Origin of the sequence: Photorhabdus sp. RM323S, from assembly GCF_042879375.1 — a bacterium.
Classification (GTDB): Bacteria; Pseudomonadota; Gammaproteobacteria; order Enterobacterales; family Enterobacteriaceae; genus Photorhabdus; species Photorhabdus tasmaniensis.
This window is the reverse complement of sequence record NZ_JBHFKZ010000036.1, coordinates 1-50603: the sequence shown is the minus strand read 5'-3', so window position 1 is coordinate 50603 and position 50603 is coordinate 1. Positions and strand designations below refer to the sequence as shown.

Sequence of the window (50603 nt, the reverse complement as noted above, 5' to 3'; positions counted from 1 at the left end):
AATTAAATAAATATCTTTCCCCGCAGAGATATCTGCGCCTTTGGCGGAAATATTATTTCCAGCATGGATTGTCAGTGATTCAAGGGCATTTAATATCCCTGATATGGGGGCATTATGCCTGTTTGCTGTCTTTGATTTGGCAAAATTATAGGTGTCTGCATGGTTTTCTATAGTCACATCATTATTTGCTATCAGAGAGATATTTTTACCCGGTTGTAAATAGACGTTTTGTAAAAGGAGGTTTTTACCCGAGTTAATAGTTAAATTCCCGACGGCATCTAATTTATTGGAGACAGGATGATCATTAGTACTCTGTTGGCGCCAAAGATAACCGAATTGATCACCATTATGCAATAGGATATCGCCATGACGGCTGATAGCGGTGATATCCTTTCCTTTTATATCACTTTGCCAGATATTGATATTATTGACGGCAGTCATAGATAAATTATTGGGTGCCGAAAGTGTTGAATTTTTAAGGGTAATATCGCTTTCAGAAATTATGTTTAGATCATTAGCCGCGTTGATTTTATCTTTGAGGGTGATCTCTCCACCGTGTAATAAGATATTTTTAGCCGACAGTATTTCCGGCAGCTTTTCACTGCTGGCCGGCAGGTCATAATAGAAATCTGAACTGGGGGGCGATTTATGTGGGTAGTCAGTATCAATATTAATGCTATCGCTAAAGTCGGCGATAAGATGACCTTTCGCGATGATACTTGCCCGCTCAAGGATCAGGTTGTCTTTTTTTATATCGTATTTTACTTCACCCGGCGGTAAAATATGATAACTTTTATCATCCCATGGGTGATATGTGTTGATTTTTTCGAGGAGCTTATTAGACGAGAGTTTGTAGATACCGGCGGGGGTATTAAGTGAATCGGTGATAGATACATAAGTGTCTTTGGGGAAGTATTCAAAGAGATTAAAATACCCTGATGCTTCTTCCGATATTCTGCTGGTATTTAAAAGTTTTTTTCCCGTCAGGAAAATATCTTTTTCAGCTTCAATTTTGCTCAATTCCTGATTTGATAATATATCACTGTTAATATAAATATTTCCACCCGATGTGAGAACACTGGGTTGCATACTTTTTAAATTATGTCCATGCTTATGTTGTGCTGCGAGGATGTTGAAATTTTTATCTGCCGGATTGGGGGCTGCTTCTCTTTCTTCAAAAAAATAGAGACTGCGGGCATTATTCAGCTCATGAGTCCTGACAATCAAATCCCCCTTGACGGTTTTTATCGTCGCGGATCTATTCTCGACTAACTGACCTTTATTCCCCTGCGCATCTTTCTGTATCCACAGATTATCGTTGGCTTGCAGTAAGGCTTTATCACCGGTATTGCGTACGGTGTCACCAAATACCCGCATATCCCGGCCGGCGGTGACGCGGCCTTTATTCTCCAGGGTGGTGTTTGCCAGGGTAATATCCCGTTCCGCTTGCACTTTATTATTGGGAGCAATATTAGTTTCTTTGCCGATAATATTTAAGTCAGTTTTAGCGTTGGTATTGCCTAATTCGATTTTACCGTTAGCGTTTAAGGTGATATCACGCTGGTCACTGGTTAACTCTTTCAAATTAACCCCAACACCATCTTCAGTGGCCACCAGCCGGATTTTATTGGCATACATGCCGCCCAACGCTTTGGTATCAATGGCTAATTGCGGTTTAGCGCCTTCTCCGGCGAGAGGATTAACCGTGCCGTCTTTTAAGCTGATGCGGTTGGCTCCCTGCGTCAGAGAGAGGGTGTTAGCCTGAATTTTCCCGTTTAACTCCGTTGCCCGGCTGATGATATCGACATAATCCGTCGCTTTGCCATCCAGCCCTTTGCCGCCAATGGTGATCTGGCCTTGTTTAACTTCCAATGCTTCCAGTGCACCTTGTTTATCAAACTGGGGTTTACCGGTGGTCAGGGTGGCACCGGCAGTATTGATAAAACCACAGCCATCACAGGTGATGCCGTTAGGGTTGGCAATCATCACGTTGGCTTTATTGCCGACAATTTCCAATTGACCTTGCAGCTCAGAACGCCCGTTGCCGGTGACTTCATTAATAATCAGTTCCGCCGCGTTGCCTTTGAGGTTCGGGTTAGCGTTAAGTTGCCCGGCCAGTTGTGATTGGGCCGCCTGAGTGGCGTTATTGAGTACGGCACCTTGAGTGGCAACGTTAAACTCTTGATAGGTGTTATGGGATATCCCGGCGTCATTCGGTGTGGCGATATTCACCACCGGGACATTACCCTGATTTTGTACCTGTGTTTGGCCGTTATCCGGCTTTATCCCAGCCGCAATAGCCGGATGAAGCGGATAGACCGCAGTCAGGTAAATTAAAAGATAACCCATGGCCCTGACCATCGGGGTGTTGCGTTGATCCATCGTACTCTCTCTTTTTTTAGTGAATCTGGCTTTGGTGATAAAACGGTCATCTTTCCATAGAAAATAGTGATAAACTGATAGTGACATGAACAAACTATTCTAATGAGTAATTATTTATCTGTCTGAATGAATGGTATGAAATGTGATCAAAGTCGAGTTGTTTAATCCTGACAATGGGGAATGCGATGTATTAAATGCTGGAAAGTGGTGATAAGGCTGAAAATACTTTTTTTAAAATAATACCCGTTCTTTAAGTTTATTAATGATATTACGTCCCCAATCCGGCAGGGGTGTGACATTCTGCTTATGTATTTAGGAATATTTTTATAAACCAATCCCAAACACATAGTGAAGTTATATTCTATATTTCTACTTGATGACTTGCTGTTACAGATCCATATATCTAACATATTCAGCCAAGCCCATTGCATTGCATTTTTTACCGGCAGTTTTGTCTATATAACAATAACAGTTTGAATAAATTGATTATTACAATACTGCCAGTTGGTGTTTTTAGAAGGAATATTCCATGCGGATATTGATCGTTGAAGACAACATGCTGCTGCGTCATCATTTGACAGTACAGCTCCGTGACACAGGCCATCTGGTTGATGCTGCGGCAAATGCCAAAGAAGCCGATTACTATCTGGCAGAAAGCGAACCAGATATTGCTATTGTTGATCTTGGTTTGCCCGGCGAAGATGGTTTGAGTTTGATCCGTCGCTGGCGTCAGAAAGATGAAAAACTCCCCATTCTTGTTCTGACAGCCCGTGAAAGCTGGCAGGAAAAAGTCACCGTTCTTGATGCAGGGGCCGATGATTATGTCACCAAGCCATTTCATCTTGAGGAAATTATTGCCCGGATGCAGGCACTCCTACGCCGTAATAATGGGTTAGTTTCTCAGGTTATTGAATTCCCCCCCTTTCGAATTGATTTGTCACGCAAAGAATTAACGATTCATGGTGAAAATGTTAAACTAACAGCGTTTGAATACCGGATTATTGAAATACTGATGTGCAATAGTGACAAAGTGGTTACTAAAGATGCATTAATGCGCCAGTTATACCCCGATGCTGAACTACGCGAAGGCCATTCCATTGATGTCTTAATTGGTCGGTTAAGAAAGAAAATACTAGATATATGGCCTTATGAAGCTATCGTGACTGTCCGTGGTCAAGGCTATCGTTTTGATGTGTAAAACTTTGATGGGTAAAACAGTGCTAAAGCACAAAAAGAAGCCTTTCTCACTCCGTACCCGATTTTTAATGGCGACTGCCGCCGTTATTCTGGCTCTGACAATGTCTTACGGTATTGTTGCCATTGTCGGCTATCTGGTCAGTTTTGATAAAACCGCTTATACACTGCTACGCAGTCAGAGTAACCTATTTTTCAGTCTTGCCCAGTGGAATAACAATAAACTGGATATTTCAGTTCCCCCCAATTTCACATTAAATAACCCATCACTGGTTCTGATTTATAACAACAAAGGGGCTATCCTCTGGCGTCAACGTCATCTCCCGAAAGTAGAGAACTCGATTCCAAGTGAATGGTTGAAGGAAGATGGTTTGTATGATCTGGATACTGACCTGAAAAACAGCCGGGACTTGTTAAAAGACTCGGCCAATATGCAAAGACAATTAGGTAAACTTAACGAGCTCGACGAAAATGAAGACAATGAGCTGACCCACTCCGTTTCTGTTAACCGATACAGTGCGACAGATCATCTGCCAGCGTTAACCATTGTCGTCATCGATACTATTCCACAGGATTTACAAAAAACAGTTATGGTGTGGGAGTGGTTCGGCTATGTATTGATTGCCAATCTGATTCTGGTCATCCCCTTAATCTGGTTGGCGGCACACTGGAGTTTGCGGCCAATTAAGTCGCTGATTCATCAAGTCAGCTCGCTGGAGAAAGGTGAACGGGAAAAACTGGATGAAAACCCACCAACCGAGCTGCGGGGATTAGTGCGTAACCTTAATGTATTGCTCAATAATGAACGCAACCGCTATACAAAATACCGGACAACGCTGGCTGATCTGACACACAGCCTGAAAACCCCACTGGCTGTTTTGCAATCAACCCTCCGTTCTTTACGTAACAGTCAGCAAATGACGATTCAACAGGCCGAACCCATCATGCTTGAGCAAATCAGCCGTATTTCTCAGCAAATAGGCTATTACCTGCACCGGGCCAGTATGCGCAGCGAACACAGTACTATTATGCGGAAAGTTTCTTCTGTTCCAGCGTTATTGGATAGCCTGTGCAGCGCTTTAACAAAAGTCTATCAACGTAAAGGGGTTAGCCTGACGTTAGATGTATCGCCGGAGATCACCTGGCTTGGTGAAAAAAATGATTTTATGGAAGTCATGGGCAATGTGCTGGAAAATGCCTGTAAATATTGCCTTAAATTTGTCGAAATCTCAGTCACTGTTGATCATGACTCGGTGATGATTATTGTCGATGACGACGGCCCAGGCGTTCCAATTGATAAACGGGAAGTGATTTTCCAACGGGGCCAACGTGTCGATACCTTACGGCCTGGTCAGGGGCTTGGGCTGTCAATTGCTTCTGAAATTATTGAACAATATACCGGTGATATCAGTATCAGTGACAGCCCACTTGGCGGTGCCAGAATTTGCGTCATATTCCGGTGTCAGCAAATTAATGATGACGATTAAGCGACTGCTCTCCACTCTTCTGTCTCCGCCCGCATTGGACGAAGATTTACGGCTATTTTTGCTAAATATGCCTGTGCAGTCTGATACTCAATTCAACTCATTCGTTATAATATCCTGAAACTCACTTCACACTCAGGATGTCACTATGGACTATCAGTTGAATCTGGACTGGCAGGCGTTTTTGCAAAATCACTGGCAAAAACGCCCTTTACTGATTAAACAAGGCTTCCGTCAATTCATTGATCCACTTACTCCCGATGAGCTGGCAGGTCTGGCTATGGAGAATGAAGTTGACTGCCGTCTGGTCAGCCAGAAAAATGGCCGTTGGGATGTCTCTCATGGTCCATTCGAAAGTTACGATCATTTAGGTGAAAAGGATTGGTCACTGCTAGTACAAGCGGTTAATCACTGGCATCATCCTTCTGCCGCATTAATGCAACCCTTCCGCGTGTTATCTGACTGGCGGATGGACGATCTCATGGTTTCCTTTTCTGTTCCCGGTGGGGGCGTTGGCCCGCATCTCGACCAATATGATGTGTTTATCATTCAAGGGGTAGGTCGCCGTCATTGGCGCATTGGGGAAAAAATCCCCATGCAGCAACGCTGCCCTCATCCCGATCTGTTACAGGTCGATCCCTTTAATGCCATTATTGATGAAGAGATGGAACCAGGCGATATTCTCTATATTCCACCCGGGTTTCCCCATGAAGGTTATGCGATTGAAGATTCACTGAATTATTCAGTTGGCTTCCGTGCGCCCAATTCCCGCGAGCTGTTCAGTAGTTTTGCCGATTATGTGCTGGCTAATGATTTAGGTAGTTATCGCTATAGCGATCCTGATCTGACCTTCCGCGAAAACCCGGCACGGGTCCAGCAACATGAACTATCTGCGCTGAACGCAATGATGAACGAATTATTGGCACAACCTGAAACTTTCCAACAATGGTTTGGCGAATTCATCTCTCAGTCTCGGCATGAATTTGATATTGCCCCACCAGAACCGCCCTATGAAAGTGATGAAATTTATGAATTAATGAAACAAGGTGAAAATCTCCACCGCCTTAACGGATTACGCGTTATCAGAATTGGTGATCAGTGCTTTGTGAACGGTGAATTAATCGATACGCCTCATATTAAAGCCGCTGATGTTCTTTGCCACCATTATGTGATTAATGCAGAAATGCTGGGTGAAGCAATAGATGATGTGCGTTTTATCAGGCTGCTCACTGCATTGGTAAACAGTGGCTATTGGTACTTTAATGATTAATGTCTCATCACAAAAGGTGAACCTTTAAATAATTTTGTGTCACTTCTCACCCGGTTATTACTTCACTGCCTTTTAATCAGATCTTCCGATTAAGAGGCAGTTATCAAAAGTTGTATTAATCGTGTTTATCAGCCAAGTCACCTCCACGTAAATGCAAAAACTTGTGGCGCCAGGATTTGCCATTAATATCTGTTCAAATTATTCAATAGTGCAAAGCCCCTGAATTTTTCTCAACTTTTTTAGACAACAGTGCAGTCAACTCAGCAATACGCATAACCACATTCACGGCCTGTTCCATTCCCTCCAATGAAACAAATTCATGCTTGCCATGATAATTATACCCTCCCATGAATATATTCGGGCAAGGCAAACCACGGAATGACAATTGTGCCCCATCAGTACCACCACGAATGGGTTTAATAATGGGGTCGATGTCACAATCCAACATCGCCTGTTTGGCAATCTCAATAACATGTGGGTATTTGATAACTTCATCATGCATATTGTAATAATTGTCATCGATAGTCAGTTCGATATAACAATCAGGATGTAATCCCTCACCGGCTTTTTCCGCAATTTTGATCATCTTCTTCTTACGTTCTTCGAAATTATGCCGATCAAAATCACGAATAATATAGTGCATTTCGGCGCGCTCCACCGTACCTTTAATACGTTTCAGATGGTAGAAACCTTCATATCCGTCGGTATGTTCCGGTGTTTCTTGCGATGGCAATGCCTGATGAATACAAATTGCCAGCGATAAGGCATTGATCATGACATCTTTAGCATTACCAGGGTGAACATTATTGCCAACAATTTTGACTGTTACCACCGCCGCATTGAAGTTTTCAAATGCCAGTTCACCCACACCACCACCATCTACGGTATACGCCCATTCAGCATCAAATGAATTAATATCAAAATAGCGTGCTCCCTTCCCCGTCTCTTCATCAGGTGTAAACGCTATCCGAATATCACCATGTAAAATATTACTGTTTTTCAGGCGAACCATTGCGGTAATGATCTCTGCAATACCCGCTTTATCATCAGCACCAAGCAGCGTTCTGCCATCTGTAGTAATCAATGTTTTCCCCAACATGCTATGCAATACAGGAAACATGACTGGCGATAGCACGTCATCACCAGCCCCTAGGGCAATCTCACCCCCCCGGTAATCTTCCAGCATTTGTGGGCTGACATTTTTTCCAGGAAAATCTGGCGAAGTATCAAGATGAGCAATAAAACCGATAGCCGGTACAGGCCATGGTGTATTGGCAGGTAATGTTGCCATAACACAGCCATAATCATTCTGAATCACATTGGAGAAACCCAGCTCGGTCAGCTCTTGTTTCAGCGCGTTGGCCAGTTCAAGCTGACCATCACTACTGGGAATGGTTTTCACTGACGGCTTTGACTGAGTATCAAAAGATATGTATTTAAAAAAACGCTCTAGTAGTCTGTCCATTATTCTCTTCCCCCGGGAACCTGACTGCCCATTATGAGGAAGAGAAACAGAATAATTATTGCGTCAAATCAGCTTTAAATTCTTTTATCTTATTAATTAACCTTCGGGCATATTCGTCCACTATCTTACTGGCTGGCCCATAATGCTTTTCATCAAACAAACTTTCTACCTGACTCGGCTCCAAATTCAGCTCTACTGTGTGTGCCCCTGCCAGTTTAGCTTCATGCACAAATCCAGCCGCAGGATAAACATGCCCGGAAGTGCCGATAGCGATGAAAATATCCGCCTGAGCCAATGCAGAGTAGATTTGTTCCATAGCAAAAGGCATTTCACCAAACCAAACAATATGCGGACGCAATGGTGATGGGAACTGACAACAATGGCAACGTTCATCTGTCGTCAGAGGACCTGTCCACTCGAACACTTGCCCAGACTGACAGCAACGGACTTTGAGTAACTCACCATGCATATGCACAATACGATAACTACCCACCTTCTCATGAAGATTATCGATATTCTGGGTAATCAGGAGAAAATGATCGCCAAGCTCATTTTCCAGTGCGGCCAAAGCATAATGCGCCGCATTCGGATTGATTTCTGGCTGCTGAAGTTGATGACGCCGGGCGTTATAAAATGCCTGTACTAATGCGGGATCTTTCTGAAAACCTTCAGGTGTAGCAACATCTTCCACCCGGTGTTCTTCCCATAATCCATCAGAGGAGCGAAAAGTCCGAATACCTGATTCAGCCGAAATACCCGCGCCAGTCAGTACCACTACATAAGGTTTTTTCATATTCAGTGCCAATCGATTATCCCTATAGAAAATGCGGCTACGAAACCTTTGATGCCGCAAACGCTTAACCTTACGAAACCGACCAGGCCGACGACGAACACGCATATGATTTCCTTTAAGATTTCTCAATACTGCTTAGGTCTCTATTTTTTATACCATAGCGCCTTTGTTTAGCTCATGCCAATAGCCGGCTTATTATTTCCCACTTAAAATTCGCGCCGGATCAAGTCGGCTTGCCCGTCTGGCCGGATACCAACTTGCCAGTAAACTCAGAATCAAGGCTGTCGCCAGAACATACAGAACATCCATGCTATGTAGCTCAGATGGCAGGAAATCAATGAAATAAACATCACCAGAAAGAAATTGATGGCCGATCAGTTTTTCCAGGCCATAAATAAGGGCTGTCAGATTCAGTGATGCCAACACGCCAACTATCGCGCCGGCAATACTGCCTGCCATACCCGCCAGTAATCCATACCAGAGAAAAACCGCTCTGATTTGCCCATCTTTCGCGCCGAGGGTTCGCAGGATAGCAATATCACTGCTTTTATCTTTTACCGCCATGACCAGTGTAGAAACGATATTAAAACACGCCACGCCAATCACCAGAATCATTGCCAAATACATAATGCCGCGTACCATCTGAATATCCTGATACATATAACCGTAATTTCTTATCCAACTACTGATATAGACATATTCTTGTGATGCTTCACCGGCAGCCCTTACCCGTTGATCCGCGGCAAACACATCATCAACTTTGATCGCAATTCCGGTGATCCCCTGTCCATAATCCAAATATTGCTGTGCATCCGCCAAAGGAATCAACGCCAGGCTGTGATCAAGTAAGCCACTTAGCTGAAAAACCCCGCTGACCTGTAAGCGGATCCGCTTTGGTTGCAATAGTTTCATTTCTGGATCATTGTTCGGGATCATAACAGTCAGCCAATCGCCCCGTTTAACCTTCAAAGCATTAGCAACCCCCTGGCCAAGAATGACCTGTTGATGACCTGCCTGAAAGTTTTGCCATGCATTATCTTGTACAAACTGTGGTAATGAACTGACCTGAGCCTCAGTGACTGCATCAACACCTCTCACCTGAACAGCATGTAAGCTGGCGCCTTTTTCCATTAATCCGGTAAAAGTAATATAAGGTGAAGCAGCAACTACGCCGGTTGTGTTTTTTACCCGTTCCAATGCTGGCCGCCACTGCTCAAAAGGCTGATTGACCGCATAGATTTCACCATGAGGAACAACCGAAAGGATCCGGTTTCTCAATTCCCGCTCAAAACCATTCATGGCACTCAGACCAATAATCAGAACAGCAACACCAAGCATAATCCCCAGCGTGGAAATCACTGAAATCAGGGATACCATGCCACCACGACGACGCCCCCGGCTAAATCGCAGGGCAGTGACTAAAGAGAGAGGCAAATTCGCCATTACAATGCCCCCGTCAGGGTCAATTTATCCTGTAAATAACCATCCTGCATCTCCACCTGACGATTCAGCCTGCCAGCCAGTGTCAAATCATGGGTGACAACCAGAAATGCCGTGCCTTGCTGTCGGTTAAGCTCGCCCAATAATTCAAAAACACTATCGGCATTACGTAAATCAAGGTTACCAGTAGGTTCATCAGCCAAAACTAAAGCAGGCTCATTAACCAGAGCTCTGGCAATCGCCACTCGCTGGCGTTCACCCCCTGATAATTCTGACGGGCGGTGATGAGCCCGTTTCTCCAGACCAACCGCTGCCAACATTTCCAATGCTTTCTTCTGTGCCTGGCTGCGGTTTTTTCCGCCAATCAGCAGTGGCATAGCCACATTCTCTATTGCGTTAAAATCAGGCAACAAATGGTGAAACTGATAAATAAAACCCAATTCATGGTTGCGCAGCGCTGCTCTGGCTTTAGAAGACATTTTATTCAAAGAGTGCCCTTTAAACAGGACTTCACCGGAGGTCGGTGTATCCAATCCACCCAGCAAATGCAGAAGTGTACTCTTACCTGAGCCAGAACTCCCGACAATCGCCATCATTTCACCCTGTTTGATAGCAAAAGTGACATTTTTCAGCACTTCGGTCAGTACTTGCCCTTCCTGATATTTTTTACACAAATTATGACACAGCAGTAATGGTTGATTATTCATAACGCAAAGCCTCAGCAGGTTGAATGGCAGCAGCACGCCAGGAAGGATATAACGTAGATAACAAGGCGATAACCATCGCTGAAATTGCAATTGTGGCTACCTGTAATGGCTCAATCGCAACAGGCAATTCAACCCCGGAAGTTAACAGACCAACCAACGGCATTAAGTTATTAAGCTGGCTGGAAAGCAGCACACCGAGCCCAGTTCCCAGTAATGTACCGATGATCCCGGCACCGGCTCCTTGGATCATAAAAACGGTCATAATCTGACGGCGTACCAGTCCCTGTGTTTGCAAAATCGCCACTTCACCCTGCTTTTCCATCACCAGCAAGCCAAGCGAAGTAATGATATTAAATGCAGCTACAGCAATAATCAGACTTAACAGTAAGCCCATCATGTTTTTTTCCATCCTTACCGCCTGGAAAAATTCACCTTTACGTTCACGCCAATCTTTCCACAACAATCCTTCCGGCAGGGTTTGCAAGCTTAAATTATCTACAGCCAAGGGTTCTGTGAGATAGAGACGCCAGCCGGTGATGTTACCCTGCGGATAACGCATCAGACGAGCCGCATCTTGCTGATTAACCAAAACCTGTGTGCCGTCTACTTCACTATTAGAAGCAAAAGTACCCACAATCGTAAATAGACGCTGACTGGGAATACGCCCCATCGGTGTCAATTGGCTTGCACCCGGCACCATAAAGCGGACCCGATCACCACGTTTTACCCCAAGCTCCCTGGCCAGTTTTTCGCCCAAAACCGCATTATAGCTGCCGGGTTCCAGTTGCTGACGATAAGTGCTGATCAGATATTCCGTCAGCGGTTCATATTCATCAGCAGTGATACCCAACATCACGCCCACACCAACATTGCGGGGGCTTTGTAATACGACATCTCCCACCACCAAGGGGGTAATCCTGCTAACTTGTTTCAAATCCGCAAGCTCGCTGGCGGGATGCTTTCCCGGATCCAGAGAACCTTTCACCGACGTCACAACAGCCTGCGGCATGAAACCAAGAATACTGGTTTCCAGTGAACGCTCAAAACCATTCATCACGGACAATACTGTAATTAATGCCGCAACACCGAGAGTAATACCAATTGCCGATAACCATGAAACAAACCGACCAAATCTGTCAGCCGCACGGCCACGCATATACCGCAAACCTATAAATAATGAGACAGATTGGAACATAAAATCTGTTACTCCCCTGTTGCCAAAGCAAAGTGTTCGGCGATAATAAAGGGTAGCTATACTTTATGGAACCACCAACGCCCGGATCTGTGGTTTTTTTTATTTTCTCTCAACCTGCCAGCGTGTTTACTTTAAGACCATTATGAGTCGAAAAATCTGTTGGGAATGGACTGAATCATAGAGAACACATTAACGCTTATGTCCTCAAAATACCGTTATGAACTTCCTGAACGCCGCGGTGATAGCCGCCAGTTAGGCCAACTTACTGGCGCAGCTTATGCTGTAGAGTGTGCTGAAATTGTCGAACGCCATCAAGGCCCTGTGGTACTGATAACCAAGGATATGCAAAACGCCTTACGTCTGCATGATGAAATCCATCAGTTTACCGACTGCCCTATTGATCTCCTTTCTGACTGGGAAACATTGCCGTATGACAGTTTTTCTCCTCATCAGGAAATTATTTCCAATCGCCTGTCCACACTCTATCGTCTGCCAACCATGACCAAAGGTGTTTTAATCCTGCCGATAAATACCTTAATGCAACGGGTTTGCCCTCATGAGTTTCTTCACGGGCACGCGCTGGTTATGTGCAAAGGTCAGAGGCTTTCGCGGGATAAACTGCGTACGGAATTGGAACAAGCGGGTTATCGCAGTGTTGAACAAGTTCTTGAACATGGCGAATTTGCTACCCGTGGCGCACTGCTTGATCTTTTTCCAATGGGGAGCGAGCACCCTTATCGTATTGATTTTTTCGATGATGAAATTGATAGCCTGCGAATTTTCGATGTTGACAGCCAACGCACGCTGACCGAGGTCAAGCAAATCAACTTACTGCCGGCTCATGAATTCCCTACGGATAAAGAGACGATTGAACTGTTTCGCAGCCAGTGGCGAGAACGTTTTGAAGTTCGTCGTGACGGTGAGCACATCTATCAGCAAGTCAGTAAAGGGACATTACCGGCCGGGATAGAATACTGGCAACCCCTGTTTTTCAACCAACCCTTGCCTTTGCTATTTGATTATCTGCCAGACAACACCTTGATTATCAATCAAGAGATAATCCCCGCTGCGGAACGTTTCTGGCAGGATGCTCAACAACGTTTTGAGAGCCGTAAAGTTGACCCCATGCGCCCTCTCCTACCACCAGAAGAACTTTGGCTTCCGGCTGATAAATTATTCTCAGAGCTGAAAAACTGGCCCCGCATTCAACTCAAAACGGCAGAGCTCAGTCAAAAAGCCAGCCACATCAATCTTGATTATCAGCGACTGCCGGATCTTGCCGTTGTTGCACAAAATAAGGCACCACTGGATAAGCTTCGCCGTTTCCTTGAACAGTTCAGTGGCCGCGTTATTTTCTCCGTTGAGAGCGAAGGCCGAAAAGAAACATTGCAAGAATTGTTATCACGAATAAAGATCAAGCCAATTAAAATCAGCAAATTACATGAAGCACAATCATCAGGCTACTTTTTGATGATTGGTGCGGCTGAACATGGTTTTATTGATGCAAAGAATGCGTTTGCGCTGATCTGTGAAAGTGACATGCTCGGTGAGCGTGTTGTGCGCCGCCGTCAGGATACCCGCCGCACCATCAATACAGATACCCTGATCCGTAACCTTGCAGAATTACGCCCCAGTCAGCCAGTGGTCCATCTGGAACATGGCGTTGGCCGTTACCAAGGGTTAACCACTCTGGAAGCCGGAGGGATCAAGGCTGAATATCTGATCCTGAGCTATTCCGGTGAAGACAAACTTTATGTTCCGGTGTCTTCCCTGCACCTGATTAGCCGCTATGCTGGTGGCGCAGATGAAAATGCGCCATTACATAAATTGGGCGGAGAGGCATGGAGCAAGGCCCGTCAGAAAGCGGCTGAAAAAGTACGCGATGTGGCTGCGGAGCTGCTTAATATTTATGCTCACCGCACCGTAAAACCAGGATTTGCTTTTAAACATGATTGGGAACAATACCAATTGTTCTGTCAGAGCTTTCCATTTGAAACTACACCAGATCAAGAGCAGGCGATTAACGCCGTCCTCAATGATATGTGTCAACCAGTAGCGATGGATCGCTTGGTTTGCGGCGATGTGGGATTTGGTAAAACCGAAGTTGCAATGCGCTCTGCATTTCTGGCCGTCCATAATGACAAACAAGTGGCGGTATTGGTTCCGACAACGCTTCTGGCTCAACAACATTTTGATAATTTCCGTGACCGCTTTGCGAATTGGCCGGTACGTATTGAAATGATATCCCGTTTCCGCAGCGCGAAAGAACAGCAACAAGTCGTTGAAATGGCAGCCGAAGGTAAAGTCGATATTATTATCGGTACTCATAAATTGCTGCAAAGTGGCCTGCACTGGAAAGATCTGGGTTTGTTAATTGTCGATGAGGAGCACCGGTTTGGTGTTCGCCATAAAGAGCAGATTAAAGCGATGCGCGCCGATGTGGATATTTTGACACTTACCGCAACTCCTATTCCACGAACGCTCAATATGGCCATGAGTAGTATGCGAGATCTCTCGATCATTTCGACACCGCCCGCCCGTCGCCTGGCGGTCAAAACGTTCGTGCGCGAATATGACAGCCTGGTTGTTCGGGAGGCGATGTTGCGTGAAATTTTGCGTGGTGGTCAAGTTTACTATCTCTATAATGATGTCGAAAATATTGAGAAAGCGAAACTGCGCCTCGAAGAGTTAGTACCGGAAGCACGGATTGCCGTTGGTCATGGGCAAATGCGTGAACGAGATTTGGAACGGGTGATGACTGATTTCCATCATCAGCGGTTTAATGTCCTGATTTGCACCACCATTATTGAGACAGGTATTGATATTCCAAGTGCCAATACCATCATTATTGAACGTGCTGACCATTTCGGCCTGGCTCAATTGCATCAGCTACGAGGACGTGTCGGACGCTCTCATCATCAGGCTTATGCTTATCTTCTGACGCCGCATCCAAAAGCCATGACAACCGATGCACACAAACGTCTGGAAGCCATCGCCTCCCTTGAGGATTTGGGCGCGGGTTTTGCACTGGCAACCCATGACCTTGAGATCCGCGGAGCCGGTGAACTTCTCGGTGAAGAACAAAGTGGTCAGATGACAACGATTGGCTTCACACTCTATATGGAGCTATTGGAAAATGCGGTTAATACACTAAAAACGGGTCGTGAACCTTCACTTGAAGACTTGGCGAATAGTCAGACGGAGGTTGAATTGCGTATGCCTGTTTTATTACCTGATAATTATATACCTGAGGTCAATATGCGTTTATCTTTCTATAAACGCATTGCCAGCGCCAGAGACGAATCGGAATTAGCAGAATTAAAGGTTGAATTGATAGACCGGTTCGGCACATTACCTGATCCTGGACGCCATTTATTACAATCGGCGGCAATTCGTTTATCCGCTCAGAAATTAGGGATTAAGCGCATAGAAGCCCATGAAAAAGGCGGTTTCATCGAATTTAGTGAGAAAAATAATAAAGTTGATCCAACTTATCTGATCGGCCTGTTACAGAAACAGCCTGAAATTTACCGGTTAGATGGCCCCGCTAAATTGAAATTCATTACTGACCTGAACGAGAGGATGGCACGCCTGGAATTTATTCAGCAATTACTGAATACTTTTGAACATCATCAACTCGGTTCTTAACGCCTTTTTTACTTTCCCGGACCTTTACAACCCATTGCGTAAACACTCGTTTACGCAATGACATTTTAGCCTTAATTTCGCGCAAGACAAAGCTAGCAAAAAACGGCGGGCGCGGCATATTTCCCCTACCTGCGCATATCAACACAGAATCTGGACAGCGAAAAAATAAGGTCGCTATTCTGCACTTTGCCAATCATTATTTGATCCTGGATCCCGCCAGTTAAAACAGTTTTATTTAATTATTATCACCAAATTACGCTATTTAAGATAGTAGACAATGATTGTAATTCAATCATATAAATTACAAGATTTAACTATATATCGACTAAATAATGATAAAAATCAATTAATATCAGATTATTATATCAAAAATAGTTTATAATAATTTATATTTAACTATTGTTATATCGATACTTTACATTTCAAATAAAGTAAATAAAACTGAATCATTGGCGCGAGCTTGGCAACGGGAATGAATCAATGAATGCAATCTGTCAAATGATCGAAAAAAGAGCATCAGAAACAGCTGGCGAGTTAATTTTCAAGTTCCTATGTGACGGTGAAAGTGAAAAAGAACAATTGAGTTGGAAGGATCTGCACCAGGGGCAAAAAAGTATTGCTTATTACTTACAGCAATATTGTCAGCCCGGAGAGAGGGTAATAATCATGTTGCCTTCGGGCCTGCTATTTGTTCAAACAATGGCAGCTTGCTTATATTCAAGTGTTGTCGCTGTACCCGTGAATCATTCCCGCCCTGATGGAAGAGGCTGGGATACTATTATGAAAATCATCATGAACAGTGATGCCAAGTTAATCATCACCAGTTCAGAACAGATTGAAAAAATAAAGCAAGCACTTGCAAAAGTGAATAGCCTCAATAACGTCATTGTAATTTGTCCTGAAGATTTAATAAACGCGAAGGAAAGTGCACCCTATCGAACCGGATCAAACCTGGCACTCCTCCAATATACTTCAGGTTCAACGGGGGATCCCAAGGGAGTCATGGTCAGTCATGAAAATTTAATGAGTAACTTAGAATCAATAAAAAATAGATTTTCATGTTCACAAGAGGGTTGCGGCGTCATTTGGCTTCCACCTTACCATGATATGGGGTTATTAGGTGGGATCCTTCAACCTTTATATAGCGGAATTCCAGTGGTATTAATGCCGCCAACTTCGGTTATTCAACAACCAATTCGATGGTTAAAAGCCATTTCAAAATATAAAGCAACCATTTCAGGAGGACCTAATTTTATTTATGAACAAAGCGTTGAAAGAATAAGTAACAAGGATCTGGAAGTTATCGACCTTTCAAGTTGGAAGAACGCATTTTGCGGCGCAGAACCGGTAAGAGCAGATGTTATTCAGCGTTTTTGCGACCGATTCAGCCCTTACGGTTTTAACAAAGAAGCCATTTATCCCTGCTATGGACTCGCCGAAAGTACTCTGTATGTTTCAGGACCGGTAACGAATAGCAGCGGAATGAAAGTAGAAAACTTTAATTCCAAAGCGTTGAGTGAAGGAAATGTTATTAAAGCCAACAAAGCAGATGATAACGCTGTGCTTATTAGTCATGGAAAACCAGATGAAAATCACGAAATTATTATCTGCAACCCAGATACATCAGAAATATTACCAGAAGGGAAAGTGGGTGAAATCTGGGTAAAAGGGCCTTCAGTTACCTATGGTTACTGGAGTAATGAAATTGCCACCGATAATACCTTCAATCAGTATACATCAGATAATAAAGGACCGTATTTACGGTCGGGTGACTTAGGTTTTCTATTTGATGATGAACTATACATCAGTGGAAGAATTAAAGACTTAATTATCATAAGAGGAAAAAATCACTATCCACAGGATATTGAGAATACGTCACATATGACGGATCCCTCGCTGATTTCTGGAGGAAGTATCGCTTTTTCGGACGATAAAGGCGTGGTGGTTATACAAGAAGTAAAAAGAATTGAAATTAACAAAATAAACACCCAAGAAATAATAAAAAAAATAAGAGTTAATGTCACTAATCATCATGAAGTTTCCGTTAGTAAAGTAATACTGATTAAACCCGGCGGGATCCTCAAAACTTCAAGCGGTAAAGTGCGCCGAAAAGCAATGCAGGAAATGTTTAACTCAGGCAAATTAATTGTTATTGATGAATGGCATACCCAGAGTGCTAATAGTGATAAGAAAAATAATAACGAATATTCTCATAGCTCCGTCATCAGAAACTGGTTTGATCACTGGCTGATGCGAGAAACGGGAGAAACGCTAGCAGATATAAAAAGTGAAGAATTTCGCCTTGAGCACCTGCCAATTGATTCACTGCAAAAAGCAACGCTATTGGCTGATTTTTCAGATTTAACATCTCATCCGTTACCCTCGGATATGTTTGATCGCCATGAATATCTGGGATCTTTCTTGAATGAACTGGAAGCAATATATAATTTTATTAGCGGATACAATAAACTATCACCTGAGTTGCGTAACCAAATTACGGGTCAATTGGAAAATAAGGATGACCATCACGTTTTTGAAGATATTGCCGTTATATCAGATGATTTCTTCAATCCAATATATTTGAAAGGGGTTAAAGAAATTGAATCTCGTCTTGAGTCAATGAAAGGCGTCAGCCCCCCATTCTTTACAACACATGAGGGTGTGAATGGTTCTCATACCGTCATGAATGGGGAAAATTATCTCAATTTCTCTAACCATAATTATCTTGGTCTGGCCCAACATCCTGACGTTAAATCGGCCTCAATATATGCCATAAATACCTATGGCACCAGCCCTTCAGCCGCGAGGATTGTTGCTGGTCAACGCCCGGTTCATGTTGAGCTGGAAGCAGAAATAGCTAAATTTACCGGTCATGAAGACGCGATTACTTTTGTGAGCAGTAATTTTTGCAACGTCACGGTTATAGGACACTTAATGCAACGTGGTGATCTCATTTTGTACGATGAGTATAGCCATGACAGCCTTATTCAGGGCGGAAAACTGTCTCAGGCAGAAATGATGCCATTTGCTCATAATAATTGGCGGATGGCAGAGGAGATTCTTAGTAAAAAAAGGAAAAACTACAAGAAAGTGATGATCTTCATTGAGGGTGCTTACAGCATGGATGGAGATATTCCTGACCTGAAAAAATTTGTTGAAATAAAGAAAAAATATAAAGCACTTCTGATGGTTGATGAATGCCTCTCCATTGGCGTTGTGGGTGAAAGTGGAAGGGGTATTTGTGAGCATTGTGATGTCACTCCAGCAGAAATAGATATTTCTATGGGTGGAATAAGTAAAAGCTTCGCAAGTTGTGGTGGTTATATCGCAGGAAAAAAATCATTTATAACTTATTTAAGGTATACGACTCCAGGTTTTGTTTACACAACGGGAATGCCACCGGCTGTTGCAGCCTCTGCGCTTGCAGCAATTAAGGTCATACAAAAGGAAAAATTCAGAGTTCATAATGTACAAGAATTATCAAAATATTTTATAAACAAAGCCAACGAACTGGGTCTGGATACTGGATTGAGTAAAGATACCCCGGTTATCCCTCTCATGATAGGTGACGAAAATAAATGCATACATATTTACCAGAAACTAAGGGATAATTTAATAAATGTACAACCTATTTTGTATCCTGCTGTACCCGAAAACAAAGCTCGTTTGCGATTATTTATTAATTATGGTCACAAGGTTGAGGATATAAATAAAGTCCTCAATATTATAAAAGAGTATATCTGATTAACTTTAACTTAAAAGGCAGCATGTAATGAATATGACTCAGAAAAAAAGAGAGTACTATAAAAACGCATGTCTCTTTTTAGGACATAATGCTTCAGCCGTAATATGGAATAATGCCGATGATATGTTTGCCATCGAAGATGAAAAAGAGAGTCGTTCCAAAGGTGGGGAATATGTCCCCATTCATACGATTTTAAAACTGATGCGATATGACATTAATGAGCTGAATATAATTAACTTTCTTGGGGAAATAGATTATAACCATGTCATCATGGCTTTATGTGGCAATGACAAAATGGCATTTAATAAATTCATTGCAAAAATAAGCTTATACGAATTAAAAGTCAATCATCACTCTACTCACGCAATTAATGGTATTATTGAAGCTTGGGAACATCATAAGAAAAATAAAGAACCTAAAATGTACCATATACTGATCACTGATGGTACAGGTGACGATTATGAAGCCACTTCCCTATATACAGTGACTATCGATAAAAGTAAAACATTGGAAAATTGTATAAAAACGCTAAAGAGAGTAAAAAGAATATCTGCGGCTGACCTCTCATGTGGAATACTTTTTGCTCGATTGGTATGCAATGCCGATACGGGCTTTTCGCCACTAAAAGACGAGTATAAATCACTTGGTTACGAAACAGAGATAACAAGCCTGTTAGACAAGAAAAAAATTAATCAACTAAACGGTATTATAAGCAAATTATCAGACCGTTTTTTATCTAATAAGAAATGTGGTTTAATGTCAGCCATCAGAAATGACATCAAATCTTTTTTACCCGGAGTATATGATACAAATTTTTCAGAGAAAAACGTGGATCACTATGAACGAAAAAAAATCAAACTGCAATGGAGCAATTTCCGTTATCCCATAACCCTGCTGGGAATAAAGAAATCTCCATCAGAAATTCTTTCAGATAAAATCGCACATCAGCACTTTGAGCATGGTTTTTCTGTTAAATATATGCAGGAAATAGCAGCGAAGCATGTCAGGATGCCCTCTTGGTTGCTAAGGCATTTAAACGGATTAAGTAAATTAGAAATACGCATCATTTCATCATATATTGCCAACAAATTTTTAGAAACCTACCTGATAAAACTGATTAATACTGAAAAAGTTGAAAACCTGATTGTTGGTGGCGGCGTTCATTTCAATGTAAAATTAAATAATGTCTTACTGAACAATATAAAAGGTGATATCTGTTGTTCCCCACTTGCTGGTGATATTGTTCATGCTTTAACAGGTGCGGTTATTCTTGATAAAAAATTATCGAAAAGAAGCGTAGACCTACTCTTGCTAAAACGTAATTTATCTTTGCCTTACCACGGTAAGTATGGAAAGCATGTTATTCATACAGATAATGAAGATGATTTTATTGAAAAAGCTGCTTATTATATTAGCAAGGGATATATTGTTAATACAGTGAAAAATTGGGGGGAATTAGGCCCCAGAGCGCTGTTGTCAAATTCAACGCTGTGTTTACCCACAGCCGAACTTAAACAAGAAATTAACCTTCTCAATGGAAGAGATGACCATATGCCGATGGCTCCGGTATTAAGAGCTGAAAATCTATCTGTTCTATTTAATATTAAAGAAATAAACAGAGTCGTTGGTTCACTTCACGGTATGATTATCGCCTTAAGTTATAATGATAATATATCAGAAGAAAAATATGCGGGCATCATGCATAGAATGCACGATGGTAAAATTACCGGCAGGCCGCTTATTGCCAAATCAAAAGTTGATGTGGAAATGCTACAGAAAATCGAAAATAAAACCGGATATATTGCGCTTATAAATACCTCTTTCAACATTCATGGCTACTCTACGGTTCAACAAATGCAACACGCGTATCACGACTTCGATTACCAGTGCCGGATCGCTGAAAAGTCCGGCCTCCGTCATCCTCTACTTATTATCGGTAATTTTTAATAAAAAATTAAAGGAGTTAAGTAAAGTGAGATATCAAGAAATTAAAAAAATAAAAGGCTTGCCTTTAATTGGTTCTATATTGGATTATAAATCTGATGCTTTATCGCTATTTCTTAAAGCGGCAAGAGAAAATGGTGATATTAGTATTATAAAAATGGGTCCAGAAAGTATAGTCTTTGTTAACAACCCAGACTGGGTGGCAGAAATATTAGCAAAGAAAATGAATTTTTTTGTTAAGAGTCCCAGCTATAGAGAATTAGAATTACTTCTTGGGCAAGGTATGGTAACAACAGAAGGAGATGTCTGGAAAAAACAACGTGATAATGCAAGGCATGCATTTCATATAACGAGTTTAAACTCCTTAATTGCTCCCGTAAAAGATATCATCACTCAATTTTCTTATCATACTGTTTTAGATGGTCATCAACGTGACATTTTCAAGGATATGCTTGATCTTTCAATGAGTATTGCGTTAAAAACACTATTTGGACAAAGTAGTATTGACACCAGCAGGCATAATGTTTCAATAGCTCTTGAGAGGGCATCCGATTATGTCATTAAACGTCTTGAAGCAATCATTAAACTTCCTCCTCAAATCCCTACCATCTCTTCCTTAAAATTCAGGAAGGAAAAATCAGTACTTGATAGGAAAATTGCAGAAATAATAAAAAATAATGCCAGTGAAGGTCATCAAGATTGCTTATTAAACATGATTATAGAGAATGAAAATGACCATGATGCGATAAAGAATCAACTTCTTACTCTTTTTTTAACCTCTTATGAAACAATAGCATCAGCTGCCACATGGACATTTTATTTCATTTCTCGCTATAAACGCTGGTATAAAATCATTAAAGATGAGTACACTTCGGCAGTGCTAGAAAATGCCTCAGATATATTCGAATTAAAGTATACCAATGCTGTTATTAATGAAAGTATGCGTCTTCTACCTCCGGTATGGTCTTTTTCCCGCACAGCCAAAGAAGATGTATCTATAGGTGAGTATAAAATAGCGGCAGGAACAATGGTTGTTGTTTCCCCTTATTGTTTGCAAAGACACCCTGATTACTGGGATAAAGCTGACGATTTCATTCCTGAACGCTGGCTTGGGGAAATTAATAGCCATAAGCTTAACCGCACTTTTATTCCTTTTGGCGCAGGCCCCCGGATTTGTCTGGGTATAAATTATGCTCGCATGGTTTTACCTATTATTATTGGTGAATTTTGTAAAAAAGGATTTTTCGAAACAAATTATCAGGAATATCCGGAATTAAAAGCAGGCATAACCATCAGACCTGTCAATGGTGTTAATGGGGTCTGGAGAGAGTCGCCTGACGATAAGGGGGTATAATATGAATATAGTAGGCAAAAATATTTGGATCATCGGCGCATCAATGGGGATTGGTAATGCTTTAGCCAAGGAACTCGCCACTTATACTAAAAATCTGGTCATTTCGAGCCGGAAAGAAGCACTATTGGAAGGATTAGCTGAGGAAATTAATCTGCCGTCGGAAAATATTATCCCGTTTGACATAACACATTACGAAGAAGCAAAAGAAGCAACAAATAAAGTTATTGGACTTATGGGTAATATCGATTGTGTCATTTTTACCGCTGGGGTGAGTCAGCGCTCTTTAATTGCAGATACCCAATTTTCTGTTTATGAACGTTTAGTTAAATTAAATTATTTATCTATAATTAATATATCATTAGCCATATTACCATTGATGGTAGAAAAAAAGAGCGGCCATTTTGTCGTCCTCTCCAGTATAGCCGGTAAGTTTGGTACCCCTGACAGGTCGGGTTATTCAGCATCAAAACATGCACTGCATGGTTTCTTTGAATCTCTGCGAGCTGAACACACAAAAGACCATATTAATGTCACGCTGGTTTGTCCCGGTTTCATTAATACCGATATTACAATGAGATCACTCACGGGAAATGGGAGTGCTTATCAACACATAGATAACGAACTGGTACATGGTATGCCAGTTAATTTGTGTGCAAAAAAAATTGTTAAGGCAATTATTGGCAAAAAAAGAGAAATATATCCTGGCGGCAAAGAGGTGATCGGTGTATATCTCAACCGATTTTTCCCACGATTATTACAACGCATTGTTTCATTAAAAAGAAAATAGCTCCTGCATTCAAGTACAAAAGGCGTCTGTAACACGGCGGTTCAGAAATCCTGTCACTGGATCCCCACAGATTTTGAGGACAGCGCTGCGTCAGATGAGTTGACTTGAAAGGCAGTTAGTCGATGTACAGGCCTATACACATCGACGCGCTGGCGCGATTACACCCGTTCTTGCAGACTCACATTGATTTAACCAACCGCGCCAGCATATCGCATAACCCTCCAGCAGAACCCAGCATTTTTGCTAAAATCACAGCCATACTGAAATATTCACATAGAACCTGAATTATTACCTTGATTAGATTAAAAAAGCCGGTTTTCGGGAAATAATAACTCGATATAGCCATGCTCGTAATGGTAACCCCGATTATCAATCCCATACAATAATTTACCACTCTAACCTGAATTATATCATTCTGTTATAATCATAATTTTTTATTATATATTCAACCACTTGCATACAATTAAATAATATATTAGAGGAGGGAAGAAACATCTTAAGCTCCAATTTAACATTTTACTTAAGTGGTAATACCAGATGTCTAATATTATAATATCCTTGTAAAACTGTGCCCTATTGTAACAATCAATCAAATATATTGAGTAACTAATAAAATTATATTCAAACATATTGTTTGATAAAAAATAAATTATTATATATTCCTAAATATTATATTGTCTTTTAATTGCATCATTTTAAACTTCGTCCATACCAATTAGTTGAACTCGTATTTATCTGTTTTTAAGAAGCAAAAGAATAGATATTTATGATAAAAATGAGAAATAGTCATTATGCAAAGCATCACTTACGATAACGTTACTTCTGATAATGTTTCTTCTAGCAATATTTCCATGCAGATTCTGCATGAGTTGTTACAATACCGCAGACGATTTACTGAATCAGAAAGAGACTTAGTTCAAGAAGAAAAGCTTATTAAAAGCGTACAATTACCCAGAATTGCATATTTCGTCAAAAATAAAAAACCGATCGAATTTATTTTGCCGGCATTCCCAACAAAATCACCAAATAAAAATAAAGTGCTTGGCACTGCTCCCGATATGGCAGAACGCTTATCTTTGACTTTTCTTAATTCTCTGTGCCAGCGTATACAGCTTTATTATCCGCCTGGTGCCCGTATTATTATCTGTTCAGATGGGCATGTTTTCGGTGATCTCATTCGGGTCAATGATGAAGTCATTAGTCAATATCATGAAGATATTAAACAATTACTCAATGAGATGGGTGCTATAAACTTAAGCACATTTAATCTCAATGACGATAAGAACCTCTGCGAGCATAGTGATGATTTTGATTTACAGAGGCATATGTTAGTAAAACATTACGCCCGACCTGAGGAATCCATCAAAAACCAACTGTTACAAAACAGTGAGGGATTGCAATTGTATCGGGCAGTTACCCGATTTTTATATGAAGATAGCTTATTACCCGGCTATACCGGATCAAACAATGCCCTACAAAAAGATGCCAAACAGAGAGCTATCGGTGTTATTCAGCGAAGTTGGGCCTGGGGAAGTTTATTAGATACTCATTTCCCGGAAGCCATACGTCTGTCTATTCATCCTCAGCCAGCAGACAGTATTAAACTCGGTATTCATATGATGCCAACCAGGGATGATTGGTTAACCCCCTGGCATGGTGTCGCAGCCAATGTAAATGGGCAGTTCATATTAATGAAACATAAAGAAGTTCAGATGATGGGCGGAAAATTAGTCAATATTCATGGAAAACCCAGCCATTATGTGATTTAAAGGAAAATAATTATGACAGATTTAAATAGATTTCAGACAGAAGAGATGACCCCCTTTGGCCTAAGGATTACGCCACAATATTCCGACCAGAATATTGATACGTTATCTGTAGAAGAATTAAAACAACTGATCAAAAAACACCATTTGCTTATATTACGTGGCTTCAAATCTGGCTTGTCTGATCACAAAAAGTATGAAGATTATGCCCGTAATTGGGGGGAAATCATGATGTGGCCGTTCGGTGCTATTTTAGATGTCCGTGAACATCAGGATGCTACCGATCACGTATTTGATAACAGCTATATGCCACTTCATTGGGATGGCATGTATAAACCGACAATTCCCGAATTTATCATGTTCCATTGTGCACACGCACCGGAAAGCGACCAAGGGGGTAGAACCACCTTTGTCAATACCCGTCTTGTGGTTGCTAATGCCACTGCGCAACAATTAGAACAATGGAAAAATGTATCTGTTACTTATCGCATCAATAAAGTTACTCATTATGGTGGAATAGTTCATTCTCCTTTATTAGAAGAACATCCGGATGGATGTGGATCTGTTATCAGATACAATGAACCTGCGATAGATGGTGAGAAATTCCTGAATAAACATGCTATTGAGTATCATAATATCAATCCTAATCAGGTAGCAGAATTTCAGCAAGATTTTATCAATACGCTATACGATAAGCGCCATTTATATGCTCATGCCTGGCAAAAAGGCGATTTAGTGATTGTGGATAATTTTTCTCTGCTACATGGGCGAGAAGGATTTACGGCTAAATCAGAGCGACATTTACAGAGGATCCATATTCAATCTGATCCCGTATTTAACAATCAAGCCCTAATAGCATAGAAATAACTAGAAAAATCCATTATTTTGACTCCCATTGTAGTTATTGGTTACTCTGCCACTACAATGTAGCTATCAGCTAAAACAGATATAAATCTGTTGGGAGTCAATCATAATCCACCCCTGATTTTATTAATTAAAACCCACCGCTCACTCCAATGAGAGATAAATCCAAAACAAATAAAACTATATATTCAATATAAAATCACATTCGGTAATAATCAATACAGATAATACAGCCATTCCCTAACGCAATAGCGGACTAAGAAATAATAATAATATGAAATACTCATTTGTAGTTATACTAAGGAGGCGATTAACTAAAGAGGAAAATGACAATGTCCATATCCCTTGAGTACTTTAAATCTGCAAAATTTGACGGTAATCTGTATCTTAAATGTTATGGTGAAATGAGTGACAACATAGAAATAAAATACAAACTAATCAATTCAGATACAAAAGATATAGATGAATACTATAGTGACGATAATCAATTAGCCTGTTTTACCTCACTTAAACCCGCAAATTACACAATAGAAACCACTATCATTGAGAATGGAAAAATAACCAAAAATCTTCCACCAGAAAATATAGAAATAAAAGAATCAGATTTTCTGTTTGATATAGATAGAGAAATAGATAAAATTACTATAAATGAAAGCAATAATATTAGCTATCCATTACCTAAACAAACACCGTCTGAGGATAATGTTATTTCTTTGAAAGGAAACAATCATATCCCAAATGATAATTTGAAGTATAATCTTGAAATCATGTTTTCCCCAGATGGATTAAAAAGACTAGAAACTGAAAAAACTGACTTATTACCTGTTTTTAATTCATCTAAACATAAAATGGAGATAAAACCTGTCTTTAATAAAGACAATTTCGATAAAAAACCCTGGAAAACCCAGGAATTCAATAAATTAACTTATCTTTACAAAATAGAATCTGATATTAGTCATTCTGATTTAGTTAGATTAGCGGATGAACTGGAAAAACTGGATTATATCGAGTTTTGTTCTCTCACACCTGTTTTAAAATACCAGCCCCCGCCGCCTCTGATTTCATCCAAACCAGAAGAGGCGATTGCCGAATTTGATTCTCATATCATTACGCCAGATTTTTCATATCTACAAGGGTATTTAGACGAATACAATGGGATGAATATCAGAAATGCCTGGGCTACTGGTTATAAAGGTCAGGGTATCACTGTACACCATCTTGATTTCGGTGTTTACCGAAACCATGAAGATTTAGTGGGTAATATTACTGTAGTCAGCAGCCGCCCTGAAATACAAGACTGTAACCACGGTACAGCCTCTAGCGGATGTATTGCGGCAAAGAATAATGCATTCGGTGTAACGGGTATAGCTCACGAATGTGATTTCCGTTTTTATGACATTGATGATTTTGACAGAATAATATACAGTTTCTCACCAGGAGATATTATTAGTTTAAATATTCAAATTGTCGCCAATAATAGATATTACCCTTTTACCTATATCGCGTCTAATTGGCAGAAAATAAAGAGCTGTGCTGACGCAGGTGCAATTATTATCTTCTCTTCCGGTAATAGTGGCATTAATTTAGCCTATGATTTCACTTTCCCTAATTATGGCGATCCTGGCGGGATTATGATTGGTGCCTGTACATCAATTAATGGATATAGGTTAGGTTTTTCCAATCATAATCTCCATACCAGTTTAAACTCCTGGGGTGAGAATGTTACAACCACTGGATATTCAAATTTACAGCGCCTGCCAGGAAATAATAGAAACTACACTCGTAGTTATAATGGGACATCCAGTGCAACACCTTTAGTTTCCGGGGCGTTAGCACTCATTCAATCCTATGCTAAATTAAAATATCATAGATACTTTAATTGCTCTCAGATAGCGGCACTGGTTAAAAATAGTGGCTTTTCAACCGGGGAACTACAGGGAATGGGTTCTCGGCCAAATGTCGCAAATGCTTTCAAATTAATTGATCGTCTACTTTCTTAATTAAGATAAATTATTTCAAATTAAAGAAGTGATGCTTTATCAAGGCCACTCATTATTTCACGAGTGGCCTTGTATCGATTAAATAATTAATGCAACTTTAATCGCGGACGGATCACACGGTTAATTCCACCAACCAACATCATCAGACCAGTTTTAATATAACCATGCAAAGCGACCTGATGCATTCGATATAATGAAATATAGACAGCACGCGCCACACGCCCCTCTATCATCATTGAACCACGCATTAAGTTACCCATCAGGCTACCAACTGTACTGAATTTAGATAATGAAACCAGAGAACCATGATCTTTGTAGATATATTCTTTTAACGGTTTGTCATTCAACAACGCCATAATATTGCTATGGCAACGGCTCGCCATTTGGTGAGCCGCCTGTGCTCTTGGCGGAACCATCCCCCCCTCTTTCTTCGGGCATGATGCACAATCACCAATAGCGAAAATATGGTCATCAAATGTCGTTTGCAACGTTGGCGTTACCACCAGTTGGTTAATCCGGTTAGTTTCAAGGCCGGCAATATCTTTCATAAAATCAGGTGCTTTGATACCCGCCGCCCATACCATGAGATCCGCTTTAATCAACTCACCCTCTTTGGTATTCAATCCATGCTCATCAGCACTGGTTACCATAGTTTTGGTCAATACATGGACACCGAGTTTTGTCAGCTCCTGATGCGCCGCAGCGGAAATGCGTGCCGGCAATGCCGGCAAAATACGCTCGCCTGCTTCGACTAACGTCACATTCAGCGCTTCTGAACTCAGCCCCTCAAAACCATAGCTGTTAAGCTGTTTTACCGCGTTATGCAATTCCGCTGATAACTCAACACCTGTTGCACCACCACCAACGATAGCGATATTAACCTTATCTTGCTGACCACTGCTTGCAGAGTATTTAAGAAACAGATTCAGCATTTCATTATGGAAACGATGAGCCTGTTGTGGGTTATCCAGGAAGATGCAGTGTTCTTTCACACCCTGCGTACCAAAATCATTAGATTTGCTGCCCAGAGCCATAACCAGAATGTCATAACTCAGTTCACGTTCAGGAACCAACACCTCATTATATTCATCCCGGATCTCAGCCAAAGAAACCTTTTTGGTGTCACGATGAATATCGGTCAAGGTCCCTAATTGGAAAGTGAAATAGTGATTACGGGCATGGGCCAGATAACTCAACGCATCAACCCCATCGTCAAGTGATCCTGTCGCGACTTCATGTAATAACGGCTTCCATAAATGGCTCTGGTTACGATCCACCAGCACAATTTCTGCTCTTTTTTTACGCCCCAGCTTATGCCCCAGACTGGTTGCCAGTTCCAAACCACCAGCACCTCCACCAATGATCACAATTCTCTTCTTTGGTGTTGACATGACTACTCCACTAAAAATGTAAATCAAATGTTATCTAAGGATATTGAAACAATATCCTTAGATAACATTTGGCTTGAAATAAATAACTGATGTGATAGTTCCAGAATACCATGGCTGGTTAGTGGGTCATACCAAAATTGAACAACATCAAATTCTTTTGAATAAATAAACGCCAATTATAAAAATTAGCAATTTATTTCCAGTTGGTTGGATTTGGCTCTTAATTTGTTTCATTCGCCTATTGTCCGAAAACTAGGTACGTAATAGCACACACTAGATTCGATAAACGGGGAGTATGTGACTCCCCCGTATTCCCCTATCTCTTAACATCCCTCACCGAACACAACACTGCCATTTCTCATATAAAACCGTTAATGCTTTATTAGCCTGCTGCCAGCGTTTTGAGTTCTTTAGCTCATTCAGACTAAATTGTCCGCCCTGATGATACAATTCCGCTACTTTCTCTGCTTTGGTTTGAGGCAAGTTATCAAGCACACTGACCGCCCCATCACGGTTATTACACACCAGGATCATGTCACAACCTGCATTCAGCGCAGCCTGCCCGCGTTCAGCGTAACTGCCCATAACCGCCGCACCTTCCATAGAGAGATCATCCGAAAATATCACACCATTAAAACCCAATTGCTGACGCAGCACCGATTTCAACCAATATGACGATCCGCTGGCAGGATGCTTATCCACCTGAGAATAGATCACATGAGCCGGCATAATCGCATCCAACAAATTACGCTGGATAAAATCACGAAAAATAGACATATCATGACGACAAATGACCGCTAATGGACGATCATCGTGAGGTGTTTCTTGATGAGAATCGGCACAGACAGCACCATGCCCCGGAAAATGCTTACCTGTCGATTTCATACCGGCAGAATGCATCCCTTTAATAAAGTGCTCTGCCATTATCTTGGCTTGCTCAGGGTTTTCATGGAATGAACGTTCACCAATAGCCACACATTGATGACCTAAATCCAGAACAGGCGCAAAACTGATGTCGATATCCATTGCAATCATTTCAGACGCCATCAGCCAACCCGCTTCTTCCGCCAATTTAATGCCATTGAAATTATCACTCAATCCAGCAAAAGATTGGGCCGCAGGTAGGCAAGTGAAACCTTCACGGAAACGCTGAACTCTGCCACCTTCCTGATCAACAGCAATCACAAGACGATGACGGGATGCCTGACGAATTTGACGTACCAATTCGCGTAATTGCTCAACATCATGAAAATTGCGGGTAAACAGAATTAAACCGCCCACTAATGGATGTTGCAAAATTTCCTTTTCTTCATTATCCAATTCATAACTGACAACATCTAACATTACCGGACCCATAACATTCCTCACTTATATTCATGTACTGCAATCAATGCAGCATAATTGATTTAAAACGTTAGACCAAAAGAGAGACGCAACGGTTGCGCTAACGCTAAAAATTGTGGATCACCACTCTGTTTCCAACGCACTTCAAACCACATCAGAATCATATAGTCAACCCAAGGTTGCCAACGTTTAATTTGACGCGCCAATAACGTTCGATCCCGGTATCCTGATGGCTGACCACAATAGCAACGCAAAAAATCCTGCTGCTGCGGCTCATCCCAATGATTAGTGCAAAACAGTGTTGCTAACGCAAATCCTATATCGGTATCAGTTGCATATTCCCAGTCAATGAGTTTCAGACCCTGAGGCGTATTCAGCAAGTTACCGCAATGAACATCCATATGAACAGGTGATAGTTTTAGTATTGAAGGCATTGGCGACGATATAAATCGTTTATGCAACCGCAACCAACGAGGAGTAAGACGTGCTTTATCAATTTGCAACCAGTGGCTTGCTAACTGATGCCGTAATTGAAGCGGATAACCGAATAGTGGCTGATGGTGCAAAGTAGTCAATAATGCCGCCAGTTTTTGCAAAAAATCAGGCTGAGAAAACTCATTTTGCTCAATAATATGACCGGGCAGCCATTCCAATAACAACCAATGGGGAACCATTGCAATGACTTGTGGAGCAATTTTTATCTGGCTGAGATGACGCAGGATAGCATTTTCACGCTGACGGTTAACGCCAAGCTGCTTCCCTTGCTGCCACTGTCTGCGGCCGACAATATGATATTCGCCATTGGTGGCATAATAGTTTTCATTTGTCAAACCGCTTAACGGCCTTATCTTCCAGTTGCTTGCTGTTGTATAAGGCCATTGCCTGCATAACGCCCGCAATAAACAATCTTGATTACTTAACGTCACCGTGCCCTGACCAGAGAATCTCACCTGTCTGTACAATCATCAGTTGCATGACCATATCACGCTTGTCACTGTTACCTGAAACGATAGAATAGAGAACATAATCCGCATTTAAGTAACGAGCCAGACCAATCGCTTTGCTGCGTAACCCCAAACTATCTTCTTCAGACAGGCCCAAAGATTGGCGAGCGCTCTGTACTTGATTTTGCGGTACTAATACAAAAACATCCTTACTATTGATAGCTTGACGCAAAACATCAGTGATTTGCATGGTTTGCAACACACCGTTGGTGTTATTTTTTACTGTATCAACTAACAGTAACTTGCCATTTCCCAACCCATTAGCCTTAACCATTTGCTCTACCAATGGTTGCACCGTCCCTTCCCAATCAATTTCGCGCATTTTAGGTGGCTCTGGAACTTTTTCAGGTGGTGCCGTCGGTTCTGTTGGGATCACAGGTATAACCGGCGTCGGAGGCTCAGGCTGCTGCGGAGGCAGGGATGGACAACCAGCCAGAAACATGACAGATAGTGCTACAAAAACAATTCTTTTCATCAACCTATTCCAATTACAGAGTTTAAAGAAGCAGATAAGTTTCGGCTGTGACACCAGCAATCTATTATCAGTTCAACTCCAGTAATAAAACAGCAGCATTTATTTAAAAACCAAGATATCCGGGGACCATTCTGAGAAAAACATCCCCGAATATCTGGCTATATAATAAGCGAACTTTGGTGCTTCGCATTTACTTCAACAGTAATGGCCCCAAATGGCGGCCGCCAACCAGATGCATATGAATATGGTAAACTTCCTGCCCCGCATGACGGTTACAGTTCATAATCAAGCGATATCCATCTTCGGCAATACCTTCTTGTTCAGCAATTTTCGCAGCAGCCGTCATCATTCGTCCCAACGCTACTTCATGTTCTGTCTTGACATCGTTCACTGTCGGGATCAAAACATTGGGAACAATCAAAATATGAATCGGTGCCTGTGGAGAAATATCGCGAAATGCAGTGACCAGATCGTCCTGATAAACAATATCAGAAGGTATTTCACGACGAATAATTTTGCTGAAAATAGTTTCTTCTGCCATCACATTTTCCTTTTATTCAAATAACAAGAGATATATGAACGCTTACAAACCACAAATTCAAGTTGATAAATCAAATTTTGCAGACATCAACATGAAATAGATCGCAGAAATTCTGCGTGGTAACCCGAGCCAGCTCCTCAATACTCACACTTTTGAGCACAGCCATATATTCCGCAACATCACGCACGTATGCAGGCTGGTTTTCTTTGCCACGATGCGGCACCGGTGCAAGATAAGGCGAATCGGTTTCAATCAAAATACGATCCAACGGTACATATCTTGCCGCTTCACGAATTTGCTCTGCATTACGGAAAGTCACAATACCGGAGAACGAAATATAGAAGCCTAAATCCAATAATTCTCTGGCGGTATCTTTATCCTCAGTAAAACAATGCAAAACACCACCACATTCTTGTGCCTGTTCTTCACGCAATACCCGCAAAGTATCATCACGGGCACTGCGGGTATGAACAATAACTGGCTTATTGAGTTTACGGCCGATACGGATATGTTCACGAAACGAGGTTCGCTGTAGTTCAGCATTATCCTGCTGATAATAGTAATCCAGCCCGGTTTCACCCAATGCGACAACTTCTTTGCCGGCTGCTAAACGTGCCAGCTCATCAAAATCATAGCCTTCATCCAGATTAAGCGGATGAATACCACAGGAAAAGACAATATTTCCCCGCTCACCGATCAGGGTTTTCATTTGCTGGAAACCAGGTAGCGTAGTCGCTACTGCCAGCATAAATTTAACCTCCCGATCCGCCGCTTTTGCAACAACATCATCTACATTTTTATGTAGTTTTTCATAATCAAGACAATCAAGATGACAATGCGAATCCACTAACAACATATTAAACTCGTATACAAAAAAGATTTCAGAATTGTGAAGTAAACTGTTTTTCCCAATTGAGTAATTGTTCTGTCAGTAACAACTCTCTGTTTACGCCCACGACTGAGAGTAACTGATGACGGCAATATGTCCAGTCATCAACGCCTTGTAGTAAAACCACCATAGTATGCATGGAACTTAGTTGATAAATCAGCGTTTGTTGATCCTGATTGATGCAATAATCTGGTGCCCGCTGTTGCCACTTTACCGCATCAAGTAACAAGCTGATAAGCCAGTAAAGGCGCTGCGGCGCATCTTCGTGATTTAGCTGGGATAAAAGTGACAAAGCATCACGTTTATCCAAAGCCTGTTCAACTGCCTGACAGAATTGCCTCCGAATCTGCCATTGTTCCGGTTGCAGCAATCGTTCTGCCGCAACCGGCGCTCCCTGAGACAGTTTCAAAGCCGTCATTGCATCAACCGAAGAAATGACAGGTAACTGTTTTTGCAACCAATAAAAGCTGGTTTCTGCTTCAGGCACCGGCAGAAAATAGTAAAAACAGCGACTGCGCAAAGTTGCCAAAAGGTTGGCTGGCTGACGACATTCCAGAAGAAAATAGGTATGTTCCGGCGGCTCTTCCAACGTTTTCAATAATGCATTGGCAGCAGCATCTGTCAGACACTCAACCAAAGGCAGCCAGACAATTTTTACGCCGCCTTGCTGAGAACGACTATAAAGCTTTTCCGTAATCTGGCGTACCGCTTCCACACCCACACTGGTTTTACCCTTCTCCGGTGACATAATATGCCAATCAGGGTGCGTTTCTGCCATCATCAGGTGACAACTATGACACTCCCCACAACTTTTCATCCCCTGTTTATTCTGACACATCAACCAGCGGCTTAACCCATATATCAACACATCAGCCCCGGTGCCGGCATTAGCATGAAGCAATAAAGCATGATGGCCTCGTCCTTGCTGATGGAATTCTACCAACTGACGATATGCCTGATTAAGCCACGGATACCAATTCATCAGCCATTTTCCTGCTGTTTCAGCCATTGCTCAAGGGCTTGGCAAATATCTGCTTGTACCTGCTCTATTGGCTGAGCCGCATCAACAGTCACAATACGCTTATCTTGTGCCGCAAACTCCAGGTAACAACTGCGAGTACGCTCAAAGAAATCCATCGACTCTTTTTCAATTCGGTCTAATTCCCCGCGCTCACGGGCGCGCAGTAGACCAATCTGAGGAGGAAGATCGAGATAAATAGTCAGATCAGGGCGAAAATCACCCAGAACGGTATCACGCAGCGAGGTCATCAAGTTTTTATCAATACCACGACCTCCCCCTTGATACGCTTGGGAGGAGAGATCATGACGATCACCCACAACCCATGCACCGCGAGCCAGAGCAGGTTTAATCACATTTTCAACCAGTTGTACCCTGGCTGCATATAACATCAACACCTCTGCTTTATCTGTCAGAGATTCACCTTCAATACCTTGCTTAATCAACTCACGTAGTTTTTCTGCCAGTGGCGTTCCACCCGGTTCACGGGTAAAAACCAAGTTCTGAATACCGTGCTGCTGCAATATTTCAACTACCGTTTCCATTGCTGAGGTTTTTCCTGCACCCTCCAGCCCTTCAATAACAATAAATTTGCTGTTCATTTGCTCTGTCTTAATCCCTGACGGTAAATATTCACCGCCCTGTTATGCGCCGCCAGATTGGTCGTAAAAGTATGGCCGCCTTTACCATCCGCGACAAAATAGAGAAATTCAGTTTTTGCCGGGTGCGCAGCGGCTTTTATCGAAGCAAGACTTGGCATAGCAATTGGCGTAGGTGGCAAGCCATTAATCATGTAAGTATTGTATGGTGTCAGTGTGGTTAAATCTTTGCGAAAAATAGTGCCTGTGTATTTTTCTCCTAAGCCATAGATCACTGTCGGATCAGTTTGTAACCGCATATTCAACCGTAAACGGTTAATAAATACAGAAGCCACTTTTGTCCGTTCAGCCTCAACAGCTGTTTCTTTCTCAATTATCGACGCCATGATCAACATTTCATAAGCACTTTTATAGGGCAGGTTTTTATCGCGCTTTTGCCATTCTTCTTCAAGCGTCATTTTCATCTGCCGGTATGCTCGTTTCAGTAACGCGACATCGCTTGTCCCCGCCGTATAGTGATAAGTATCCGGATAGAGCCTCCCTTCCAAAGTATCAGTCTCCTTGATACCCAGTATTTCAGCCAATTCCTGAGCACTTTTGTCATTCAGTTCATGTTTAAGATACTCAGATTGTTGTAGTATTTTCCACCAGTCAGATAAATGGCTACCTTCAACAAAACGGACCGTAAATTGTGCCTCTTTGCCACTGGAAAATAATTGCAACATTTCCCGCAATGTCATTTCTCGTGTCAACAGGTAAGTTCCCGCTTTAAATTCGGCAAGTTTTGGCTCCAACCTTAATAACCAAGGGAAAATATGACTATCTTTAATCACGTTATCCTGAACCAATAATGCTTCCAAACTATGGCGGCCAATACCTGCTGGTAATGTAAATACCCGATCTTGTTTGATTGCCAATGTTTGATCTGCAAATCTTTCAACTTTCTTATAACCGGCATGGAGTAATATTGCCGCCACCACGACAATCAAAGCTAATAGGCTAAAAAAGTGCTTTTTCCGTTTCATCAATTAATCACTTAAACACAGCGCAAATTACAACTTCAAACATTCAGGAAGCAAATATTCATACAGCTCCCTTGACTGATATTTCCATGCGGGCTGATTTTCATGAGCCAGAATCTCACTGACCGGTATCACCGGCATTAAAGAATTGCAAACTATTACCTCGTCTGCATAAGCCAATGTTTCAGGATAACGATTTACACAGGAACAGTTATAGTCACTTTCTGATAATAACTGTATTATTTTTTCCCGCATCACGCCTTCAACACCACAGCCCCGCAAATCAGGAGTATACACATCTTTTCCTTTACGCCAGAAAATGTTTGCAGTACAGCACTCAACCAATAAACCATTGGTATCAAGTACCAAGGCTTCATCAGCATTGGATTTTTCGATAAATGATTTAATTAATACCTGTTCCAATCGGTTAAGGTGTTTAATTCCGGCAAGGTAGGGATTTATTCCCATGGGTATCGGGCTGGAGACCAGAGAAAGGCCCTCCTGGCGTTGTTTCAGATATTTTTCGGGATAAGGAGTGAGAGACAGGATCTGATTTGGTCGCGTGAAACCCTGTGCACTGTAACCACGCCCTCCGGCTCCACGGGAAAGGATAACTTTTAGTACGCCTTGTTCCGTAGTGGAAGCAATCTGTTTTATATGGTTTTCAAGCTGTTGCCAATTGGGTTGTGGAAGAGATAACCTTTCAGCACCTTTTTGTAATCTTTGGATATGCAATGACAGTAAAGCGGCCTGTCCCTGCTCTATTTTTGCTGTTGTAAAACAACCATCCCCGAATTGAATTGAACGATCATTCACTGGCAGATAGTCGCACCGCTCCCCATTAATCCAATACATATGACTTTGTTCTTAATTACTCAAAAAAGGTATTTCAACCAACTTATCAAGAAGCGGTATCATAGTATATAGTCGACATGAGTGCAAAAATGCCCACATAGCCTGCCATGAAAAGAGCTCCAATAATGATTAATTATTGGAGCTCTTTAATTCTGTCGCCTGAAAGTATTTACAAAATCATACTGTAGAGAAACTCAGCAACATGTTTCTGTTCACATCAGGCTTTGCCTTATCAATTAAGGCTTATATCTTACGGAAAATCAGTGAGCCATTCGTCCCACCGAAACCGAAAGAGTTACACAGCGCATATTCCATGCCCTCTACCTTGCGGGATTCGTGAGGAACGAAATCCAGACGGCAGTTCTCATCCTGATTTTCCAGGTTGATAGTTGGCGGAACAATTTGATCACGCAGTGCCAGGATGGTGAAAATAGATTCCACTGCACCCGCCGCACCCAACAAATGGCCGGTCATTGATTTGGTAGAACTGACTAAAACATCGGTGCCTTCACCAAATACTGACTCAACCGCATGGGATTCCGCCAAGTCGCCGGTGGGTGTTGACGTACCGTGAGCATTAATATATCCCACTTGCCTGGTAGTAATACCGGCATCTTTCAGAGCATTTTCCATCGCCAGCGCAGCACCAGCACCATTTTCTGGTGGTGACGTCATATGGTAAGCATCACTGCTCATACCAAAGCCAACGATTTCCGCATAAATTTTCGCACCGCGTCTCTTCGCGTGCTCATACTCTTCCAGCACCAGAACCCCTGCGCCATCCCCCAGAACAAAACCATCACGGTCTTTATCCCACGGTCGGCTTGCGCCCTGTGGATTATCGTTACGGGTAGACAAGGCACGGGCAGCACCAAAGCCACCAACCCCCAGAGGCGTACTGGCTTTTTCTGCGCCACCTGCCAGCATAATATCCGCATCATTGTAAGCAATAATACGAGCAGCATGACCGATATTATGTACACCTGATGTACATGCGGTGGCGATAGAAATACTTGGCCCACGTAAGCCGTAAATAATACTCAGATGGCCTGCTACCATATTTACAATCGTGGAAGGTACAAAGAATGGACTGATCTTACGAGGACCACTAGCCACTAACGCACCGTGATTCTCTTCAATAAGACCCAGACCACCAATACCAGAACCAATAGCAGCACCAAAACGACTAGCATTGGCTTCTGTTACTTCGATTCCAGAATCTTCAATAGCTTGCACACCTGCTGCAATACCATATTGAATGAAATCATCCATCTTTCGTGCATCTTTGCGCGAAATATTAAAATCTTCATGATTAAAATCTTTAACCAGGCCAGCAAATCTAGTTGCATGGCGACTGGTGTCAAAATGGTCAATCAGGCTGATACCACTCTGTCCGGTACAAACAGCTTTCCAAGAAGATTCAGCTGTATTACCGACAGGAGATAACATGCCTAGTCCGGTCACAACTACTCGACGCTTAGACACGCTTATCCTCCAGGGAGGGAAATAATTTAAGGCAGAAACATAGGCGGTCGAGTGACCGCCTAGGTGTGTTCACTTATTCGCTTTGGTTCTGGACGTAATCAATAGCTGCCTGAACTGTAGTGATCTTTTCTGCTTCTTCATCTGGAATTTCGATATCGAACTCTTCTTCCAGAGCCATTACGAGTTCAACTGTGTCAAGAGAATCAGCGCCCAAGTCATCAACAAAAGAAGCTGAATTAACAACTTCCTCCTCTTTAACACCAAGTTGTTCAACGATGATTTTTTTAACGCGTTCTTCAATAGTGCTCATGCTATTAAATTTCCTATCAAAATTCGCTTTCGCGATGGTTTTCGTAGTTTATAAAATACAGGAAAAGATGCAACCAAATCCCGGCTGGTCGAACCACAATCTTGCTCTATTTTGCGTTATTTAACACAAAAAATGCAACTGGTTCGCTCACTTTTTAGTTCATATACATGCCGCCATTGACATGTATTGTTTCACCTGTGATGTAGGCCGCTTCATCAGAAGCTAAGAAAGCCACAGCACTGGCAATTTCTTTCACATCTCCAAGTCTCTTAACGGGTATATCATTCGAAAAATTTGCCAACTGCTCATCTGGCAACTTCTTGAGCATATCCGTTTCAACAAGCCCTGGAGCTACAACGTTAACCGTAATACCCCGAGAAACGACTTCACGAGCCAATGTCTTACTGAAACCAATAATTCCTGCTTTTGCTGCGGCATAGCTCGCTTGCCCAGGGTTACCCATTACTCCAACGACAGAACCAATAGAAATAATACGGCCATAACGTTTCTTTATCATAAAGCGCATTGCCGCTTTTGACATACGGAAAACGGAAGAGAGATTCGTGTCAATAACATCCTGCCACTCATCATCTTTAATGCGCATCACCAAGTTATCACAAGTGATACCGGCATTATTCACTAAAATATCAATTCCACCAAACTCGGTACGAATGATAGACATCAATTGTTCAATAGATTCAGGATCAGCAACATTCAGTACAAAACCTTTACCGTTTTCACCAAGGTAAGCACTGATAGCTTCAGCGCCTTTTTCGCTTGTTGCTGTACCAATGACATGGGCTCCACGCTCTGCTAATAGTTCAGCAGTTGCACGGCCGATCCCACGGCTGGCACCTGTTATTAATGCAATCTTTCCATCTAATCTCATGTATTGTCCTCAATTACTTTCCAATATGGTGACTAATGAAGTTGTGTCATTCACCGCTGCTACACTTAAGGTACTGACAATTCGTTTAGTTAAACCCGTCAGAACTTTACCTGGCCCTATTTCTAATATCTGTCCAATACTCTGTCCAGCAATAAATTCAACTGTTTCCGCCCAACGGACAGGATTATAGAGTTGTCGTACCAGTGCATCACGGATAGCTTCAGCAGATTGTTCTATTTTCACATCAACATTATTTACCACCGGGAACTGAGGATGATTGAATTCAATTCCTTCCAAAACAACTGCCAGCTTATCTGCGGCTGGTTTCATCAATGCGCAATGCGACGGCACACTGACAGCCAAAGGCAACACACGCTTTGCACCCGCAGCTTTGCATGCAGTACCAGCACGTTCTACAGCTTCTTTCTCACCGGCAATAACAACCTGACCTGGCGAGTTAAAGTTAACAGGGGAAACAACTTGCCCCTGAGCAGCTTCTTTACAGGCTCTGTCAATGGATTCATTATCTAAACCAATAATAGCATACATTGCACCTGTGCCTTCAGGTACCGCTTCTTGCATCAATTTGCCACGCAGTTCAACAAGTTTAATCGCTTGTTTGAAATCAATGACACCAGCGCAAACCAATGCAGAATATTCACCAAGGCTATGCCCTGCCATCAGTGATGGTACTTTTCCACTTTTCTCTTGCCAGACCCGCCAAATAGCAACCGACGTTGCCAATAACGCAGGCTGGGTTTGCCACGTTTTATTTAATTCTTCTTCCGGCCCCTGTTGAACCAGAGTCCAAAGATCATATCCCAGCACATCAGAAGCTTCAGCAAAAGTTTGCTCTACAACCGGGAACATTGTGGCCAAATCAGCCAACATACCAAGGGACTGAGAACCCTGCCCAGGAAATACCATTGCAAATTCAGACATGTTCATTTTCCTGTCAAATTAAAAACGTATCAGCGCTGAACCCCAAGTCAGCCCACCACCAAAAGCCTCAATTAAGATTAGCTGACCACGTTTAATCCGACCATCACGCACGGCCTCATCAAATGCAGTGGGTACCGATGCCGCAGAAGTGTTACCGTGACGATCCAGCGTTACCACCACTTTATCCATAGTCATGTGCAACTTCTTAGCTGTCGCTGCGATAATACGCAAATTGGCCTGATGAGGTACCAACCAATCCAGCTCACTATGCGATAGATTGTTAGCGTCTAATGTTTCATCAACCAGATTAGCCAATTCCCGGACTGCAATTTTAAAGACTTCATTACCGATCATACTGGCATACGCAGGTTCTTTTCGATTTTGGCGATCCTGATAAGGCAACACCAGCAATTCACCATAGCTACCATTTGCATGAAGGTGAGTTGAAAGAATTCCTGGCTCATCAGAAGCCCCTACCACCATCGCACCCGCACCATCACCAAACAAAATAAGTGTTCCGCGATCTTCTGGATTAAGCGTTCTGGTAATAGAATCAGAACCAATGACCAGCGCATGTTTTGCCGCACCTGTTTTAATAAACTTGTCAGCAATACTCAATGCATAAGCAAAACCAGAGCAAGCAGCAGAAATATCAAAAGCAGCTGAATTCTTGGTACCCAACATGTGCTGAATTTGACACGCAGAGCTTGGGAAAGCATGACTGGATGAAGCGGTTGCCACAATGATTAAATCAATCTGATCTTTATCAATGCCAGACATTTCAATTGCTTTTTCCGCAGCCCAAAGACCCATCATCGCAACGGTTTCATCATCAGTAGCAATACGGCGTTCACGGACGCCTGTGCGGGTAACAATCCACTCGTCAGAGGTATCCACCATTTTTTCTAAATCAGCGTTAGTGCGCACTTGCGCAGGCAGATAACTGCCTGTACCTAAAATTTTTGTATACATGTATGTTCAGTCACTCTTGGGTAATGCTGTTGCCAGGCGGGCAGCAATTCTGTCAGGAACCTGCCTTTCAACGGCCTGAACAGCCTGTTCGATTGCGGCTTTAAACGCATGCTCATTAGCCGCCCCATGGCTTTTGATTACGACTCCATGTAATCCTAACAGACATGCGCCATTATACTGGTCAGGGTTCAGGTGACCGAAGCGTTTTGTCATCCGTTTTTGCAACCACTTCTTGACTATTTTCAACAACCAGGATAGCTGTTTCTTTTGTCCATCCGATGATTTAAGCAAGGATAAGATAATCCTGATTGCTCCTTCCATCGTTTTTAACGTCACGTTACCTGCGAAGCCGTCACACACCAATACATCACTCTTGCCTGTCAGCAACTCATCGCCTTCCAGATAACCAATGTAGTTTATTGCCGGAATATTCTTTAAAATAGTGGCGGCTTCGCGGATATTATCCAGCCCTTTACTCTCTTCTGTACCAATGTTAAGCAGTGCTACCGCAGGATTCGCTATACCGACCACTTCCTCTGCCATTACTGAACCCATAATGGCGAATTGCACCAGCATACGACTATCGCAATTAACATTAGCACCCAAATCCAGTACCACCGTTTTCTGTTGCTTCAGATTGGGCAATACTTGCATTAAAGCGGGTCTGTCAATACCATCAATAGATCTTAGTATCAATTTGGACAGCCCCATCAATACCCCGGTATTCCCCGCACTAACGCAGGCTTGTGCCACACCGGATTTCACTAAATCCAATGCAACACGCATTGATGTACCACGGCTGGCACGAATTGCCTGCGATGGTTTTGCACCGTTAGCCACAACCTGTTCGGCAGGAACCACCTGCAAACGACTGAGCAACTTAGCATCAGTATTTACAAGCAAAGGAGAGATGGTATCGGGGATCCCGACCAACAATAATTTAAGTTTAGGATTAGACGCCAGTGCCTGCAACGCAGCAGGCACCGTAACGCGAGGACCAAAGTCCCCGCTCATGGCGTCTAACGCTAAAGTCAGATTAGTCAAGGTATCAACTTGCTAATGACTGGCGGAGATTATTTGTTGATGACCTTGCGGCCACGGTAGTAGCCATCGGCAGTCACATGGTGACGCAGGTGAGTTTCACCAGAGGTTTTATCTACAGATAATAATGGTGCGGTCAGTGCATCATGGGAACGACGCATACCACGTTTAGAACGAGTTGGTTTATTCTGTTGTACGGCCATTGACCTTACTCCTTAAGTACTTTTCTTTAAACTGGCTAATACGGCAAATGGGTTTGGTTTTTCAGCCTCTGGAGGTAATTCACCAAACACCATATCCGCGTCGGACACTTCACAGTGTTCAGAATCATGTACCGGAACCACCGGCAGAGAAAGAATTATTTCATCTTCAATCATCGCCAGCAAATCTATTTCGCCAAATTCGTCAACGTCAATTGGCTCATACTCTTCCGGTAATGCTTCAGCCTGCTCATCATTGATGACCGGGCTAAAACAATATGTTATGTGAACGTGATGGCTGAAATTACCGCCACAACGCTGGCACTCAAGCGTAACATCCACATCGGAATGCCCCCGCACAACTGCCAGACGTTGATTATCTATCTGAAACGATAAAACGCTGTCTACATCATTGTCCACGCTAACCACAGATTCCGCGATACGCAAAACTTGCTCAGGAGAATAACTACCTATGTAGTCTAATCGTTTCTGAGCTGTGCGAAGCGCATCAATGGTCAGGGGTAATTTTAGCTTTTGCATAAGGCGCGCATATTATCTTTGTAATGCGATATAGTCAAAGAAAAAGGCCATACATCTTCACCTTTCCGCCAAATATTCGCTTATTAAGCCGTGCTTAGTTTAAAATGCCTGCAATTATTTCGCCATATATTTTAGAAAAATTATGACACAAATCGTTTTAGCTTCTACATCAGCTTACCGCCGTGCGCTACTGGAGAAACTCCGTTTGCCCTTTATATGTGCGGCTCCCGATGTTGATGAAACACCTCAGATTAATGAAAACGCAGAACAGCTCGTTATGCGCCTGGCACAGGCCAAAGCACAGGCATTACAAACAAAATATTCTCAGCACTTGATTATTGGTTCTGATCAAGTTTGTGTTATTAATGGTGAAATAACCGGCAAACCACACAGTTTTGAAAATGCATTTAAACAATTACGGCAAGCCAGTGGTCATTGCGTCACCTTTTATACCGGCATTTCTCTTTTCAACAGTAAAACAGGGGTAATTGATACCCGTTGTGAATTATTCAATGTTTATTTCAGGGATTTAACTGATGATGAAATCCGGGCTTATTTAACAGCGGAAGAACCGCTTAATTGTGCCGGAAGCTTTAAAAGCGAAGGATTAGGGATTACTTTATTTGAACGGCTTAAAGGAAAAGATCCGAATACGCTGGTTGGCTTACCCTTAATTACACTGACTGAATTATTAATCCGCCAGGGGGTAAACCCACTGACGGCAATATATTAATTACAATTACTTTTACGCAGCACTTTTATACAGCAGCGCAATTGTTCATCCATCGGCGCTTCAAGGCGTAATGTCTCCCCCGTCGAAGGATGGGTGAATTTCAACGCACTGGCATGCAAAAACAGGCGATTAAGGCGGGTATCTGATAGTTGAGAATCAAAAGCCTTATCGCCATAACGATCATCAAAAGCGATCGGATGCCCGGCGTATTGAGCATGTACGCGGATTTGATGAGTTCGGCCTGTCACTGGGCTGGCTTTCACCAGCGTTGCATTGGCAAAACGCTCTTCTACTTTAAAACGTGTTTCAGAAGGTTTACCTTCGCCGCTCACTTTCACAATTCGTTCACCGCTTTGTAAGATATTTTTCAGCAGTGACGCCTGAACAACCTTGCAATGTGATTGCCACTGTCCCCGGACTAAAGCCAGATAATCTTTCTGCATCTGTTTAAGTCGTAATTGCTCGTGCAAGGCTCGTAAAGCTGAACGTTTTTTCGCAATTAACAAAATTCCAGAGGTATCACGATCCAGACGATGCACCAATTCAAGGAATTTTGCCTCCGGGCGCAAAACCCGTAACCCTTCAATAACCCCAAAACTTAAGCCACTGCCGCCATGCACGGCAGTACCGGCAGGTTTATTGATCACCAGAATATGGTCATCTTCATATAAGACACACTCACCCAATGCAGCCACTTTCTCCAGTTTGGCTGAAACCGGTGCCACCTGCCGTTCTGCAACCCGGACAGGCGGGATCCTGACGATATCTCCCGCAGACAATTTATACTCAGGTTTTATCCTGCCTTTGTTTATCCGGACTTCACCCTTACGTACAATCCGGTAAATCATGCTTTTAGGAACGCCTTTCAAACGCGCTAATAAAAAATTATCAACACGCTGTCCAGCCTCATCGTCATCAATAGTGACAAATTGTACAATTTGATTATTCGTTTTCATGGCAGTGATTTTAATTACCACTCAAGCAGAGCGCCACTCATTTTTAAATATGAGTAAAAATCATGCATACTTTCCGCCTGTCGCCTTTCCTACTTTAAGATAAAGACTAAATATTAACTATTTCTTCATATTTCATCAGAAAAACCACTTAAAGGCATAAAGTCACCTTGCTATCACCCCAACAGCAATGGAATAATGCGTAGCCACCATCAGTTTTTTAATTCTGAATGGCGAAGTTAAACGTTTGTTCTTTGTTTGATTGCACAAAAACGCAGCAATGGCGTAAGACGTACTGGGGAATCAAATAATTAGCGGGCTACGGGTAGCAGTTTACTGGTATTGGATCAAATCCGCGTCATTCATATTTGCAGATTACTCCTAGAAAAGAGTGCTGTTTTTTAAGTGAAAATTCAGGCTCGCCGAAAATATGCGTCTCTATACAAACGACAGCCGGGAGGTTGGCGGATTTGTAAAAGACACGAGACCATCGGTTACCAGTAGCTCATCTATATTTGCCCGTGGCTCTATAACTAATGAAAAAATAATGAGTAAGTTACAATGAAAAGAATGCTAATCAACGCAACTCAGCAAGAAGAGTTGCGTGTTGCTCTGGTTGACGGGCAACGCCTTTATGATTTGGATATCGAAAGTCCAGGACACGAGCAAAAAAAAGCAAATATCTACAAAGGTAAAATCACCCGAATTGAACCTAGTCTGGAAGCCGCTTTTGTTGACTATGGTGCTGAACGGCATGGTTTCCTTCCTATTAAAGAAATAGCCCGCGAATACTTCCCTAGTAACTATCACCCTCATGGTCGCCCTAATATCAAAGATGTTCTCAGGGAAGGCCAGGAAGTTATCGTTCAAGTCGATAAAGAAGAGCGTGGCAATAAAGGGGCTGCATTAACCACTTTTATCAGCCTGGCAGGCAGCTATCTGGTATTGATGCCTAATAATCCCCGTGCCGGTGGTATTTCCCGCCGTATCGAAGGAGATGACCGCACAGAACTGAAAGAAGCCCTAGCCTCTTTAGAAGTACCGGAAGGCATGGGACTAATTGTTCGCACTGCCGGCGTCGGTAAATCCGCCGAAGCGCTACAGTGGGATTTATCGTTCCGCCTCAAACATTGGGAAGCGATCAAAAAGGCCGCTGAAAACCGTTCCGCTCCATTTTTAATCCACCAAGAAAGCAATGTCATCGTCCGCGCTTTCCGTGATTATCTGCGCCCAGACATTGGTGAAATCTTAATCGACAATCCCAAGATCCTCGATCTGGCACGGCAACATATCACTGCACTTGGTCGCCCGGATTTCACCAGCAAAATTAAACTGTATAGTGGTGAAGTTCCCCTGTTTAGCCATTATCAGATTGAATCCCAGATTGAATCTGCGTTTCAGCGTGAAGTTCGCCTGCCATCAGGTGGAGCTGTCGTTATTGATACCACAGAAGCATTAACCGCGATTGATATCAACTCTTCCCGTGCAACACGCGGGGGTGATATTGAAGAGACAGCGTTTAATACCAACCTTGAAGCAGCAGATGAAATTGCTCGTCAGTTACGCCTGCGTGATCTGGGTGGTTTGATTGTTATCGATTTTATCGATATGACGCCCGTACGCCATCAACGTGAAGTAGAAAACCGTTTACGTGATGCTGTCCGTCAGGATCGCGCCCGTATTCAGATTGGTCGTATCTCCCGCTTTGGCTTGCTGGAAATGTCCCGTCAGCGTCTGAGCCCATCACTGGGTGAATCCAGCCATCATGTTTGTCCGCGTTGTAGTGGCACAGGTACTATCCGTGATAACGAATCCCTATCATTGTCCATCTTACGTCTGATTGAAGAAGAAGCGCTGAAAGAGAACACGCATCAAGTACATGCCATTGTTCCGGTACAAATCGCTTCATATTTGTTAAACGAAAAACGCCAGGCAGTCAGTGCAATTGAACGCCGTCAAGGGGATGTTGGTGTGGTGATCGTTCCTAACGATCAAATGCAGACACCGCACTTCTCTGTTCTGCGCATGCGTAAGGGCGAAGAGGTTTCTACACTGAGTTACCTGCTTCCTCAGTTTCATGAAACTGGAATGGCAAATCCTCAAGAAGATGTCCAACCTGAGCGTAAACGACCTGAGCAGCCTGCTATTTCTGCTTTTGCCTTACCAACCGATGCGCCAACACAGCAGCCATCGCATAAAGTAAAAGAGCAAAAACCTAACCACCCAGCTCAGGTTAAAACAGAACAACCAGGCCTCTTAAACCGCCTCTTTACTGCTTTGAAAAAAATGTTCAGCGCAGAAGAAGAAAAGCCAGTACAGCAAAAAGACAATAAACCATTTGGTCATGATAACCGTCGCCCTTCTGAACGACGCAATCACCGCCGTCAGAATTCACGCAAAGATCGTGATGATAATCATCCGCCGCGTGATGAGCAGCGTAATAACCGCGACCGTGACGAACAACGGAAAAATCGTCATACTCAGCAGAAAAATGGTGTTCAAGATAACGACGCAACCGTAGAGATCGCTGCTCGCGAAACTCAGCAGCAGCAACGTCGTGAGCAACGTGCAGAACGTCAACGCCGTCGTCAGGAAGAAAAGCGTCAGCAGCAACTTGAAACCCAGAAACCAGAAGTTGTTGAAAGTGAGGTTGAAGAACGTCTGCCGGTTATACCACGCCGCCAACGTCGTCAGCTTGAGCAAAAAATTCGTATCACAGATGAAGTGAAAGAAACGACAACGATCACTTCACTGCCCGTACCTATTGTCACGGAAGAACAACTACCCGCACCCGTTGAGATACAAGTAGAAACAGTTCAACCATCACAACAGGCTGAAAGTAAGGAGCAGCAAGACAATGTTATGCCACGCCGCTCTCGTCGTTCACCTCGCCATCTGCGTGTCAGTGGTCAACGCCGCCGCCGTTACCGCGATGAGAGAAATCTGCCTCAATCACCGGTACCACTATCTCTGGCGGTTGCATCACCGGAAATGGCTTCCGGCAAAGTTTGGGTCCGCTATCCAGTGACTCCGGTTTCCACAGACATGCCTGAGGAACTATCTGTTGTCGAACAACAAAATGAGATACTGCCGACAATAGCGACAGAAACAGCACCTGCAATAGTTGTAGCTGAATCCGAACCAACCACCATCACTGAATCGCCTAAGGTAGCAGAGGTGCCGGAAGCTTATCAGGATGAAATAAAACCTGAAGCTACCATTGCAAAAGAAAATGATGTTGTTCTACAACAAACTGAATCAGTACAGCAAGAGCCGTTAATTATTGAACCTGCAACAATAACACCGGTTACGTTTGAATTTGAACAGCAGCCAGCAACAGAAGAAATTGCAGAAGTGGTTACTATTGAAGAGAGTAAAGATGAAACAGTTAAACAACCTGTTGCTATAATAGCCAAAGTTCATCATGCCTACGCGCCGATGACCAAAGCATCCGCTCCAGAGATGATCGAACAATCTATTGTTATCAACGAATGGCAACGCTCTATTTCTCATTTCGGAGGGAAAGGAGGCGCTGGAGGCCATTCAGCTACTAACGCAGCCACTTCCCCAATGGCTAAACCGCGATCTTTTGAATAGCAACATCATTTAATATTAGCAAAATGGCTCTTTTTTGGGAGCCATTTTTTTTGCTACCACTCCCACAAAAATACTTATCGTTAGTTCCATTTCATCTGAATGAAGTCTAAAATTGAGCAATTATCACTCTACTGATTCATTATTATTTGATCTGGAGAACAGCCCTATGAAACCGTGGCTTATTTTTGGTGCAGGTAGTGGGATTGGACGCCACTTAGTCACTATCGCATTACAACAAAAACGCCCCATAACTGCATTGATCCGCAATTCTCAGCAAGCTTTTGAGCTCAACGCCCTGGGCATCAAAGTGATACAGGGTGATGCCTGTGATGCTATCAATGTAGAAAAGGCCGTACAGGATGCAGGTTCAGAAGCCATTGTGTTTTCTACTATTGGTGGAATTGATTCAGATCTCTTCGGTAATATGGCTATCATTGATGCCCTTGAGAAAACCGGAACAACACGTATGTTACTGGTTACATCAATAGGTTGTGGCGAAAGTTGGAAAACCCTGTCCCCCAGGGTTAAATCACTATTTGGTCAATCTGTCCGACGCAAATCAATGGCAGAAAGCTACCTTCAGACCAGCTCTCTGAATTACACAATTATTCGCCCAGGTGGATTAACAGACAAACCAGGAACAGGCCATTGCCAACGATATCAGAATGATATTCATGGTGCCGTCAGCCGCAAAGATGTTGCGCATCAACTGACAATAATGGCAGAAGAGGAATCTTCATATCAGCAGATCTATGCCTTGGTTGATCCAGAGCTTAAACCTGATTGGGCTGTTGCATAATCGCTAAGAATAACCACGCATGAATGCGTGGTTATCTGATGATATTACTTGGGTTCACCCATTGTTTTTAATTTCTTAGACAACTCACGGCGCTCTTTAGAAAGATCCGCATTTTTAATGATGTGATCATCTATACGGTCTTCATAATCACTACGCATATTCATAATGATGCTTTGAATATCCTCAATTGACATACCCGGCTTGATGTATTCGCTCAAGTTATCAAGCAATAAAACACGTTTCTGGTTGTCACGTATCTTCTTTTCGTTGTCTACAATTTCGCGCTGTAACTTATTCTTACGACGAAACATACGCACAAACTCCAACACATTGTGGAATGACGGTTTATTTACGTTATCCATTTTCATACCTTTCTTTAACCCAAACATACAAATTATCCAATCTGATCACACAATACAGGCTAAAGCCATTAATAGACAAGTCAGTTTCCGTTCTTTATTGATTTTAATTGATTACAGAAACTGCTCACTTCCCGTCTCTTGCTGAAAATTTCAGCACATTGTCCAATCGAAAACAACTGACCAATGTAGATGAATAATAAACAGTCAATTCTTCTCAGGTAGAAAATAGACGTTTTTTCCCTCCTTCCCTCTCCATTTCTTACCACAGTTAGCGCAAAAGCATTATGTTCATTAAGCACTATTCTCGCCACAATGACCTGAAAACGGAGTTATATATTTATCAGAGAAAAGACTTATATGTGATAATCATTCTGACCCTATTTCATAGAAGTTAGATGAAAAATTATAAAATTAATCTCATTCTATTTGTAAATAGAATTACTGAGCCAATTATCAAGAAAACAATCAAATAAAGACTATTAATTCCGCGTGACACTATTAAACATTTAAATAATAAATATTTTATAATGGTTTTAACAGCATAATAGACAGCGCTTTCAGAAAATACGTTTTAATAAAAACATACACCAATCACATAACCAAC

Annotated in this window: 40 protein-coding genes; 14 read left to right on the top strand and 26 right to left on the bottom strand. The window is 42.4% G+C overall.

The window, feature by feature from the left end; all coding sequences use genetic code 11:
- A partial coding sequence (locus ACGF7G_RS14950; RefSeq protein WP_387466487.1) for a filamentous hemagglutinin N-terminal domain-containing protein occupies positions 1–2382 on the bottom strand: 2382 nt, incomplete at its 3' end.
- Positions 2383–2911: 529 nt separating this feature from the next.
- Here ACGF7G_RS14950 and phoP point away from each other — a divergent pair.
- The 3 genes from phoP to ACGF7G_RS14935 all read left to right on the top strand — a co-directional run bounded on the left by phoP (position 2912) and on the right by ACGF7G_RS14935 (position 6330).
- Positions 2912–3580 carry a two-component system response regulator PhoP gene (gene phoP, locus ACGF7G_RS14945; RefSeq protein ID WP_387466484.1) on the top strand — a complete coding sequence of 223 codons (669 nt, stop codon included), beginning with the start codon at positions 2912–2914 and terminating at the stop codon, positions 3578–3580.
- Positions 3581–3599: 19 nt separating this feature from the next.
- Positions 3600–5063, top strand: coding sequence for a two-component system sensor histidine kinase PhoQ (phoQ, locus tag ACGF7G_RS14940; RefSeq protein ID WP_387466482.1), 1464 nt, complete (start codon positions 3600–3602; stop codon positions 5061–5063).
- Positions 5064–5208: 145 nt separating this feature from the next.
- Positions 5209–6330 (top strand): JmjC domain-containing protein, encoded by a 1122-nt coding sequence (locus ACGF7G_RS14935; protein WP_387466480.1) that lies wholly within the window; start codon positions 5209–5211, stop codon positions 6328–6330.
- A gap of 202 nt (positions 6331–6532) precedes the next feature.
- Here the strand turns inward: ACGF7G_RS14935 and pepT are convergent, their stop codons facing one another.
- The 5 genes from pepT to lolC all read right to left on the bottom strand — a co-directional run bounded on the left by pepT (position 6533) and on the right by lolC (position 11930).
- A complete protein-coding gene (gene pepT, locus ACGF7G_RS14930) occupies positions 6533–7795 on the bottom strand; it encodes a peptidase T (RefSeq protein ID WP_387466478.1) in 1263 nt (420 codons plus the stop codon).
- A 55-nt stretch (positions 7796–7850) separates the two neighbouring features.
- Positions 7851–8693, bottom strand: coding sequence for a Sir2 family NAD+-dependent deacetylase (gene cobB / locus ACGF7G_RS14925; RefSeq protein ID WP_387466476.1), 843 nt, complete (start codon positions 8691–8693; stop codon positions 7851–7853).
- Between the two features lie 90 nt (positions 8694–8783).
- On the bottom strand, positions 8784–10031 hold the full coding sequence (lolE, locus tag ACGF7G_RS14920) for a lipoprotein-releasing ABC transporter permease subunit LolE (protein WP_387466474.1): 1248 nt from the start codon (positions 10029–10031) through the stop codon (positions 8784–8786).
- Positions 10031–10735 (bottom strand): lipoprotein-releasing ABC transporter ATP-binding protein LolD, encoded by a 705-nt coding sequence (gene lolD / locus ACGF7G_RS14915; protein ID WP_133812670.1) that lies wholly within the window; start codon positions 10733–10735, stop codon positions 10031–10033. The genes lolE and lolD overlap by 1 nt, the downstream gene beginning before the upstream one ends.
- The gene (gene lolC, locus ACGF7G_RS14910; protein WP_387466473.1) at positions 10728–11930 is read right to left on the bottom strand and encodes a lipoprotein-releasing ABC transporter permease subunit LolC; all 1203 of its coding nucleotides are present in this window, start codon (positions 11928–11930) and stop codon (positions 10728–10730) included. Before lolC ends, lolD begins: the two co-directional genes overlap by 8 nt.
- Positions 11931–12128: 198 nt before the next feature.
- Between lolC and mfd the strand changes: the two genes are divergently transcribed.
- The 8 genes from mfd (at position 12129) to ACGF7G_RS14870 (ending at position 28038) form a co-directional block, all read left to right on the top strand.
- Positions 12129–15578, top strand: a complete 3450-nt coding sequence (gene mfd, locus ACGF7G_RS14905; RefSeq protein ID WP_387466472.1) for a transcription-repair coupling factor — start codon at positions 12129–12131, stop codon at positions 15576–15578.
- A 480-nt stretch (positions 15579–16058) separates the two neighbouring features.
- Positions 16059–19322 carry an aminotransferase class I/II-fold pyridoxal phosphate-dependent enzyme gene (locus tag ACGF7G_RS14900; RefSeq protein WP_387466470.1) on the top strand — a complete coding sequence of 1088 codons (3264 nt, stop codon included), beginning with the start codon at positions 16059–16061 and terminating at the stop codon, positions 19320–19322.
- Between the two features lie 28 nt (positions 19323–19350).
- Positions 19351–21270, top strand: coding sequence for a carbamoyltransferase C-terminal domain-containing protein (locus ACGF7G_RS14895; protein WP_387466468.1), 1920 nt, complete (start codon positions 19351–19353; stop codon positions 21268–21270).
- Between the two features lie 25 nt (positions 21271–21295).
- The gene (locus ACGF7G_RS14890) at positions 21296–22621 is read left to right on the top strand and encodes a cytochrome P450 (protein WP_387466467.1); all 1326 of its coding nucleotides are present in this window, start codon (positions 21296–21298) and stop codon (positions 22619–22621) included.
- Position 22622: 1 nt separating this feature from the next.
- Positions 22623–23408, top strand: coding sequence for an SDR family NAD(P)-dependent oxidoreductase (locus ACGF7G_RS14885; protein WP_387466465.1), 786 nt, complete (start codon positions 22623–22625; stop codon positions 23406–23408).
- Between the two features lie 791 nt (positions 23409–24199).
- Positions 24200–25177, top strand: a complete 978-nt coding sequence (pvcA, locus tag ACGF7G_RS14880) for an L-tyrosine isonitrile synthase (RefSeq protein ID WP_387466463.1) — start codon at positions 24200–24202, stop codon at positions 25175–25177.
- A gap of 12 nt (positions 25178–25189) precedes the next feature.
- A complete protein-coding gene (locus ACGF7G_RS14875; RefSeq protein ID WP_387466462.1) occupies positions 25190–26035 on the top strand; it encodes a TauD/TfdA dioxygenase family protein in 846 nt (281 codons plus the stop codon).
- A gap of 335 nt (positions 26036–26370) precedes the next feature.
- On the top strand, positions 26371–28038 hold the full coding sequence (locus ACGF7G_RS14870) for a S8 family peptidase (protein WP_387466460.1): 1668 nt from the start codon (positions 26371–26373) through the stop codon (positions 28036–28038).
- 86 nt (positions 28039–28124) lie between these two features.
- On the opposite strand, the gene ACGF7G_RS14865 is transcribed toward ACGF7G_RS14870, so the two are convergent.
- The 18 genes from ACGF7G_RS14865 to yceD form a co-directional block, all read right to left on the bottom strand.
- A complete protein-coding gene (locus tag ACGF7G_RS14865) occupies positions 28125–29429 on the bottom strand; it encodes an NAD(P)/FAD-dependent oxidoreductase (protein ID WP_387466458.1) in 1305 nt (434 codons plus the stop codon).
- A 333-nt stretch (positions 29430–29762) separates the two neighbouring features.
- Positions 29763–30785, bottom strand: coding sequence for a beta-N-acetylhexosaminidase (gene nagZ / locus ACGF7G_RS14860; protein WP_387466457.1), 1023 nt, complete (start codon positions 30783–30785; stop codon positions 29763–29765).
- Positions 30786–30835: 50 nt separating this feature from the next.
- Complete coding sequence (gene thiK / locus ACGF7G_RS14855; RefSeq protein ID WP_387466455.1) at positions 30836–31699, bottom strand: thiamine kinase; 864 nt, start codon at positions 31697–31699, stop codon at positions 30836–30838.
- Positions 31686–32252: a penicillin-binding protein activator LpoB gene (lpoB, locus tag ACGF7G_RS14850; protein ID WP_387466453.1), complete on the bottom strand. Its 567-nt coding sequence runs from the start codon at positions 32250–32252 to the stop codon at positions 31686–31688. The genes thiK and lpoB overlap by 14 nt, the downstream gene beginning before the upstream one ends.
- Before the next feature lie 190 nt (positions 32253–32442).
- A complete protein-coding gene (gene hinT / locus ACGF7G_RS14845; protein ID WP_133812656.1) occupies positions 32443–32793 on the bottom strand; it encodes a purine nucleoside phosphoramidase in 351 nt (116 codons plus the stop codon).
- Between the two features lie 70 nt (positions 32794–32863).
- Positions 32864–33649, bottom strand: coding sequence for a metal-dependent hydrolase (locus tag ACGF7G_RS14840; RefSeq protein WP_387466451.1), 786 nt, complete (start codon positions 33647–33649; stop codon positions 32864–32866).
- 25 nt (positions 33650–33674) lie between these two features.
- Positions 33675–34664, bottom strand: a complete 990-nt coding sequence (gene holB, locus ACGF7G_RS14835) for a DNA polymerase III subunit delta' (RefSeq protein ID WP_387466449.1) — start codon at positions 34662–34664, stop codon at positions 33675–33677.
- Positions 34664–35302 (bottom strand): dTMP kinase, encoded by a 639-nt coding sequence (gene tmk, locus ACGF7G_RS14830; protein WP_387466447.1) that lies wholly within the window; start codon positions 35300–35302, stop codon positions 34664–34666. The genes holB and tmk overlap by 1 nt, the downstream gene beginning before the upstream one ends.
- Positions 35299–36324, bottom strand: coding sequence for an endolytic transglycosylase MltG (gene mltG / locus ACGF7G_RS14825; protein WP_387466446.1), 1026 nt, complete (start codon positions 36322–36324; stop codon positions 35299–35301). The genes tmk and mltG overlap by 4 nt, the downstream gene beginning before the upstream one ends.
- A gap of 27 nt (positions 36325–36351) precedes the next feature.
- Positions 36352–37176, bottom strand: a complete 825-nt coding sequence (gene pabC, locus ACGF7G_RS14820; protein ID WP_387466444.1) for an aminodeoxychorismate lyase — start codon at positions 37174–37176, stop codon at positions 36352–36354.
- A 243-nt stretch (positions 37177–37419) separates the two neighbouring features.
- Positions 37420–38661: a beta-ketoacyl-ACP synthase II gene (gene fabF, locus ACGF7G_RS14815; RefSeq protein ID WP_387466442.1), complete on the bottom strand. Its 1242-nt coding sequence runs from the start codon at positions 38659–38661 to the stop codon at positions 37420–37422.
- Between the two features lie 73 nt (positions 38662–38734).
- Positions 38735–38971, bottom strand: coding sequence for an acyl carrier protein (acpP, locus tag ACGF7G_RS14810; protein ID WP_011147052.1), 237 nt, complete (start codon positions 38969–38971; stop codon positions 38735–38737).
- 154 nt (positions 38972–39125) lie between these two features.
- Complete coding sequence (gene fabG / locus ACGF7G_RS14805) at positions 39126–39860, bottom strand: 3-oxoacyl-ACP reductase FabG (protein WP_133812649.1); 735 nt, start codon at positions 39858–39860, stop codon at positions 39126–39128.
- 9 nt (positions 39861–39869) lie between these two features.
- Entirely contained in the window at positions 39870–40802 is a 933-nt protein-coding gene (fabD, locus tag ACGF7G_RS14800; protein WP_387466440.1) for an ACP S-malonyltransferase, read from the bottom strand.
- A gap of 18 nt (positions 40803–40820) precedes the next feature.
- Positions 40821–41774 carry a beta-ketoacyl-ACP synthase III gene (locus ACGF7G_RS14795; RefSeq protein ID WP_387466438.1) on the bottom strand — a complete coding sequence of 318 codons (954 nt, stop codon included), beginning with the start codon at positions 41772–41774 and terminating at the stop codon, positions 40821–40823.
- A 6-nt stretch (positions 41775–41780) separates the two neighbouring features.
- The gene (plsX, locus tag ACGF7G_RS14790; RefSeq protein WP_387466436.1) at positions 41781–42818 is read right to left on the bottom strand and encodes a phosphate acyltransferase PlsX; all 1038 of its coding nucleotides are present in this window, start codon (positions 42816–42818) and stop codon (positions 41781–41783) included.
- 29 nt (positions 42819–42847) lie between these two features.
- Positions 42848–43018 (bottom strand): 50S ribosomal protein L32, encoded by a 171-nt coding sequence (rpmF, locus tag ACGF7G_RS14785; protein ID WP_011147057.1) that lies wholly within the window; start codon positions 43016–43018, stop codon positions 42848–42850.
- Positions 43019–43030: 12 nt separating this feature from the next.
- Positions 43031–43555: a 23S rRNA accumulation protein YceD gene (gene yceD, locus ACGF7G_RS14780; RefSeq protein ID WP_133812645.1), complete on the bottom strand. Its 525-nt coding sequence runs from the start codon at positions 43553–43555 to the stop codon at positions 43031–43033.
- Between the two features lie 142 nt (positions 43556–43697).
- Here yceD and ACGF7G_RS14775 point away from each other — a divergent pair, with 142 nt between their 5' ends.
- Positions 43698–44288, top strand: coding sequence for a nucleoside triphosphate pyrophosphatase (locus ACGF7G_RS14775; protein WP_133812644.1), 591 nt, complete (start codon positions 43698–43700; stop codon positions 44286–44288).
- Here ACGF7G_RS14775 and rluC read toward each other — a convergent pair.
- Complete coding sequence (gene rluC / locus ACGF7G_RS14770; protein WP_387466434.1) at positions 44285–45244, bottom strand: 23S rRNA pseudouridine(955/2504/2580) synthase RluC; 960 nt, start codon at positions 45242–45244, stop codon at positions 44285–44287. The two genes, ACGF7G_RS14775 and rluC, sit on opposite strands and share 4 nt — an antisense overlap.
- A 558-nt stretch (positions 45245–45802) precedes the next feature.
- Between rluC and rne the strand changes: the two genes are divergently transcribed.
- Together rne and ACGF7G_RS14760 are read left to right on the top strand one after the other, a co-directional pair.
- On the top strand, positions 45803–48838 hold the full coding sequence (gene rne / locus ACGF7G_RS14765; protein WP_387466432.1) for a ribonuclease E: 3036 nt from the start codon (positions 45803–45805) through the stop codon (positions 48836–48838).
- Positions 48839–49004: 166 nt separating this feature from the next.
- Positions 49005–49637 (top strand): NAD(P)-binding oxidoreductase, encoded by a 633-nt coding sequence (locus tag ACGF7G_RS14760; RefSeq protein ID WP_387466430.1) that lies wholly within the window; start codon positions 49005–49007, stop codon positions 49635–49637.
- A 44-nt stretch (positions 49638–49681) separates the two neighbouring features.
- On the opposite strand, the gene tmaR is transcribed toward ACGF7G_RS14760, so the two are convergent.
- Positions 49682–49999: a PTS system regulator TmaR gene (tmaR, locus tag ACGF7G_RS14755; protein ID WP_031280984.1), complete on the bottom strand. Its 318-nt coding sequence runs from the start codon at positions 49997–49999 to the stop codon at positions 49682–49684.
- Positions 50000–50603: the final 604 nt, after the last annotated feature.

Excerpts from the sequence above, each read along its gene's own strand:
- phoP (WP_387466484.1), top strand. The coding sequence starts at position 2,912 with ATGCGGATATTGATCGTTGAAGACAACATGCTGCTGCGTCATCATTTG.
- ACGF7G_RS14935 (WP_387466480.1), top strand. The coding sequence starts at position 5,209 with ATGGACTATCAGTTGAATCTGGACTGGCAGGCGTTTTTGCAAAATCAC.
- pepT (WP_387466478.1), bottom strand. The coding sequence starts at position 7,795 with ATGGACAGACTACTAGAGCGTTTTTTTAAATACATATCTTTTGATACT.
- cobB (WP_387466476.1), bottom strand. The coding sequence starts at position 8,693 with ATGCGTGTTCGTCGTCGGCCTGGTCGGTTTCGTAAGGTTAAGCGTTTG.
- lolE (WP_387466474.1), bottom strand. The coding sequence starts at position 10,031 with ATGGCGAATTTGCCTCTCTCTTTAGTCACTGCCCTGCGATTTAGCCGG.
- lolD (WP_133812670.1), bottom strand. The coding sequence starts at position 10,735 with ATGAATAATCAACCATTACTGCTGTGTCATAATTTGTGTAAAAAATAT.
- lolC (WP_387466473.1), bottom strand. The coding sequence starts at position 11,930 with ATGTTCCAATCTGTCTCATTATTTATAGGTTTGCGGTATATGCGTGGC.
- mfd (WP_387466472.1), top strand. The coding sequence starts at position 12,129 with ATGTCCTCAAAATACCGTTATGAACTTCCTGAACGCCGCGGTGATAGC.
- ACGF7G_RS14900 (WP_387466470.1), top strand. The coding sequence starts at position 16,059 with ATGAATGCAATCTGTCAAATGATCGAAAAAAGAGCATCAGAAACAGCT.
- ACGF7G_RS14895 (WP_387466468.1), top strand. The coding sequence starts at position 19,351 with ATGAATATGACTCAGAAAAAAAGAGAGTACTATAAAAACGCATGTCTC.
- ACGF7G_RS14885 (WP_387466465.1), top strand. The coding sequence starts at position 22,623 with ATGAATATAGTAGGCAAAAATATTTGGATCATCGGCGCATCAATGGGG.
- pvcA (WP_387466463.1), top strand. The coding sequence starts at position 24,200 with ATGCAAAGCATCACTTACGATAACGTTACTTCTGATAATGTTTCTTCT.
- ACGF7G_RS14875 (WP_387466462.1), top strand. The coding sequence starts at position 25,190 with ATGACAGATTTAAATAGATTTCAGACAGAAGAGATGACCCCCTTTGGC.
- ACGF7G_RS14870 (WP_387466460.1), top strand. The coding sequence starts at position 26,371 with ATGTCCATATCCCTTGAGTACTTTAAATCTGCAAAATTTGACGGTAAT.
- ACGF7G_RS14865 (WP_387466458.1), bottom strand. The coding sequence starts at position 29,429 with ATGTCAACACCAAAGAAGAGAATTGTGATCATTGGTGGAGGTGCTGGT.
- nagZ (WP_387466457.1), bottom strand. The coding sequence starts at position 30,785 with ATGGGTCCGGTAATGTTAGATGTTGTCAGTTATGAATTGGATAATGAA.
- lpoB (WP_387466453.1), bottom strand. The coding sequence starts at position 32,252 with ATGAAAAGAATTGTTTTTGTAGCACTATCTGTCATGTTTCTGGCTGGT.
- hinT (WP_133812656.1), bottom strand. The coding sequence starts at position 32,793 with ATGGCAGAAGAAACTATTTTCAGCAAAATTATTCGTCGTGAAATACCT.
- ACGF7G_RS14840 (WP_387466451.1), bottom strand. The coding sequence starts at position 33,649 with ATGTTGTTAGTGGATTCGCATTGTCATCTTGATTGTCTTGATTATGAA.
- holB (WP_387466449.1), bottom strand. The coding sequence starts at position 34,664 with ATGAATTGGTATCCGTGGCTTAATCAGGCATATCGTCAGTTGGTAGAA.
- tmk (WP_387466447.1), bottom strand. The coding sequence starts at position 35,302 with ATGAACAGCAAATTTATTGTTATTGAAGGGCTGGAGGGTGCAGGAAAA.
- mltG (WP_387466446.1), bottom strand. The coding sequence starts at position 36,324 with ATGAAACGGAAAAAGCACTTTTTTAGCCTATTAGCTTTGATTGTCGTG.
- pabC (WP_387466444.1), bottom strand. The coding sequence starts at position 37,176 with ATGTATTGGATTAATGGGGAGCGGTGCGACTATCTGCCAGTGAATGAT.
- acpP (WP_011147052.1), bottom strand. The coding sequence starts at position 38,971 with ATGAGCACTATTGAAGAACGCGTTAAAAAAATCATCGTTGAACAACTT.
- fabG (WP_133812649.1), bottom strand. The coding sequence starts at position 39,860 with ATGAGATTAGATGGAAAGATTGCATTAATAACAGGTGCCAGCCGTGGG.
- fabD (WP_387466440.1), bottom strand. The coding sequence starts at position 40,802 with ATGTCTGAATTTGCAATGGTATTTCCTGGGCAGGGTTCTCAGTCCCTT.
- ACGF7G_RS14795 (WP_387466438.1), bottom strand. The coding sequence starts at position 41,774 with ATGTATACAAAAATTTTAGGTACAGGCAGTTATCTGCCTGCGCAAGTG.
- rpmF (WP_011147057.1), bottom strand. The coding sequence starts at position 43,018 with ATGGCCGTACAACAGAATAAACCAACTCGTTCTAAACGTGGTATGCGT.
- yceD (WP_133812645.1), bottom strand. The coding sequence starts at position 43,555 with ATGCAAAAGCTAAAATTACCCCTGACCATTGATGCGCTTCGCACAGCT.
- ACGF7G_RS14775 (WP_133812644.1), top strand. The coding sequence starts at position 43,698 with ATGACACAAATCGTTTTAGCTTCTACATCAGCTTACCGCCGTGCGCTA.
- rluC (WP_387466434.1), bottom strand. The coding sequence starts at position 45,244 with ATGAAAACGAATAATCAAATTGTACAATTTGTCACTATTGATGACGAT.
- rne (WP_387466432.1), top strand. The coding sequence starts at position 45,803 with ATGAAAAGAATGCTAATCAACGCAACTCAGCAAGAAGAGTTGCGTGTT.
- ACGF7G_RS14760 (WP_387466430.1), top strand. The coding sequence starts at position 49,005 with ATGAAACCGTGGCTTATTTTTGGTGCAGGTAGTGGGATTGGACGCCAC.
- tmaR (WP_031280984.1), bottom strand. The coding sequence starts at position 49,999 with ATGGATAACGTAAATAAACCGTCATTCCACAATGTGTTGGAGTTTGTG.